Genomic DNA, 57,671 nt, shown 5'->3' with positions numbered 1-57,671 from the left:
AGCTAATTTTGGTCGTACAGGTGCAGCGGCAGCTTGGGAAAAATTTATTGGTACCTTTCTTAATATTCAACACAATCGATTCAACAAAGGCTATTGGGTTACGGTTTTAGGACATCTGAATTTCACTGCTGAAATCGAAGAAGCCAAACACCTAAATCCTTCCGTTAAATCGGATCGAAAACGCCTTTTTGAATTAGTTCAACTTATTGATAAAGAGGTTTCTCATCTCATTGCAAAAATCGTAAAAGCAAATAAAATTCCCATTGTAATTGGCGGCGGACATAATAATGCGTATGGGAATATAAAAGGAACAGCTTTAGCCAAAGGCAAAGCAATTAATGCTATTAATTTTGATGCGCATACTGATTTTAGACCTTTAGAAGGCAGACACAGTGGCAATGGTTTTTCCTATGCTTTCGAAGAGGGGTTTTTAAAAAATTACTTTATTTTCGGCCTTCATGAAAACTATACGTCCAAAGGGATTTTTAGTGCTATTAAACTTCATTCCGATCGCGTTAAATACAATACCTACGAACAAATTAATATTAGAAAAGAGAAATCATTCACGAATGAACTATTAAATGCTAGAAAACACGTAGATGGTACCTTCTATGGAATAGAAATTGATTTAGATGCTATTCCGCAAGTTGCAAGTAGTGCCCTTACACCGACTGGATTTTCTGCCGAAAAAACACGTCAATTTCTACATTGTTTTGCAGAATCACCTCATGTTGCCTATTTGCATATTTGCGAAGGAGCTCCCGATTTGGATTATCCAACCAATAATCATGTCGTTGGCAAATTAATAGCGTATCTTGTCTCTGATTTTATGAAATCCAATTCAAATAGAAGTAAATAGTGAATGTATTATTAGTTGAAGATGACAAAAGAATTAGCGAATTCATCGTCAAAGGATTAGAAGAAAAAGGAATGCATGTTCAATTGGCTTCTTCGGGTGAGGAAGCCCGAAAACTTATCCTTAATGGAACGTGGGATTTAATTCTTATGGATATTATGCTACCTGATATTGATGGCATACAACTAACGAAAATGATTCGTTTTAAGAAGGATTATACACCCATTTTAATGCTAAGTGCACTGAGTGACACAACCGATAAGATTGATGCTTTAGATGGTGGTGCAGACGATTATTTAACCAAACCTTTTCACTTTAGTGAATTGTTATCGCGTATCAATGCTTTAACTCGAAGAACTAAATTTAATTACGAGAATAAAACCAATTATTACAATTGTGGTGATTTACAACTTGATCCAGAGAAACATATAGTTACACAAGCGGGAAAGGGTATTGATTTATCCCCGAAAGAATATAAACTCTTATTGTATTTATTAGAAAACAAAGGTCGTGTAATTTCGAGGACACAAATTTTAGAACAAGTTTGGGGTATTCAATATGATACGAATACCAATGTAGTAGATGTATATATTTCTTACATCCGAAATAAAATTGATGAAAATAAGGGAAAATTAATTCACACGATAAAAGGAACTGGATATATGCTTCAAGAATAAGGTTTATTCTTGAAGTTTTTTTATCCCATCTTTGCCATATTGTTCTATATACATATCCAATAAAACCAAAGCAGTCATCGCTTCTACAATAGGAACTGCTCTAGGTAAGACACAGGCATCATGACGTCCTTTGCCTTGCACAGTAACCAATTCATTATCGGCATTAATGGACGGTTGATCTTTCATAATAGTAGCTGTTGGTTTAAAAGCAACATTGAAATAAATATCCATTCCATTGCTAATTCCACCTACAATCCCCCCTGCATTATTTGTCTGGGTAATGCCATCAGGTAAAATAATATCATTATGTTGACTCCCTCTTAGTTGGGTTCCTACAAAACCGCTGCCAAATTCAACGCCTTTTACTGCATTAATACTCAACATAGCTTTGGCTAATTCAGCATCTAGTTTATCAAATACAGGTGCCCCTAATCCTACAGGAACATTTTGTACTACACAGGTAATAATTCCTCCCACAGAATCTCCCTCCTTTTTGACTTGGCGGATTAGAGTTTCCATGGCTTGCGCTACTTCTTGATCTGGACAACGAACCGCATTGGATTCGATTAAACTAAAATCAAGTGACACATAAGGCTTCTCTAAGCGAATTTCTCCTACCGCCGAAACATAAGCCGTAATTTTCACAGCTGCTAAAATTTGTTTTGCTAAGGCTCCTCCCACTACTCTACAAGCTGTTTCACGTGCAGAACTTCTTCCTCCGCCTCTATAATCTCTTAAACCGTACTTCTTGTCATAGACATAATCCGCATGGCTTGGCCTATAGGCTTGTTTAATATGCTCGTAATCTTGAGATTTGGGGTTGTTATTTTCAATGATAAAACCAATAGGAGTACCTGTTGTAACCCCTTCAAAAATACCAGATAAAAACCTTACTTCATCCGCTTCTTTTCGTTGAGTTACCAAAGTAGATTGCCCTGGCTTTCGCCTATCCATTTCTTTTTGAATCGCCGACATATCGAGCATTACTCCAGGTGGACATCCATCGATAATACCTCCAAGGGCTGCTCCATGAGATTCTCCAAAAGTTGTTAAACTAAAGTATTTACCAAAGGTATTTCCATTCATAATTCAATTGTATCGTTTGAGATGAAAAACAAAGATAATTCAAACAAATCGTTTCTACTTTTTATTTGATTGAAATCAAGCGCTTAGGGGGGGAAATCTAATCTTTAATCAAGTTTAAAGGTGATTCAAGGACCTAGCTAAGTAGCATTGAAGTAGCATCAAACTATCAATATCTCCTATTTTGTGAATTTTTAAATTTACACCCGCAATTCGAGCGATAGAGCAAATACGCTTTACTTTTCGATAATTTTGGACTTATTCATGGCTACAAATTCTCGGTAGTAAATCTTTATTAACCACATAAATAGCGAAAATAAAATAGGTCCGAATATAATACCGATAAACCCAAAAATATTAACCCCCACAACAACGCCAAAAATGGTAATTAAAGGATGGACGTCTGCCATTTTCTTTTGCAATAAAAAGCGAATTAAATTATCTGAAGTTCCAACCACTACAAGACAATAAATTCCTAGGCCAATTGCATTTCCTTGATCTCCATTGGCCAGCATCATAATTATCAATGGAATATAAATAATAGCTGCACCCACAACAGGTAATAACGAAGCAAAAGCCGTTAGGATAAAAAAGACGAAAGCATCTTGTACGCCAAAGATTAAATAACCAATAAAGGCAACGATTCCTTGAATAAAAGCAGTTAAAGGAACGCCAATACTATTGGAAACAACCAAACGCTTCATATCTACTTTCATTTCATCCATATTACTTTCCTCCATCGGTAAATAACGCATAATCCACGATTGAATCAATTTATACTCCTTCAATAAGAAGTACAACATCAAATAAGCAACGCCTATTTCAACAATACTGTTTACAGAAGTATTCACAATAGCTTGAAACGCTTGTGTACCTAGTTCTGTGGCTTTACTAAGTGTATTTTCATTAAAAATATCAATGTTGTAATTGTCTCTCAGACTGCGTACCGTTGATTCTATTCCCTCTTGAATTTTATCTTTATCTTGTAAGACGACCAGAACCTTTTTAGTTAAGGTTTGAATCAATAAATACAAAGGAACTAAAATCAATAAACTACTGCCTAACATTAATAAAATAATAGCAATGGTTTTATTCCATCCCTTCTTTTGCGTCATCCAACGATAAGGTGGTAAGAGCAAGACAAATAAACACAAGGCCCCTAGAAAACCGGGTAGAAAAAAAACGAGATTACTCGCCAATAAATAGAAAACTAATAGTATTAAAATTAAAAATCCCAGTTGTATAAGAATAGAATTGGGAATTAACGGTTTTGAATGAAATGCCATATATAAATCATTAAATCTTACCGTTTAAAGTTATAAAAAATAACAACTCATCAACTATTTATTCGCTAAACCTTTTAAATTAAATTTCTGTCTTTCTTTAGTTTTTTGTTTTTTTTAACTATATTCACATTTCTATAACACTTAAAAGAAAACAATGAGCAAAAGAATTTTAGTATTAAGTTTTTTAATTTTTAACCTGCTGCTTGGAACGGCTTGTTCCTCTGATGATTCATCTTCAGGAAAAGGGCAACAAGGACCGAATGATGACGATAATCCAATCATCGAGGAGCCAATCAAAACAGGAACATTTAACTATACAACCTTTAAAGATGTTAAAGTAGGCTTTGGCGATGGTTTATCTCAAAGTGCTGAGGGTACTTTTACTTTTCCAACCGATATTGAGAAAGTAAAAACCATTAAGATGTATGTTCAAAATCCTTGTCCAGATAAAACTTGTGACGAATGGGATCGCTTTGCCAATATCTATGTAAAGAATAAAAAAACAAATGAATGGTATGAAATTGGTCGTTTCATTACCCCATACTGGGTAGGTTCAGAAAAACTGCCAAGAGGATGGGAATTTGATGTAACTGATTTCAAATCTTTACTAACAGGTGATATAGAATTAAAAATATACACCGAAACGTGGTTAGCAAAAGGTCGCGTTTACAGTGTTAATTTTGATTTTATATATGGAGAAACGGCTTATAAGTACTCGGCAGTAACTCCACTCTTTCAATATAACAAATCCTCAATCGATGGTGTACCTTATGGCACCTCAGAAACTACGGATTTAGCAAGAAGTATAAAACTACCTGGAAATGCAGAAATGGCGTATTTCAGAACCACTATTTCAGGTTGGGGACATGCTACTCCTAATGATACAGGCGGGAGAGGTTGTGCAGAGTGGTGCTATAGAACTCATCTTATTAAGTTGGATGGATCAAACGCTTTTGAACATTATATGGGACCTATTGGATGTGCAGCTAATCCGATTGACAATCAAGCACCTGGGAACTGGAAACCTGATCGTGCGGGTTGGTGTCCAGGAATGGTCGTACCTCCTTATATCAATGCAATAACGGGTGAATTAAAAAATAAAACCTTAAACTTTGATTATAAATTAGAGCCATGGACTGCCAATAACCCAGAAAATAAGGCTTTTTATGCTATTTCCACTTTTATTGTTGTACATAGTAATACGCCAATACAAGCGGCTGTGGTTAATTAGGTGATGGGTTATGAGTGATGGGTGAATTTTAGTGATACTCTTATTTATTCATATTATCTATAAAAAAACGAGTAGATTCAACGTTGAATCTACTCGTTTTTTCTATTGTATTAATATATGTTAGACCTTTTAGCGATTCACAAAATTCATAATCCGAGTGTGAATCAGCGATGTGATCCCTCCTTCGTCGGAATGACATACGCGTATCATTCAATTCATAGTAATCGGTTCAATTTTCTTTATAGCTACTAACTATCTATTCAGAAAATTCATCCCTTCACTCATAAACCCATCACTCATAACCCATCACTCATAACCCATCACTCATAACCATTTCCCATTTAAATCCCTGCAATCACTTTTAATTCTTCAATCATACGCGCAGCTAATCCATCGGCTTCATCTTGCGTTGGTGCTTCGGTGTAAATGCGAATAATAGGTTCAGTATTTGATTTTCTTAAGTGCACCCAACTAGTTGGAAAATCAATTTTAACTCCATCAATGGTTGTAACCTCTTGATTTTTATAATTTTCAGCAATTAACTCTAAAATCATATCGACATTTAATTTAGGTGTCAATTCGATTTTATTTTTACTCATAAAATACTGCGGATACGTAGCTCTCAATTCAGCAACAGTAAGCGTTTGATTGGCTAGATGCGTTAAAAATAGCGCTACGCCAACCAAAGAATCACGACCATAGTGGATTTCAGGGTAAATAATTCCACCATTTCCTTCTCCGCCAATTACTGCATTTGTTGTTTTCATCAATTCTACCACATTTACTTCTCCAACCGCAGCAGCTTGGTAATTACCACCTCTATTTACTGTAACATCTCTTAAAGCACGAGAGGAAGATAGATTTGAAACTGTATTTCCAGGCGTTTTGCTCAATACGTAATCTGCAACAGCAACTAACGTATATTCTTCTCCAAACATTTCTCCATCATTTGAAATAAAAGCCAGACGATCTACATCTGGATCCACAACAATTCCAAAATCTGCTTTTTCCGCTTTCACTAAGTCACAAATATCTTGTAAATGCTCCTTTAAAGGTTCTGGGTTATGTGGAAAATGACCCGTTGGCTCACAATACAATTCAACAACTTCAGCGCCAAGTTTTCTCAATAAAGCGGGAATAATAATACCTCCCGAAGAATTAACCCCATCTACAACTACTTTAAATTGGCGTCTTTTAATAGCCTCTGCATCGACTAACTTCAATTTCAGAACTTCTTCAATATGTATATCCATATAATCGTCTCTTTGAACAATTGTTCCCAAACGATCTACTTCAGCAAAAACAAACGCTTCTTTATCGGCTATTTCCAGGATTTCTTCTCCTTCTGCTCCACTTAAAAATTCTCCTTTATTATTTAATAATTTTAGTGCATTCCACTGCTTTGGATTATGAGAAGCGGTCAGGATAATTCCGCCATCAGCCTCTTCCATAGGAACAGCTACCTCAACCGTTGGTGTGGTAGATAATCCTAAATCAATCACATCAATACCTAAGCCCACTAGTGTATGCATTACTAAATTGTGAATCATAGGTCCTGATAAACGAGCATCACGTCCAATTACTACTTTTAATTGATCTTTGCCTACCTTATTTTTCAAGAATGTTCCATAAGCCGAAGCAAATTTTACGGCATCAATAGGCGTTAAATTATAACCTACCTTCCCACCTATTGTTCCTCGTATTCCCGAAATTGATTTTATCAATGTCATAGTTCTATTTTTTTCTTGTTCAACAAATATAAAAAATTCAATGGCTAATACCTTTAAATACTAAACTAAAAAACGTAAATTTGATTTTAAACCAAAGTCATGAACTTTTTAGCACATGTTTATTTATCGGGGAATGACGAAAAAAAAGAAATTGGAAACTTCATCGCTGATAGCGTTCGAGGAAAGCAATATCTTGAATTTCCTAAGGAGATACAATATGGAATACTATTACATCGCGAAATAGATACCTATACCGATAATCACCCGATTTGGCGGAGAAGTAAAAAATTAATAGTACCCGCTTACAATCATTATGCGGCGGTTATTATTGATATGTATTATGATCATTTTCTTGCAAAAAACTGGTCCTTGTATCATCCACTACCTCTCGCAACCTTTGCCGACAACTTTTATAAACGCCTACAGCTTAATTTTGCTCTTTTACCTGCTAGGATTCAGAATTTCCTTCCTAGTATGATAGAAGAAAATTGGTTTACTTGTTATGAAACTATCGAGGGTTTGGGTTATATCTTACACCAAATGGACCGAAGAACAAAGGGAATTTCTAAAATGTCAAAATCTACCGAAGAATTGATTCAATACTATGCTGTATTAGAACGCGATTTTACTCATTTTTTTAAAGAATTAGAAAATCATGTTAAATTTATTCAGCATTCTCCGCGCTTCTTAACGATTTAACTCGTTTTATCTATAGAAAAAATATTGAAACTAGGTTACTTTTATTGACTATTTAGGCTATTTTTGCACCATGAAAATTTGGAATAAAAAACGTATTGCATACTATTTTAAGCAGACCTTTCGGTATGCAGAGGGTATTTTATTTTTTTTAAAATCGATTCTTTCTGATCGTCAATTTTTATATTTATCCTGTGTTTTAGTGGGTGCATCAAGTGCAATAGCCGTAACGGTATTGAAATCTTTTGCGCATGCTGTCTTCCAATTTGCTACTTACATTGACAATATTTCGCACTTGCCTTATACAAATAGTATTTTACCTATTATTGGTATTTTGCTAACTGTTTTTGTTGTGCGCAAATTTTTAAATGGCAGTATCGAAAAAGGAACCTACCACATTATGATTGCTGTAGCCAAACGCTCGGGTATCATGCCTAAAAAACAAATGTACTCTCAAATTATCACTAGCTCTTTAACGGTAGGTATGGGAGGATCGTTAGGATTAGAATCGCCAATTGCTATTACAGGTGCGGCTTTTGGATCTAATTTCGCACAAAATTACAAACTCAGCTATAAAGATCGCATTTTACTGTTAGGCTGTGGTGTGGCGGCTGGTATTTCTGCGGCCTTTAATGCTCCTATTGCAGGTGTACTTTTTGCTATTGAGATTGTCTTAGCCGATATTGCTGTATCTGCCTTTATTCCCATTATGATTGCTTCAGCAACTGGAACTATTGTAACTAATTTAATGATTAAGGAAGACATCTTACTTTCCTTTAAAAAGCAACTCGTTTTTGATACGTTCAATACCGGTTATTATATCATTTTAGGGATACTCGCAGGATTCTTCTGTGTCTATCATGCTCGAATGTTCCGAAGAACCGAAGCTTATATATCTAAATTTACGAATCACGTCTATAAAAGAGCACTTATTGGTGCAACGATGTTGGCCGTATTAATTTTTCTTTTCCCTACGCTTTTTGGAGAGGGGTATGAAAGTATTAAAACCCTTGCGGGAGATAATCCCGAAAGCATTTTAAATAATACGCTATTGAGCAATTTTGCAACCAATGATTGGGTTTTGCTTCTTTTTGTTGCAGGTGCCGCATTAATAAAAACTTTTGCTGTTGGTTTAACCATGGGAAGTGGTGGAAATGGAGGTAACTTTGCTCCTTCTTTGTTTGTAGGCTCCTATTTAGGCTTCGCTTTAGCTAAATTCTTTTCTCTTTTAGGGGCTAAAGAAATTCCAATTCACAATTTTACGGTTGTGGGTATGGCAGGTGTTATTAGTGGTCTGTTTCATGCACCTTTAACGGGAATCTTCTTAATTGCAGAAATAACGGGAGGCTATGGTTTGATGGTTCCTTTATTAATTGTCTCATCGATTAGTTTTGCCATTGCGAAACACATGGAAAAATATTCAATGGATATTAAATCCATTGCTGAAACAGGCATGGTATTTACTTCAGACAAGGATTCTAATATTCTATCGACAATTAATGTGCATGACTTTATTCGCAATGATATACATGTATTGAAGTCTACGCAAACCACGCAAGATGCCGTAACTATATTTACACAAACGCAACAAGAGTTTATCCCTATTATTGATGAAGAACACCATTTATTGGGTGTAATTAACCTCAACCATGTTCGTCCAATTGTCTTTAGCAGTTTTCAGACAAAGTTTACGCCTATTACCGATTTAATTGAACAACCGATCACTGTCTCTTACCAAGATAGTACCAAGGGTATTATTAATACCTTTGACCAGAAAAAAACAGATTTCTTATTAGTTGAAAAAGACAATAAATACTTTGGTTACATTCTAAAGGCTGATATCTTAGAAGCCTATCGAACGAATTTAAAATCACTTTCTATTAATTAATTACTTTACTGTGTAATCCTAAAAAAAGAAGTAAAATCGCTTAAAAAAGGGAGGGAGTTCTACTAGGGCCAATCAAGCGCAAAAGTTGGGGACTAAAAGTGCTTCTGCGCGATTGTACAAAGTTTTATGGTGTTTTTCGGTTGTACTTACCTACTAAAAATAAGTTTTCCAAAAAAGAGATGCGTTGTTAAATAATAGAGAGTGTCCTTTTGAGACACTCCCTTGTACTATAGATCTTTGTATACGTTATTTTCTCATTTGAAATAGAACAACAAAACAACAAAACCAAATTCCTTACAAGTAGCCGCTCAAAAGAAATCTTAAAAATAAATCTATTTCAAAACAACATACAAAGAACTATTCATTCTTTACAGAGAGAAAACTCTCTACATTTTTCTTCTTTCAAAGATACTGATTAATTTAATGAAAGCGCTTGCCCCCTGCCCCACTTTTAACAATTATTATCTCAAAAAGATACTCAAAATTCGCAATGAGTATATTTAAAGTACTAAAAAATCTATTTTATGTAGAATTTAGTCGATTTATATACTAAAAAAAAGTTAACCAACTTAAACATTGTCTTCTTTTCATTACATTAGCTTTCTATAAAGGAAGTAGCTTTCCACTAAGAAACTAAGGTATGCCTACTATTGATATTGATTATATACAACATACGCTTCATTACATCAGTGGTAAATGGCGGATTCCAATTTTAAACACCCTTTTTCTGGTAGAAAGAGCTCGTTATTCCACCCTACAGCAGCGTTTACCTAAAATAGGCAGTAAAATGCTCACAAGCGAACTAAAAGCCTTAGAGCATTTAAATTTAATGGAGCGCATTTTTACAAAAAACCCAAGAACTATTGAGTATCAATTAAGTGCAAAAGGACGATCTTTGTTCATTGTTTTGGAAGCGCTTTCATCTTGGGGTGAACGCGAATTACCTCAAAAGGCAACCCAATTAACCGCTGAAAACAAACATAAAATCAATCATTTCTTAACTATAAATATCTAATATCAAATGGATTTTATTCAGGAATTACTCTATAAAAATGAAAGCACAAATGCCTTTCTAGATAAAAAAAGAATGGAAAAGTTTACAGATACCCTTTTTCATTTTCTCTTTCAGTTAGAAGACAAAAGATACTATTCGGAACAAGCGATTAATATTAGATTAAATACATTAAAGAATGAATTGATTTCCATTTTATTTAGTATTAATACTAACGAAGATCGATCACATTACCTAGCGAATGATTTTTTTGAAGCACTTCCATCTATTTATGCGCTTCTCAATACAGATGCTACAGCCATTCTAGAAAATGACCCTGCAGCTACTTGTTTACAAGAAGTACATATTGCCTATCCAGGATTTTATGCGATTGCCATTTATCGTTTTGCCCATCAATTGCAAAAGCAAGATGTTCGATTATTACCTCGTATTTGGACCGAATACGCTCATAATAAAACAGGGATTGATATTCATCCCGCCGCTTCAATTGGTTCCCATTTTTGCATTGATCACGGAACGGGAATTGTGATTGGAGAAACCTGTGTAATAGGAACCAATGTCAAGATTTATCAAGGCGTAACCTTGGGAGCTATTTCGGTTTCTAAAGACAAAGCTAATACCCGAAGACACCCTTATATTGAAGACAATGTCGTCATTTATTCAGGTGCTACCATTTTAGGTGGAGACACGCTTATTGGGCATGATTCTGTCATTGGAGGAAACGTATGGCTGACCAAGAGTGTAGATCCAAATTCTATTATTTACAGTAAAAGTAAAGTGTATTCTAAATACACAGACAAATATCCAGAACCTATCAATTTTATTATATAACAAAACCTATTTTTTATGAAAGCAACGACCATTTTAGAAACCATTGGACGCACTCCACATGTAAAAATTAATAAGTTATTTCCTGCTGACTTAAATGTATGGATCAAATTAGAAAAACAAAATCCTGGGGGAAGTTTAAAAGACCGTATTGCTTTAGCGATGATCGAAGATGCTGAAGCCAAAGGAATTATTAATAAAGAGACAACCATTATTGAGCCTACTTCAGGAAATACGGGTGTTGGATTAGCAATGGTTTGTGCGGTTAAAGGATATAAGTTAATCTTAGTTATGCCAGAATCAATGAGTATCGAAAGACGAAAGTTGATGGCTGCTTTTGGAGCAAAGTTTGTACTTACTCCAAGAGAATTAGGAACTGCTGGGTCTGTAGCTAAAGCAACTGAATTAGCAGAACAAATGGAAAACGCTTGGGTTCCTCAACAGTTTAATAATTTTTCAAACCCTGAGATTCACCGCAAAACTACAGCCTTAGAGATTATCAATGATTTCCCAGAGGGTATTGACTATTTGATTACAGGTGTTGGAACAGGTGGACATATCACAGGCGTTGCGGAAGTTTTAAAAGAAAAGTTCCCCAACCTAAAGGTATATGCGGTTGAACCTAAAAACTCACCCGTTTTAAGCGGTGGCCAACCCGGGCCGCATCCTTTACAAGGAATTGGTGCAGGGTTTATTCCCAAAGTAGTAAATACGGCTATTTTTGATGGTATAATTACCATAGACAAAGAGGAAGCTTTCCATTATACCAATCGCATTGCCAAAGAAGAAGGTATTTTAGCAGGTATCTCAACAGGAACTTCTCTGGCGGCTATAGCGCAAAAATTGCCAGAAATAAAAGCTGGTTCTACCATTCTGACCTTTAATTACGATACAGGTGAGCGCTATTGGTCTGTGGATGATTTATTTGATGAAAAAGCAGCAGAATACAAAGAATAAAAAAATACAACCTTATAAAAACCTTTCAGGAGTTCACTTTTGAAAGGTTTTTTTTCTTCTCTATCCTTCCCTATCCTTTCTTTCTTATTTCCTATTTCGTTCTTGCTTGTTACCTTCTTTCACATAAAATCGACAATTCTAATTTTATGTTGTATTTTTGTAGCATACTAAACAGTAAAATCAAAATATGTTAAAAAGAACTTTTCTTCTTGCAGGACTACTTGTTTTATCCGCTTGTAAAACAATCCCTTCAAGTCAAGTTACTTCAACAACCAGCACTTTACACAATATTGAAGTAAATGGTAAATTATATGCGGCCGTTTTCCAACAAAATGCAGCCGAATATCAAGCTTTAGCGGCACAAGCATTTAATATTGCCACTTTAAGAGTAGATGAAATCACAGCGCAAGATTTCAGTAAACCTTTAGCTATTGTTACCGATATAGACGAAACTTTTTTAGATAATTCGCCTTATGCGGTTGAGATGGCACGTCAAGGAAAAATATTTAGCGAAGAAACATGGAATGCGTGGACTTCAAAAGGAGAGGCTTTACCTCTACTAGGTAGTTTAGAATTTTTTAATTATGCGGCTTCTAAAGGAATTGAAGTGTACTATATCACTAATCGCTCTCAAAATGACAAAGCAGGTACCTTAAAAAACCTAAAAAAATACAACTACCCTTTTGCAGATGAACAACACGTGATTGTTCGCACTACAGAATCTAGTAAAGAAGCTAGGCGTCAAAAATTAAGTGAGACGCATGAGATTGTCATGCTTTTAGGAGACAATTTATCTGATTTTTCTACGGCATTTGACAAAAAAACACAAGAAGAACGATTGCAAAATGTCAAAAGCAACCAGACTTTATTTGGCAAAAAATTCATTGTTTTACCAAATACAGGCTATGGTGATTGGGAATCCGCTTTACTCCAATATAAACGCGACTTGACCACCGAAGAAAAAGATAACGCCTACAACAAGAGCGTAAAAGGCTTTTAATTCACAAAAATAATAAATTAATAACTCGACAAAATGAAAAAAATAGTAGCTATTTGTGCTTTTTTGGCTTTGCCATTCGCTATCGCTAGTTGTTCAAGTGATGACAACTCAGTAATCCGCAAAAAAAGTGATTACGAAGGAACTTGGGTAACAGATAGTTTATCTTATACCATTCCTCAGGGTCCAACATTTAAACATAAATTTTCGGATATGCCTGGTGATGATACTGCCGTTGTACAAGATATTATGACATTAACCGAAGACAAAGCTACCTTAGTTGAAACCACTAAAAGTGGTTCTACTAATCCAACAATTCAAGGTGTAATCAAAGATCAAGTAATTACTTTAATTAGTGATGATCCTAGACACACCCCACGAAAAATACAAGCGGCTACTGAACGCAAATTAACTGTTGTATACGACATTAATATGAGAGGGAGTAACCTTCCTGTTACTGTAACATATTTAAAAAAATAAAAACTTCATTTATACCTGCCCCAAAAAAGAACTTTTTTTGGGGCATTTTTTATTGCTCTTTTTATTACTCCCATCTTCCATTTTTAGCTTGTTGACAATAATTAACCACCCACAAATAAACAATTGACGATAAGATACTTAATACAACTATTTTTTCAGTTTTCCTCCCTAAATCTGCTCTCAATTATTTCAGTAAAACAAAATCACTTAGATTTATTTTATTTTTTCTCTTCTATTTTGAGGATCGTTGTTTTTAAAATTCTGACTTTACCTTCCTTTAACACTACATCTTGTTCCATCGTAACAATTATTTTGTCGTATTCAGGCATTGGAAATTGCATTAGATCAGAAAGTTTTTTCATTCCAAAGACTTTAGCTAAAAGTGGTATATGTCTTGTGGAATATTTATAGCCTTGTGTCAATGATTCAACTTTTCCAACAAATGATTTAGTTAATCCCATGGATGTACTCAGGACTTGCTGCGTTATTTTTTTTGCTTTTCTCAATGTTTGGATATACATGATGAAATCAAAATCAAATTGCGTCGTTTCCCAATAGATGATTCTCTTATTCCTATTCATTACTTTATTTTAATCAAGGAAAGCAAAGAGAATACCAAAATAGACAAAACCGAATTATACGTTAACTAATCTACAAAACTCTTGTAAAGATATATTTCTAGCCTCACATATTTTTATTACTGTATTTAAACTAATCGAATATGCTTCATCCTCTTTTATCATTCGAACCGTTTTTTCATCAATATTATGTTTTCTGGCAAACAAACTATTGTTAGAGTATTCTGATATCCATTTATCTCGAATAAACTCTACTATTTTTCTATTTGTACTACTCATTTTAAATTTTTACAAATTATTTCGGATAAGTATCCGTTTTTTTATTTTTTTTCGTATATTAGCCTAACACTAATCAATAAAGACTAAACAATTTAGTTGCCCCTATTACAAGGTCAAATCTTAGTATATCAAACTGTTGTTTTTCCTGTTGCACAAAACACTGAAACACTTCTATCAATGATTCATAGTTAAGATAGTCCTTTGTATCGTGAGCTTTGATTAGTTTATGGCTTATGCCTTTCAGTTCTACTTTATCAAAAAAATAATGGTTCAACTGTAAAGCATCAGGCTGTTTTTACTGGCAAAAAAAAGTAGTTGATGCTACTTCAATTGCCCTCTTGTGAAGGGAATAAAAAATCCCTACACTCCCTCTAAATGACAACTGCCTTGGTGGTATTGAATTGGTTTTTATTTTACATGATTTTGCACTCTAAAAATAAAACCTTTCTTGTTTTTATCCAAAAGAAAACTACCAATAAACGGCATATTTTACTTAGAGGTACGTATTGTGATAGTTCAGGTTAAAAACTGGGCTATCCAAGCGCACAAAAGTCGCAATATATCCTATTGCGCTCTCATATACAGACCTGTCTCCCTTTTGGTCTATAGAGGATAAGAAAGTAAAAACCGAGTTGATAAGCTCACTTGAATCTTTGCTCCTCTCATACATCATCAAAATAAGTACAACGTTTTCAGCGTCTTTCCTTGCTATTTTATCAATAGTGCCTTTGTTTTTAGGGATCATCCTGTAGAAACTTATAGCAAGATTTATAAAAGTAGCCCATTTGGGTAGCAAGTAGCTAAGGGATTTGCAAAACTCGTTTTTTGTTTGTTTCATCCTGTTCCTAACCAAAGTTAGGAGCAGGTATAACAAACCCATCCATCTGCTTAATTTTCACCCTAATACTTATTATTTTAAATTTAAAATAGAAAACTTAAACTATCTCGAATACAACAACTTAACTCTTTATCAAAAGTTTATTTTGGGCATCTTATTACTTACCTCATCCAAGGTAACTTTTAGATTCATTTTGAGACAGTAGAAACAGACTAAAACTTTTATACGCCATTGCTATTAGATATAGCAAGCGTACAGAACCTCTATGCCTATTGCTCTACCTAAATAGAGCTTGTTTTGGGAGACACAAGTCTTTATGAAACAGAGCAATAGGCTATTCTTTCCTATTTTATTTCTATTTCAATCTAAGGAAATAAACACCCCTACTTTAATTATTAACGCAGATACCACTGTTGCTTGGATTTCACTTTAATTCATCTTTGGGTTGATCCTCTGGCAATCTATACCCATGTATATCAGACAATAGTCGTATCTAAATTCACAATTATCATGAGAGTAAAAATACAACCACTTACGTGTTATAGGACATCTATGCTCTTTTTTATTCTAGTTCTTAGTCCTGTTTATGGGTATTCAGCTTCACCTATGCTCGTTGGTATTGCCCTATATCAAGCACCTGTTAAAGGGATAGTCAAAGACAGTCAAGGTGTTCTCCCTGGTGTCACCCTAGTGAATAAACGAAACAATCAAACCATTCAAACAGATGCTCAAGGGCAATTTTACCTAGATCTCAACCGAGGAGATACGCTACTTTTTTCTATGCTGGGTTATCTAGAGCAAACCAGAGTCTATCAAGGAGAAACCTCGTTACTTGTAATGCTCCTAGAAGATACGACCACCCTAAATGAAATTGTAGTTAATGCAGGGTATTACAAGGTCAAAGAACGCGAGCGTACGGGAAGTATTGCCCGAATAACCGCCAAAGACCTCGAATTTCAACCTATCATCAATCCTTTACAAGCGATGCAGGGTCGCATGGCAGGGGTTAGTATTACACAAAACTCTGGCATAGCAGGTGGTGGATTTGATGTACAAATACGCGGAAAAAACAGTTTAAATCCCCTGGGTAATTTCCCGTTGTATTTAGTAGATGGTATTCCCTTTGCTTCAGATAACCTCACCCAGTCCACCCTATCCGAAAGCATCCTATCGGGTAGTTCAATTAGTCCTTTAAACCTAATTAATCCCAATGATATTGAAAACATTGAAGTACTAAAAGATGCAGATGCTACAGCGATTTATGGTTCAAAAGGAGCTAATGGGGTTGTCCTGATTACCACCAAGAAAGGCAATAGCAACCACACCACTTTTATGCTCTCCACTTCACTTGCTTATAATCGGGTAGCCAGTAAAATGAAACTCATGAATACCTCGCAGTTTAATACCATGCGGGAGGAAGCCTTTGCCAATGACGGCATAACGAATTATCCTCCACAGGCCTATGACCTCAATGGCACTTGGGATCGCTATCGGTATACCGATTGGCAAAAAGAGCTCATCGGGGGAACTGCAATCACGCAAGATACCAAACTAACTATCCTGGGTGGAGGTTTAAATACTAAATTTTCAACTTCTATTTCGCATGCAGAACAAGGGAATGTTTTTCCTACAGATAAAAAATTTAAAAGAAACACCTTCAATTTCACTTACAATTACAAAAGCAGCAATCAAGCCTTTGAATTAAACTCATCGATACTCTATGCTCAACTTACCAATGACCAAGTGAATATGGATCCGACGGATCAAGCCCTTAAATTAGCCCCTAATGCTCCCAGCCTTTATCAAGCAGATGGAAGCTTAAATTGGAGTTTTGGTATAATGGGCAATCCTTTAGCTCCTCTTTTGGCTACCTATCAATACAAGAGTACGAATCTCGTATTAAATCTAGGGATGACCTATGCGTTATTGCCCAATTTACAATTCAAGCTAAATACAGGAATCACCTCTAATCAATTTGATGAAGTACAGTTAAAACCTCATACGATGTATGATCCTACTTACGGCTATACCTCTGAGCATTCTTCTTCTGCAAAAGCAATTAATACGTCCAAAAATTTTAGTATTGAACCCCAATTCAATTACCAAACAACTCTAGCCACAGATCATTCGATCAATTTTTTAGTGGGAGCCACCTTTCAAAGCAATGAAAAAAACAACCTAGAAGTATTGGGTAGTGATTTTTCATCGGATGTGCTATTAGCCAACTTAGGTTCTGCTAAAAATATCGCGATTAGAAATTCGGGGGCTTCTGTTTACAACTATGCCGCTTTATTTACCCGGCTCAATTACACCTATAACGATACGTATATTCTAAATCTTACAGCGCGAAGAGATGGGTCTAGTCGATTTGGAAAAAACAAAAAATTCGGCAATTTTGGAGCTTTTGGAGCTGCTTGGATTTTCAGCAATTACGCTTTTTTATCCCATCAATCTTGGTTATCCTTTGGCAAATTGCGCGCGAGCTATGGCATTACAGGTAGTGATGCGATTGGGGATTATCAGTACTTAGACACCTATGAAAATGGGGATTACTATTATAATCAAACCCCAGGGCTCATTCCCTCCCGCTTATACAACCCCAATTTCAGTTGGGAAGAAACAAGAAAATTCGAAATGGCTTTAGAATTCTCCTTACTTAATGAGCAGGTACAAGGTTCGGTTGCCTTTTATCGCAATACATCTTCAAATCAGTTAGTTGGCATTCCGCTTCCAGGAACAACAGGTTTTAGTTCAATTCAAGCGAATCTCCATGCCACCGTTGAAAATAAAGGATGGGAATTTACCTTAAATACGGCGCTTATTCGATCAAAAAATTGGCAGTGGAACCTGAATTTAAATTTTTCAATTCCTCAAAACAAACTCGTTAGTTTTCCCAACTTAGAAGGCTCTACCTATGCTTATACCTATGTTGTTGGCCAATCAACAAGTGTACAGAAATTTTACAATTATTTAGGGATTGACCCTGCAACGGGCTTATATCAGTTTGAAGGCTATCAGGGTGAAAACTCTCTATCTGCTCTTACTGATAAGACGATTATGAAAAATATCGGTATTCAGTATCACGGCGGATTAACCAGTACCCTGCGGTATCGCAATTTAAACCTCGACCTTACTTTTCAGTATGTCAAACAATATAACTTCAACTATTACAGCACATTGAGTATACCCGGATCTATAAACAATCAACCCGTTGAATTTGTTGACCGATGGAACGAAGCGCATCCAAACGCTTCCCATACGTTCTACTCTACAGGAGCGAATCAAACGATAAATGAATTGACAAGCTTGCTTTCTCAAAGTACGAAAGCCGTATCTGATGCTTCTTATCTCCGCTTAAAAAACATCAATCTATCCTATGCGATTTCCTTTCCAAAGGCACATGTCCAATCCGTACTCTTCTACTTTCAAGGACAGAACTTATGGACCTTAACGAACTATTTAGGCTTAGATCCCGAATTTCTGTCTCTCGGTTATCTTCCTCCTTTAAAAACCTATGCTTTTGGTATTCAAGTCACACTTTAAACAAACAAATTATGAGAAAAATTCCTATCCTCAACCCCAAGATAAGACTATTAGGTATACTTATTCCACTAAGTTTCCTATCGCCTTCTTGTGAAGCACTCCTTGAAGTTGATTTACCCGCCGATCAAATCAATACGGATCAAGTATATCAAAATATAGCCCTAGCAGAACAAGCACTTAATGGCATCTATGCCAACCTAAGAGAAAAATCAATCCTAAGTGGTGAGAGTTCGGGCTTAGGCACCCTTTTGTCTCTGTATACGGATGAATTAACCGCATATGAAGAACCGGGTTCTATCAATGAATTTTCCGCTTTCTATTCCAATGCTATTCGCTCTTCTTCTTTAGTATTAACGGCTATTTGGGATCAATCGTACAATCAAATTTACACCCTCAATCGCTTTATAGAAGGCGTGACAAATTCTTCTCAACTAAGTTCGAATGAAAAAGAGCGATTACTCGCAGAAGCTTCTTTGTTACGGGCTTTGTATTATCAATACCTCACTTGTTTATTTGGCGACATTCCCTATACCACCACAACCGATTATCAAATTAACACCAAGCTACAGAAAACACCACATGAAACAGTGCTAATAGCGATTGAAGAAGATTTAAAATACAGCCTGGAGCATTTGTCCTATTCCTATCGAAGCCCCTATCGGATTTATCCCAATAAAGCCTGTGCTGAATTGTTGCTTGCTAAAAATTACGCACTACAAAACAACTACACCCTCGCTGCACAAACGCTAAATACAATCCTACAAGTACCTGACTATGCCCTTGAACAAGATCTCGCTAAAGTATTCAAAAGAGAGGCAAAAAGCACCCTTTGGCAATTGGATTCCAATGCTGAAGGAACGCCTACATCCGAAGCTAAAAACTATATTTTCGTGACTTTACCTCCGATTCGCTATGCGCTAAATCCGAAACTCTTAACTCAGTTTGCTTCCACTGATTTAAGAAGAACCCATTGGATTAAAACCCTCACGGAGGGTCAGCACTCTTTTTCACATGCTTTTAAGTATAAAAACAACAACAGCAATGCGGACGAATACTCCCTTGTATTTCGATTGGAAGAAGTGCTCCTTTTAGAAGTAGAATCCTTCCTATACCTTGGACAAACAGCTGAAGCTATCGGACAATTAAATCGCTTGAGACGACGAGCCAATCTCTCCCCATTGGCTTTGGATTTATCCGTTGAACAAGTTATGCAAGCCTATTTAGATGAGGACCAACGCGAATTTTTTACGGAACACGGGCATCGCTTTTTTACGTTAAAGCGAAACCACCAATTGGCTCAATTAAAGAATTACAAACCCGGTTGGCAAGACTTTCATCAAGTATGGCCTATCCCACAAAAAGAATTATTACTTAACCCTAATTTACAACCCCAAAATCATGGCTATTAAAAAATGTTACCTTGTACTAAGTACTTTGTGTATGTACCTCGCTAGTTTTGCCCAAACGCCAGAACTACCAACCCCTATCGATCCTGGATGGAACAAACTATCCAATATATCCATTTCTCCAGATGGAACTTGGCATATCGTTAAAGAATCTTTTGAAGATACACCCGGCAAGACTATTATTCTTAACTCTACAACAAAACAGCAATTTGAATTCTCTGATATTGCAATGATTGACTTTGTATCCAATCAACTGGTTATTTATCAAACCTCAACTACAAACGCTATTACACTTTTTAATTTGCAAAGTTTGCAATCGTATACCTTAGAAAACAGCCTATTGTCCAAAATACTGATTAAAAATAGTTTGCTTTTCTACAAAGATTTAACGACAAACGAACTATCGTTTCTGCAATTTACAGCTACGGGATTTAAACCCGTACACCATGCTGAAGGCATATCCTTTACCAAATACACGCTAAGCCCCGATACTAAAAAACTAGTCTATCAAACTGCGGATAGTGCCTTGTATATCTTTGATTTACAAACGAACCAAACGATTCCACTCCATGCGAATGTATCTCCTATACTCCTTTTTCATTGGACTGCTAATTCCAATTATGTAGCGTTTGAACCTCAAGTATTTGATCAAAATGCACTCACCTATTATGATGTTGCTCACAATACATGTTCTACGATTCCTCTAGCAGTCGAAGACAAGAAAATGAATAGTATTGGCGGTATTTTTTACAAGCAAAACGAGCTTGTCGTTTCGTATTTTTTTGAAGCTTGGAAGGTTGTTTTACCCGATGTTCGCATTGACCAATGGGTAACGAATGACAAAAAACTAGAGAATAAAAGCCATCCAAATGTTCCCCATCCAAATATGCGCCGTCTAAAATACGATTTAACAACCCATCAAACAACGCTCTTACCTCAACTGGATAGTTATGATATCTTAGACACCCCTGACCCTGAATCTATTCTTTTATTTGATGCGCAAAGCACCTATAACTACACAACTAGTAATCGGCATAGTACTGCTCGTTTTTTTGACGTTCAAACCGAAAAAGTAGTTCCTATTTTCGCTAATTTACCCAATTATACCACTCTATTCTCCTATTCTCCCGATGGAAAATACATTGCCTATAAACTACCTAAAAAAAATTGGGTCATCTTTGCAATTTCAACTGCAACGCGAACCGAAATAAAAGGAACCGCAAAAAAAAATCCAAAGGATTCTTCTATTCTGAATTGGGATTCAGCCAATCAATCAGTTTCCTTTATTTATGATTCAAATTTATATACGTATGATTTAGCGCGTGGCGTCCTTCGAAACCTAACCTCCTTTACCAATAAAAATCGAGTCTTAGAATTAATCAATGTGCGCTATTTTAACATGCAATATCCCCAAATGCTTTTACCCAAGGAACTGCTAGCTACAGATCATATCTTATTCACAGCGCTCGATCAAACCACTAATCAAACGACGCTCTATTTACTAAATAAGCAAGAGGAACTCGTTCCGATAGAAACAACAGCGAATCTCTTGCAAAATTTTCAATGGAATGACACGTACACACACCTTAGTTACACTTCTGAAAACTACAACCAAGCAACTCATTTGAAATTATGGCATGACCATACTGTAGAGACAATACACGAAAGTAGCATCCCCGCAGCATTATATACCGATAGAAAACAAAAAATAGTCGAATATACATTCAATGGTCAAACCTTAAAAGGCGCTTTATTTTATCCGAAAGATTTTGACCCAAGCAAACAATACCCCATGGTTACCTCAATTTATCAAGTACAACACCATGTTCACTATATGTTTGATATACCGAGCTATGCCACAGAAATAGGGTTTAATCGAAGCTTATATACCGAAAATGGCTACTTTGTGTTCTATCCCGATATTGTTTACAACGAAAAAGGCCCTGGTGTATCTGCTTTAAAATGCGTACAAAAAGCCCTAAAAACCGTTTTAAAACAGGAGAAGTCCATCAACAGTAAAAAAATAGGTTTATTTGGCCATTCCCATGGAGGCTATGAAACGAACTTTATTGTTACCCAAACAGATCAGTTTGCAACCGCCGTTTCAGGAGCGGGAAATTGTGATCTTGTTCGCTCTTACTTTTCATTTAATAAAAATTTTGGTAGCCCGTTTTACTTTCAATTTGAGAATGAACAGTATGAGATGGCCTCTCCCTTTGCACAAGACAAAAAGCTCTACCTAAACAATAGTCCAATTATGTATGTGGATCAAATCAAAACACCAATCTTCCTTTGGTCCGGCAAACACGATGAAAATATTTTTTGGGGACAATCAAAAGAATTTTTTATTGGCCTACAACGCTATAAAATACCGAATATCACCTTGTTTTATGAAGAAGAAGGCCACGCTCTTTTTACACCTAAAAACCAAAAAGATCTAAGCATCCGAACCCTGCAATGGTTTGATTATTTCTTAAAGGATAAAACCACTACCGCATGGATTAAGGAAGGGACTACCTTTGACTAAAAAAATGGGCGTCTAAAAAGCTTTCAAAAACGAAGCGGGTGTCCTTTTGAGGCACCCGCTTAAATTACTGACTTCAGTTGAGTCAAAATCTATCTTCTGTACAACGTGTTCGTACATAGAATTTGATTGCCCACTTTTTCCATTCCATATAAGCGATGGGTAATACTAGTTGACGGATCATACCACGTACACAACACAATTCCCTGAGTTAAACAAGCATCTTTTACATTACAAACTCTTCCAAGTACTTCTGAAGGTAAAAAGGCTTCTACTAATTGATTTTCTTGTGACATATTCAACGCATTAGAGGCAAATGCACCACTGATAGCAAGCGCAAATACACCGATTTGCAAACCTGCTTTTTTGATAAAATTTTTCATTTTTCTTATTTTTTAAAATTGTAATTTAAAGCGCCTAAGTAAGGCAGCGCCACTCCTTATAGAAACTTACTGGTTAGCGATTTGGCCATTTTGTAACGAACAAGTTTCTGTTCAAATAGGCCATAGAAATAGGAATCTGTGACCCAAAAATCAGTTAATTTATCTTCCCCTAGGTGGTCGACATAAAAACTGCCTACATATGTATCTTCTTTCCAATCATAGACATCGATAATTTGCTTGCTCTTCCAAAGTATTAGAGATTCATTTTTGCCTATCGAATTGGAGATAATAAACAAGAGATTGCGGTGAATACTCGCTTTTGCATTCAAAGGTAAAACGGGTTTTGTCATCTTGTGCTCACCCGAAGCTAATCGTTTTGTGGTTATATCTACCAAGCGTGTTGTATCTATGGTTTGTTGTCGTTGAATTAATGCCAAGTTTTTGTCCGTTTGAAAAAATTGATTGCGGTAATAGTAGATATAGATTAGTGATTGGTATTCCGCACTAAAACGCATGATTCCATCTGAATCAAATAAACCATTTGCTTTTGGCTCCAAAAGAGTTGTTGCAAGTTGTAGTTCTGGTTTTTTGTTTTTGCTCCAAAGACCTAACACTGGTTGATAGTCTTTTTGGAGTATTGCTTTAAAAGCCATTCGATTAGAATCAAGGGGAATAAAATCAGAGAAAAAAGCTGTTTTTTCGCTCCAAATCTGCGTCAATTTAATCGAATCTCGGGTATCTAATCGCCCTTTAAAAACAAGTGCCAAAGAACCATCTCCTAAGAAGAAGTAAGGGTATCGAATTTTGAAACTCAATTGGGTGTATTTCCGCTTTACGGAATCTAATTGAATCGTAAACGCATGGGTTTGCTTTGCCGAATCAACAGCAATAAAATGCAAAGGCGCTGCATAATTTCCCAAATACACGTTCTCCTTCTCACTACCAGCAAAATAATACGAATTAACTTTCAAATCTAAGGTTTGGCCTTCGAATATTGCATGCGGAAAAAATCTTCGAATAAAGGGATTTTCTTTTTTGACACTGTATTCGGAAGAGTAAAACAAGCCTACTAGCAAAGTACCGCTAGCTATCGTTAGTACAACACTATAGATACTAAATCTTAGCGGATTCGCTTCTACCAAATAAAGGGCAATCAATGCTAGGATACTTACGCCAATATTAAACCAAAGATGCGTATTCCAGTCCATTTTTTCGAGAATTCCACCACAGGAACACGGAATAAAATCACTATAATTGATACTCAAATAGATGTAAAAGGTAAAGGCAACCATCAACCCATAACTCAGATACAAACCGATTCGTCTCGTTCGCTTGTTAACAAGTAGTAAAGCAACGGTAAATTCAATCAAGAGTATGAGATATGCAATACGATGCCCGTATGTACTTACTATCGGAGATTGAGTAAGTTGCACAGAAAAGGTATCAAAAGCCAAGAGCTTACTTGTAGCTGCATACACAAACAGCAATACAAAAAAATAGCGAACAAAAGAGATTAACTTCGTTTTCATAGGGAGACTTTTATAAATTAATACGAATTAATACTTTAATAGCCAAAACCCTTAATTTACATAGAAGTTAAGTCAGAATAGATTCCTGCGACACTACAGGTTTTACAAAAACTTCTATACAAACTAAAACGAAGAAATCTATGCGTAAAAGTTACTGTGATTTTTATGCATCCTACTTCTTTATTTATTCTAAAAAAGGCAAAAAATAACAGGTAAAAAAAGATAAAAATCTACATATTAGCTATCAAATATAGTTGGTATCCGATTGAATTAGGTCAATCCACACAAATGGATTAAAAGTCGATTTAAATTAACACAAATACACCTAAAACAATTAAATAACGATTAAAAATAAAAAATAACTCACATAAAGCGAGGTTGTATTAATATTTTAACAATTATATATTTGTTTATTTAATGCATTTACTATTCGTTGTTTCATTTGTATCTTTTTATTTTTCTTTGAGTAGAGGTAAAAAGACCAAATAATTGTATTCAACTCGAAATGAGTCACTTGCTAGTAGTAAAAGATGGTAGGCTTAAGGAAGAAGTAGGCTGCGATATTTTTAAATCGCCTCAGCCTGATGTTCAGATCAACAAGTGGACGGTTTATTTTTTAATGGTAAACTGGTTGACAATCTCTTTTAAAAGGGCCTTGCGTTTGGCTTCTGCCTCTTGCTCTTTTTGCTTTTTCTTGGCGATTTTGTCTTTTACTATTTTTCGGTTTGTGGCTGTATTTCTGCTCATTGGTCTATCTATTACTGCGGACAACGAATTTTGGTTTGCAAAGGTAAAACAAAAAATAAGTTTCTTTGTAGGACTTAAAAAAATAAGCCTGAATCTAAAATCCAAGCTTATTTTTAGTTTATCTATCGCTATAATCGACTTGTTGTCTTTTAACTGCACAAAGTATTATGACTATTTACTAGGTAGATATTTTTGAGCAAAGGAAATCAGTTGATCCGTACTTTGAACAATCGCTTGCGTATGTGAAGCCCCTTCTACCAAGAGTAACTCAACGTGAGGAGAACCTAGCGCTTTCAATTGTTGAACTAAGTCTACCGTAATGGTATAAGGCACATTGGTATCGGCAGTTCCTTGGATAACTAAAACGGGGTTATCTATCCTTTTCGTTCCGGGTTGATTATCGCGCAGTGACTTTTGTATAACCACATTGGTTTTAAATACGTCTTCATCTAAACCTGGATAATCCATTACTTTACGGGAAGTATCCTCCATCATAAACGCAACAATGTCCGTCTTGTAAGCATTTCTGACCTCATCTAAGCACGCTCCATTATCTCCATTTGTGCCCTCCGCTAAAGAAGCAAAAGCCTTACTTCTTCCCTTAAACATGATCGTATAATCAAAAGTAGGTGTATCCGCTTTGAGTCCCACACCAGATAAAGCACCATAAGCTAACAAGGTAGCATAGGTAACAATCGAATTTCGCTGTTCTAAAGCAATCGGCGGTACCGCTTTATTTTCTTGTCGCTCCATAGCTTGTAACGCTTTAGGAGCAACGTCAAACATGATTTTTTCCATATCTGATCCTGGAGCGCCTGCTATTGTTCCTTTATACGTTGCATCCTTAGCTGCGTATTCTGCCACACCCAACGAAGCTTGTCCTCCTTGTGATTGGCCCGAAGACATCCAATCCCCTTGAAAATCCTCTTTGTATTGCGCTTTGAGTGCATTAACCGCATAAATACACGATAAGGCTTCACTTTTTAAATTTAAATAGGGATGAATACCAGGAGTACCTAACCCTTCGTAATCAGGAGCTACTACTACATACCCTTCTTCTAAAAGTCTTTGAAGAGACACTTTGAAATTAGCGCTAATAGGTTTATTACTTGGTGCACAGGCATCGCCTACGCCTACAGTTCCATGTCCCCATACGATCATGCGCCATCCATCCTTCGGTTTTTGTGTTTTTGGATAGAAAACCAAAGCCGTCGCTTCAACCTCAGAACCTTTAATTCCAGGCATTCGATACGTCATAATCGCAATCCTAGAGGCTTGTTCTAGTTGGTCTAACGTATAGTTAGATTCTGCCTTATACAACGAATTATCCTCTGGTTTATTCGACGTGTTATCGTCCGAACAAGCCACAATAAATAGGCTACACAGCGCTAGTAAAAGCACAGGTAAAAGTCTTTTTCTTTTTTTCATTTTTCGTGTGTTTTTTTGTTAAATTAAATATACACTATTTAAATTTTAAACTTAAATTAATAATTAACAAAATAAACACACATGAACAGGCATTTTATCAAGACAGCCGCTATTCTTCTTCAAGAATTGATGTTCCTTTTGATTGATCCCCAGATGTCCAAGTCCAAACCTCATGTAATCTAATTTTTCCGTTCTGTAGAACTTCAGGCGTTGATTTACAAATGCCTGTCATCAATTCCCCATCCGTATTGATTTGATGGTATCTCATGTCAATATTTCCGCTTTCATCGACAAGTCCTATCAAGTGTCCCTTTTTTATTTTACCTCCTTTGTATTCTGAAGTTAAAATATTGCCTTCTTGTTGGTAATGAAAAATCGTATCCTTAGAAGTTTCTCCATTTTCGGTATTGCTAATTGGCCTAAAGGTTTTGTTGTTGTAATTGATCATCTTAAACTTTATTACTATTTATTTCACTTTTGTTCTCGCCTTTCTTGAATGTTAAATACAAAAAAAATCAAGTGCCTGAAAAATACTACTTTTTATTTTCATATCTAGCTATTAGTTGGCATGTACCTCTCTTCAATCTTCAACAGCGCTATACAAGTAGGTATTACAAGTGCTAAAAATAGCCATACTCAAGCAACAGATTTTCTTTTTTTCGTCCTCTCTCTTTTAAATTTTAGCTAAAAATTTGTTTACTTACTAATTAGTAAGTAATATTGTTCTGTCATTAAATTGAAAAGCATGTCTGGAACAAGAGAGCGCATATTGGAACTTGGAGAAGAATTGATTTTAACGAAAGGATACAATGGGTTTAGCTACCAAGATATATCCACGGAGTTAGGTATTAAGAATGCCGCGATTCACTATTATTTTGCCAGTAAAGAGAATTTGGGAACTAGTATTGTAAAGACGAATATTCAGCGTTTTGAAGAAATGATAGCGAATATGGAAGCGTTGGATTTTGATCCTAGTAAAAAAATAGAGACGTTTATCAAGATTTACATTAAGAGCCAAAGAGAGCGTAAACTGTGTATTGTAGGTGCTTTAAGTACAGATATTGAAACTCTTTTTCCTACAACTCAAGTAGAAGTTAAAAAAATAGTGGACTTAATTGTTCATTGGTTAGCTAGCGTCTTAGTTGAAGGAAAAAAAGCGGGTATTTTTCAGTTTGAAGAAGAAGAACATCAACGTGCTTTTATGATCTTATCTAGTTTAGTAGCGAGTTTACAACTCGCTCGCGTAAAAAAATACGTCGATTATAAAAACTATTGCTATTCACTTTTAGAACAATTAAAATAAAATATTTGCCCCCTATCCTTTGATAGGTAAATTTTTTTAAACTCACCACTTACTTATTAGTAAGTATAAACTTACCACAATATGAAAAGAGTTGTTATTACAGGCCTCGGAGCTATCACGCCTTTGGGAAATGATGTAAATACCTTTTGGACTAATGCCATACAAGGAAAAAGCGGAGCTGCGGCTATCACTCACTTTGATGCCACCCATTTCAAAACCACTTTCGCTTGTGAAGTGAAAGGTTTTGACCCCTTGCGTTACTTTACGAAACCTGAAGCAAGAAAAATGGATCTGTTTACCCAATATGCCATAGCAGCAGGAGAAGAGTGTTTACAAGATGCTCAGTTAGATTTGACGTCTATTAATCCGCATCGTATCGGTGCGATTATAGCCACGGGAATTGGTGGACTAGAAACCTTAGAAGAAGAGATTTTAAATTTTGCAAAAGATACTACTCAACCTAAATTCAATCCCTTTTTCATCACCAAGATGATTTCGAATATGGCTGCTGGTCAGCTATCGATTCGCTATGGTTTAAAGGGGATTACGTATGCTGTAGCCTCCGCATGCGCAGCAGCGAATAATGCGATAGGCAGTGCGTTTGACGCGATTCGCCTTGGAAGAGCAGAACTCATTTTAGCAGGAGGAACCGAAGCAACTATTTGTCGATCGGCTATTGCGGGTTTTAATGCGATGAAAGCGCTATCTACAGCTAATGAGGATCCCGCCGCAGCGTCTAGACCTTTTGATGCCAACCGCACGGGATTTGTTGCGGGTGAAGGGGCTGGTATCTTGCTGTTGGAAGAGTTAGAACACGCCCTACAAAGAGGCGCTAAGATTTATTGTGAATTGGTTGGCTATGGCGCTGCCTCCGATGCGTATCACGTAGCAGCCACACATCCTGAAGGGGAAGGCGCGATTGTCGCGATGCAAACTGCTTTGGCAGAGGCTCAATTAACTCCAGGAGATGTTGACTATATCAATGCGCATGCTACCTCAACATCCGTTGGAGATATTAGTGAATGCAAGGCCATTGAACAGGTGTTTAAAGCACATTTACCGCAGTTAAACATCAGTGCAACCAAATCCATGACGGGTCATCTTTTGGGTGCTGCAGGTGCTATAGAATCTATTTTGTGTATCAAGAGTATTGAACAGGGCATCATACCTCCTACTATTAATCTCACGGAACTCGATGCAGCAATTAGTTCGCAACTGAATCTAACGCCTACTATTGCGCAACACAAGTCCGTTAAAGTAGCTATGAATAATACGTTTGGCTTTGGCGGACATACGTCAAGTATCGTGTTTAAACAATTTGAGAACTAAAAAGTAGCAAGAAAGCTTAACTTTTTGGCTAAGCTTTTTTCTTTTTCTTATTTTAGCTATTTACTTTCAAGAATCTTATTTCTGAGGAGTCTAACTCGTGATCCTATTTTTTAGGCACTTCTTAGAATTGATTGTACAATCGACAGAATATTTCACACTTATCCTTATGAAAAAGGACTTGAAATTCATGCTTTTAATGCTTCTTTTGGGTACTTTGTTCGGGTGTTGTTCGGGTATTGTTCGAGTGTTGTTCGGAAAAATAGACTTTTTACCGAAGAAACTCAAAACCAAAAGGGTTTAAATATCCTTCTTTAAAACCTAGGATTACTATATTCTAAACTGTAATTTTGCCCCCCTAAAAAAAATAAATAAATTCCTATGAAATTACGATTCTTAATCCTTTTGTTAACCCTTATTGGCTTCATCAGTTGTAATGATCCCTTTCAAAGACAAGATTTTTATGTCTCCAATCCGACGGATAAGGAAATAAAAGTCTATATTGATGACCAGTCCTATACCCTAGCGCCTCAAAGTTTTGAAAAGCTGACACTAAGTGCGGGTATACATGAATTAACGTATGAGCAACAAAAGACGAAGTTTAATGTATTCAAACAAAATTCGGGTGGTATTATCAACCCTACTTTAGCTCCTCATTATGTATATTCTATGGTATATGCCTCGGAAGGAAACTTTGATAAATTTGGATCTTCAGCAAAGGAAGTCCTAATTGATGGGGTTCTTTATGAAGATAATATTAAATCTACTCAGGCGCTGTTTATTGATAATAATTTATATCGATGTACCTACTTTCTTGGGGAAGCTTATCCCGAAGAACAAGTATCTTATAATAAGAATACTGTGGGCAACTTCTTCAATAAGTTCTTTACGAAAACGGAGTTTATTGCTTTTTACGAAGAAGTACTACCCGCTGAGTATAAAGGGTATCACCAAGAAAACAAGGTTACCGATGGTGAAAATACAATTACAGAACCGAATACTTTGGAATTGCGACTTCCAGATATAACTCAAGCGAACGCAATTGCCTCTTATCAAAAAGAGATTGATCTAGTACAGGAATTCAAGACCTCTACGGATGCAGGAAGACAAAAAGAGATTCAAAAAGAGCTTTTTGATTTAGCTATGAGTCGCTCCAAACTCAATATCAATTACAGTGAATTAACTCCGGCACAGAATCAAACGATGAATGATTTTGTTCATGCCAGTGGAAGAATATCTGGTGCGGGAATTATTCAACTTTAATTCCCTAGTACTCCCTTTGTATAAACAACCTTATTTCTAATTTGTTATGTTTTTTCAAATTCGAATAGAAATGCCCCATAAAGTTAACTTTATGGGGCATTTCTTATGGGTTATTCAAGCTTTAAACTTGCAGTTTTTCTCTTTTTAAAAAGTAGTCCAATCTGAATTTATCGTATACTCCACAACAGGATCAATATCATTTTGCGAATTAAGTTGTCCATGAAAAGCTGCCAAATCTGAAAGCACATTTTGACGCGTAATCTCAACTAATTGTGCATTAAAACCATTCATTTTCAGTACAAATTGAAAACCGATAACGCGTGAAATCATTTTACCAATCAGTATCATATTGCGTTGTTTTAAAGTGCTGTCCACATTAAAATCCAATTGAGATTTAAAGTAATCTACACTCAAATTGGTGCGTTCATACCCTTGCATAAAACCATATACGTTCGTTTCTTTCTCTTTTCGCATTAATTTCAATACACCTTCAGCAATCTGTCCATAAAGCATTTCGTTTGATCCTTCAAAAATTTGGAAAGGTCTACAATCTACTAGGGAACGACCCGCAATATGATCCAATCGATACCCATTTGCTCCTGCTAATTGTAAACTAATTTGAGCCGATTCTTGCATCAAATCGGTAACTAAGGCTTTAAGCACATTGGCTTCAATGTTCATCAGGGCTAAGTTTTTGTCAATGCCACTTTCTTCCACACTAAACAGGCACATCCCTGAACATAGGGTATAAGCCGCTTGGATTTTTGAAAGCTGGTATTTTACTGAATCTATATTCAATAAAGAGGTACCTCCCACTTGTCTTTCTTGACAATGTGCCAAGGATTCATCTAACAGTCTTTGGATAAAGCCCAATCCCATACCTGGAAATTGGAGTCTACTGCGATGAAGTGTATCTAACATTAATTTAATTCCTGTGCTCTCCGCTACTAATTTTTGTTCTGCTGGTATAGCTATATCAATCTCATTGATTCCGTAAGGAATGGCATATAAACCTAGGTTATTATAGCGATGGGTCATCGGAATATGCTGATCGGGATGCTTATTTTCGGAGACAAAAAAATCAATATCTCTTGCCAATTCACCATTGGGTTTCACCTCTCTAGCGGTTACTAACCAAAAATCAGCTGCTCCACTTAAACCTTGCCAGTGTTTTTGTCCTTTAATATGGAACATCTCTCCTTCTTGCTTGAAAGCTGTTTTCATATTCAAAGCATCACTTCCAAAGGCCTTTTCAGTTATCATTAATCCGCCCATGGCACTGTTTTCCATAAACTGTTTAAAGATTCTCTCCTGAACAGCACTTTGTCCATATTTAGCTAAAGGTTCTAAAAAAAGCGCAATGTTGATACCAAAGGTCAGGGAAAGAGCCAAAGACTCATAAGAGGCTGCTGAAAGGATTTGCAGGCATTCTTTTACAGAAACACCTCTACCGCCATACATTGTTGGAATAGCTACAGATAAGGGTTTTTTGTCCATGACTTCCGCGAGTAATTCAGCTGGAAAATCACGGTTAAGTCCCATCGTATTGTAATCATATTTCTCGCGAAACAAATGCTTCAGATGTTGCTTGAACTCTTTTATATAACTATTAAAATCACTGTTTTCTGTTACTGTATTCATTTCTATTCTCTGTTATCAATTAAATAAATCACCGATTGCTTGGTAGTACCTATACTTTTTACCTCAAATACTGCCTTGACATTACAGCAAGTAGTGGTATAAAAACTGAGCAAATCTTTGAACAAAGATAAGTAATTGAAAGAGAAACAAATATGATGGTTTAGATAAAATATAGGACAAATCGTGCATTATAGTACATCCATGTACTTATATTTTACGATATTCTGAAGGTGTAATTCCCACATTTTTTTTAAAAAGACGCGCAAAATAAGAAGGATCGGCAAAATCTAATTCATAGGCAATGGTAGCTACACTTTTATTGGTTTCCAATAACAAAAGTTGACTGTGAATAATAGCAATCTCTAAGATGAGTTGCTTGGAGGATTTTTTATACACGGCAGAAACACATCGGTTGAGGTAATTGATGGATACCTTAAGTTGATCGGCATAAAAATCAACGGTCTTTTGCTTATTAAAATGCAAATGGACGAGTTGTTTGAACGTAATTGCAATTTCTTGTTTACGCTCTAAGGATTTCGTAGAATCTGAGAGTTTAATTATCTTCAAGGCAATCGTTTTAAAGATACTTTCATACAGCTCTTTGTAAGGTGCTTCGCTGTATATTTCGCTATACAGCAAGTCAAGCAGTCTCTCGAGTTCTGCACTGGTTTGGGTAGTGAGATTGAGTAAGGGAGATATCGTAAAGATATTTAAGATTTGGGTTTCTCGAAACATAGAGGTCATGGCATGCTCTTTAATTAGGACACAATACCCTTGTGCTAATTTATCAACGGATTGAATGGCAGATATATGACCGTAATTACAGGTTAAAACAGCAGGAGCTTCAACCATAAAAGTAGTTGATTCGATCTGCTGTGTAAAATACCCTTCTGTGAGATGGATCAATAAATTATAACCAAAGATGATGGGTGGTATCGGAATTTTCAAAAAAGGCGCTATGTCCTTTAGTGAAAAAATCTTAATTGGCGTGCGAATATAAGTCAAGTTACTCAGACTCGCATCCATGAACTTGGAAACAAACTCATCTGCATTAATTTGATTTTCTATCATGTTCATCGGTATTTCTTCAAATTTCCTAAATCTAATTGGATTTGTAAGGCTGTGGAGGAACTTTTGTTTCAAAATGGGCTTATTCTTTTATCAAAAAAGGGGTTTACCCATTCATACCTACTCTAATCTTACTTTTTTTCTATTAGTTCATGAATTCCACCCTTGAAAAAACAAGGAATTTGAGGGTGTGATTGTTAAATAACCCACAAAATTCTACTATCTGCATTTTGGATACAGGAATCCGCACTTTGGAAACATTTGATTTTTAAAGTAAAAAGAGCGTATTATTTACTATTTATCGGCCTTCTACAGTAGGTCTGATTAGTAGTAGATCCAGATTATAGAGTATTTAAATGCTCTATAATCTGGATCTACAAAGGGTTTGTCATTAATTCAAAAAAACAATTTTATTTTGAACTTATACTCTTTAAGAGACAGTACCCTATCTTCTTTGCGAATTGGACGTGATTTTAATAAAGCGTCACGGTAATCACATAATTGGCATATTCTGTTTTATGATCGTTAATGGGACAAATAAACAAATAACTATCCTTAGCTATTTGACGATAATGGACCAAGGAATTTAATTCTCTATGGATTGGAATAGCTGCATTTAGAAAAATTTCGAAACTATCTATTACTAATGTTTTGTTTTGAAGTTCTTCACCTTGAAGTTTAAATATTTTTTCAATGGCTTCTAACAATCGCTTCACAATCAAAACGCCTGGTACAATAGGATAATTATCAAAATGCCCTTTACATTGTTCGCTCGTAACTTCTGGAATATGAACATTAAAATAAGATGGTTTAACTAAATTCAATTCTATCTCTTTATCAATTGAATGACTTTCTACAGGAATCTTCTCTGTATAATAACTACTAAAAACTTGATGAAAAGAAGCTTCATCAAAAATCACATACTCTAACTCAGCGGTATACACCAATTGAGCTTGATTATCAAAAATATCCAATAAGACCTTCCCTTTTCGTTTTGAGAATGAAAGCGTTTTTGTACAAAACTTTAATTCCCCCTCTACAATAGTATTGGGAATTTTTCTCATTCGAAGTTTTTCACCTAAGAAAAAAGTTTTGGAAGAAAGTTTCATGGCACTCAATAGCGATATACTGCCTAATGAAGCGGCTATTTGCACTATCTTACTAAATTCTGTGAACTGATTCTGTGAACTAATAGTAGTAGTATATTCTAGCGTTAATTCATTCATAACCACATTACTCATTGGAAATAAATAAGGATAGTTCTCTCCTATATAATCATATAAATGCTCCATATTATGAACGATTTTGTTTAAATATATACGTACATGCTATATTTGAGTTCTCGTCATAAGAACATCGGGCTACTTCTATCGTTACCTCTCTTAATTGAAGATAATCTTTGATTCCATCCAAAAAAGCTACCAAAGTTGGAAAACTTATATATTGATCGATTTTATATTGTTTAGCAGCTCTGTGATAACGATCAACTCCCCTCAATTCAATAACGGCGTAATCCGGAGTATACTCCTTCACCTGAAACTTAAACTCAGGGCTTGAGGTATAAATAGCAGAAATAGCAACCAAAATAAGGGATCTACAATCGCGATCCATATTGGGATCTTTAGCCAAAGCTTGTTCTGCTTTTACTTTCCCAAGCTTGTAGAATAATTTTTCTGACTGTAAACGTATTTCATCTACTCCATATTGTTCTCCAGTCGACTGCAACTGCAAAGCATAAAATTGGGAGGTAATATTAGATAAATTGACCGCTAAATCTGATACAGAGACAGGTAGATATAAATCGATTAATCTTTCTTTTATCTCCTGTGAAGGATACTGATCACTTCCTCTTAACGGGTGCAATTCCTCAAATAAAGTAGTTTTTTCTTTCATTTTTACAATTCGATTTAAGTGCTTTTTTAGGTTAATTTTAATATAAATAATACTAAAAGTATCAATTTATTTTTAATTACACCATATTAAATACAATAAATTATACTAAAAATAAAAACCGAAATAATACTAAATGAAAGTCAAACCACATCAATTGTAGGCTTCCTTATTTTTGGACATCTCCAAATTCGACAGATAGTGCTTCTTATATCTAGATTTACTGAAGCAGTTAAATTTTGAATACACACAGTTCTATTACTTCTCACTGATAAAACCTTTAAAATAATACTTTAAGTAAAAACCTTGAATAACACAGAAATTATCTCTCTGAACATCAGCTATGAAATGAATTAGTATTAAATAACGCAAAACAATCCTTTAGTGTATGAATATTTAAATCCTACCCTAACTACAATCCTTATGATCTATTTATAAAATGAATTACACCTCGTTTTTTTGAGCGAAATTGGAAACAAATCAAGGCAAAAAGATCAATTATACTTATCAGTAGTTGTGGCAAAACTAAAATCTGCTGCATCTATTAGACCGAGATAGTCTTTCCCTTTTTTGTATTTACCAATCCCAAAAAGCAAATAAAATCCCTTTTCTTCTGGGTTAATAGGAAATAAAATCGAGAATTATAGTACTATATTCCTTTCTGCGCTTCAGCCAATCCGGCCTTGCCCTCCTCGCTGTCAGGATACAAATACAAAAGCAACTGAAACAATGGTATTGACTTCGCGGGATTCTTTTGTAAGAGCAACGCTGAATAAGCCCAATTCATCCAAACAGGAGAAGTTATAGGAATACCCTAAAGTATCTATTTTTACGAGTAATGAAAATAGCTGATTTATAAGAGAAGTGATTTCATCACCCTCTTTTAATTTACTACACTATTGATGTTTTAAAAAGACAGGATATCTTATCACTCTCTTTCTAATAGCTTGGTAAAATCAAGTATAAACTGATCAAGAACTCGTTTTGTTTTTATTTCAATTTCATTCGTTGTTTGATCGATTCTCCCCTTTACCCCATTAATTAATACTGTCGTTTCAGGAATAAACTTAGCCATTAAGGTTTGAGCAATTAGCATTAGCTCTTCATGTCCTTTTTCTCCACTAGCTGATGCAGTAATTAATCCCATTGGTTTATCTGCAAAAATAGTTGTAGACACACACCACTCAAATGCATTTTTTAACCCACTAGGAATACTAAAAATATATTCGGGGGTCAAAATTAAAACTCCATCAGAGTCGTCTACTAAATTTCGGAAATTCACTATTTCTTTGGGGGTATTCTCACTAGATAATTCTGGTACAAAATGAGGTAACTCTGTCAGTTTATCAAAAAGAGTAACATTTAACCTTGTAGAAGTATTAGTTTTAATATACTGCGCTAGGGTATGATTCGCAGATTGAACACTAGCGCTACCAATAATAAGTAATATATTTTTCATTCGTTTTTTAAACGCATCTTTTTTAAATCAATACCAACACGCGTGGTTGTAAATTTAGGCATTGTACCCAATAAAAAAAAAGACAAACTTCTTAAATTACTACAGACTCTCAGCCTTAATTTACAAGGGCTAAACATCACTTAAATCGAGAATTTATTATCACTAGGCCTAATCAAGTTTGGGTTTCAGATCTCACCTATCTTCGATTGGAAAAAAGTTGGACTTATCTGACCTCGGTTCTTGATATATATGACCGCAAGGTGATTGGTTGGGCTTTACGCAACAGAATGCATGCTGGACAAACCAGTATCACTGCTTTTAAAATGGCAAAGATTAATTGACCCTTAGCCCATCAGGAGCACTTATTTTTCACTCCGACAGAGGAATGCTATAGGCCTGTGATGTTTTTAGGCTATAAACACTACACACATTTCAATCATTAAAACACAAACAAATCTGCAATTTATACTTATAATCTGGTAGTAGTACTCCTTTGTTTTTTGATAAAGCTACTTTAAATAATAGTATTGATGAAACGACAACTTGATGTACTTGTTTAAGGTTTCTGTTATTCTAAAAAGAAAACAATCGTGCTTACTACTCTAGCTTTCTGAATATAGGGTTCATTCAGCACATTATTTATGCCCTCCTCCTCAAAATGATACCTTCCTACGATAGTGATTTGTCCCTGTGAAGCTGTTTTTATCTTGCCTAATTTAGCTTGAGAATCGTTCGCAAACTGCTCACCCGCAATACGTGCGTTTTTTGTGCTTTCCGCTATTAATTCTGGTTTAACTGAATTTAGTTCAGGAAAAGAATAAATCGGTTCTATATTGGAAGTCAAATCTTTACTAATTAAATCTAATTTGATTTGAGCGGTTCTGTTTTCTGCTTCTTTTATGTCTTTTGTTTCAATGGTTAGTTGCTGTGTAATCGTATATCGGTCTATTTTTACTGACACTTGTCGTCCATCTTCCCAACGGAGTTCATGATACTTTTCTTGGTCACTTACCCCTACATTATCGATTTTAATTTCATTTTGGGAATAGCCAAGCGTAGTTAAATAAGCAATAATCGTATTTTTCTTATGTTCGGTTTGCTTCATTATTTGTTGTAAATCATCCCCTGAAATTGCAAAATCAATCACAAGGGTAGCAGAGGTCGCCATCATATTCATTTCGGCTAATCCTTTTACGGTTACTACACGATCTTTATCACTAAAGGTCTTTAGTCCTTTGAAAATAAAAAATCCCAATAAAGAAAAACCTAAGACTACTGAGAAACCTAAAATAAGTGATTTTGCTATTGTTTTATTTTGCATAATGATGGAATTTTACAGGTTACTCGTTGCTATTATTTATTTCATTAGGATATACAATTGTACGCTTCTACCTTAGGATAAATGTTGTTCCTTTTATGGAAGCAATCTCCTAAATTTAGGATAACAAAACACAAGTGTATTGTTTTAAATGTATCACTAATACAACGAATAAAAAACAAATTAACTTTACTTTAAAAAGTATAAGATAATAAAGTATAACCTTGTGAACTAGAGGCTATATTTACCTTATATAACGATTTAAAGGATTGGACTTGCTAACTCTTTTAATCTAGGGCTTTTATACCATAGAGCAATATTCTTTTAAAAGCGTATAAAGCAGGTAATTGTTTAAAGGCATGGGCGATTTCTACCTTAAAAGCCTTGATAAATAAAGGTCTCTCCTCCTCTTTTAACCGCTCCATATAAGGGATTAAGGCGGAACCTGCAATAAACTCATATAAGGTATCCTGATCTTCTGCAAGTATCGGATACACGCGTTGAGAGATATTCAAATTACTTAATCCACAAGCAAACATAATTTGTGCATATTCATCCACGCCTAGTACAGCGGATTTCCTGTTCCATCCTTTTAATTGTGTCTTATACGGTTCTGAATCTGCTAAATTATAAAGTAGTTTATTCAGCTTATTTTCAGCTTGACAAGGCATTTGCACAGCAAACTGTCCTCCTGGATTTATCTTTGAAATAAGTTTTGGAAACAATTCATGATGATCATCTGACCACTGTAGAGCAGCATTGCTAAAGACCAAATCCCAAGACTCATCCGCTGATGCAAATTCTTCTGTTGTCTGACATTTAAACTCTAACCTATCCGATCGTAAGGGATGAGCTTTCTCTAACATCTCTAAAGAAGAGTCAATTCCTGTAAAAGTAGCGTGATTAAATTTCTCGACTAATAAAGCGGTTTGTTCTCCTGTACCACATCCTAAATCAACCGATTTCATTGGAATAGTTTCTTGAATCATATCACTTAAATCAAAGAAGGGCAAAAAACGAACGTTCTTAAACTTGTTGTATATTATTGGATCCCAAGGCATAAAATTTAATTTTAAATGTATATAAAGTTAATACCTCTATCCTAAAATTACACCTATAATTTGTAAAAAAACAGGAGGTTTTTATGTGACTTTTGTAATAATAAGGGTTATAAATAACAAATTAATAAGGGTAAAATAATGCAGTATTTACTTTTAATACTTCAAAAAGGGAAGTCAAAATTAGACATGCACTAAAAAAACTACTATGGAGAATCCAATCACAAAAGAAGATTTACACCTATTGAGTCAAACGAGTATCCCGGAACTAAAAGAGTTATTTACTACGCAATCCAGTGAGATTTCACTGGATTGGCTAAAAGCTAAAGAAGCAAGACAACTACTTTGTATTTCAACGGTTTAAAATTAGTACTTAATGTCGAATTAAAACACGTTGTTAAGCGTCATTTTATTAGAGATTTTCTCTCTTTAATTCCATGTGAATCGTGTCCTTGTATAACATCATTTTCCATTGCATAGACTCATCGTTAAAATTGTCAATCTGAATGGGAATTGTATCTGGTTTATTCCGGTTCTTTTCATAGGATATAACCTTAAAATTCTGTCCATCTTCATCGTGGTAATACTTCATAAATAGGGATGTATTATCCTCATACAAATAGGGATTGGGACAATAATACATTTTTCCTCTTTCTTCAATATAGATTGTTTTCCAAGCCAAAGTATCTTGTAGCCATGCATTTTCCTTAATCAATTCTCCATTGCGCGTCATTGCGGTAACGTTCCATTTTCCAAAATATTTTTTTGAGCGATGAACGTCATAATTATAGTAAATAACAAATACTAAAGGAATTAGGATGCACAACACACGAGCGATTGAACGTGAGAGATTAGTCCCCATGGATGGCAATCTATCTTTGTGTTGCTTAAAGAAGTTTATTATATTAACCTTATGCTGTAAAAAAAGATAAAGTAAGCCTAAGGTTATTAGGATAGAGGTAAATAAGGTAATGGGTCCAATCTTGTAAAAAACATTAATCAAAACAATGTTCAGCATAACCGGTAGCAGTATTGTAATGCCCAATAAAATGGTGCGTTTGAATAACAAAAGAACACTGCCAATGATTTGGAAAAAGGCCAAAATAACAGCAAGTCCATAAGAAAACCCATAGTATTTCCAAGTTAATTCTTGTCCCGTTAATGCATCTGATAAAGAATCATTTATATGATAGGAATAATTAAAATTAACTTCAAATATTTTTTGAAAGCCAAAATCCAACAGTAGAAAGGCAATCCAATAACGCAACAAGGTTGAAAGCCAAGCTATGTATTTTACAGAATTAATAGTTCCCTTCTTTTCTTTTCTTTTCCAATAAAAAGAAAAACCAATGGAGAATAGGATGGCTAATCCTAAGGCAATAAAACCTATGGGAATTGCAAACTGTAGTATTTTAGGCGGTAAAAGAGGTACGACTATAAAAAGAGCGGTATTTATAGCACCTACAAGGGCTAAAAAAGCCAATGAAAATTTCGAAAACCACTTGGTGTTCTGTATTACTTCGGTTGAATTCATAGATTCTTTTAATTAATATTTCAGGTTTATGGTTGTTCAAAATGAGGTTTAACTTTGATTTTTTTTGAAACAAAAGAAGTAAGAGTTTAGTGAAAAAACACCTATATCCGTATTTCGTTAAATTAACCGCTAATATAAATATTTATATAATCTATTAAATGTTTTATATCTAAATATTCATTAATTGAAAAATAATTTAATGTAAAAATTAAATCATAACCTATAGTTAACTAAAAAATTATAAAAAAATTTAGCAAAATCCAAATAGAATTCTCAGTACAGCTGTTGAAGCAGTTTTAAACAACAACTTCATTCTATGTTTGTACGCTACCAAAAAATAAAGCCGAATAGCAATTTACTATTCGGCTGTTTTACTTCTGAAAGCATTCAGAATACTATATTATTCTACCTCAGTTTTTTATCCTTTTACTTCATTTTCTCCTTTAAAAGTTCAAGCCATTTCGCTCTATCGTTTACTACAAAACGATACTCCTGATCCGCTAGCTTAATTTTTAAGCCATTGTCTATAATCCCCATAGTCTTACAGGGTTTAACATCTTGTATGTCTGCCAATGCAATGCGAACAGTTCTCTTACTCAAATTAAACTTATGTGAATGAAAGACTACATACGCTTGTGTGATACCCAACTTACCCCCTATGGCCTGTCTTTTTAAAAAGAAATTCGCAACACCATAGGCCTCTAACTCCTCTCCTTCTTCTAAAGGTATAGCTAATTTAAGCATAATTCCCTTAGTCATTTTCTTAATAAAAAAGTAAAAAAACACAGAGAAAAGTACACCAAAAAATACGCCCTTTGAAAGGTAAAAATACCAAGTTTCAAGCTTCTGCTCAAACACCCAATCTAAAAGTACCAACACAGGGATATACATTACAATGACAAGACTTACCATCTTGACCTTATCTTTTGTACTTACCCCTAATGCGTTCTCTCCTATTTTCATTCGTTTTTAATTTAGTTCTGGTTAAAGATACGGATAAAGTATTACTGCCACCCAAAGGAAAGTAAGCTGTAATTCATTATTTATATAAATTAGATATTTAATAAAAAATTATTCACGGATACATAAATCATATAATGCAACTATAGAAGGTGAAATAATTATCCAAACTTTATGAATCAGATTAAAACGATAGCCGTAGGTTCATCCGTCGATACCTCTCTGTGAAGTCATCATGACTAATTATTTTATTGCTAATTTTTCATCCATTGAAAATTACAAGACAAAAATGAAACGACAAATTCAAATAAGCAGAAAATAGATACGAACTACTCTATCCTTTTCTCTGTTAGATATTTTAGATTATTTGTTATCTTTTCGATATCCCAGTTCCACCATTGCATTTCTAAAAGTTCTTGTATTTTTGCTTCAGAAAATCTCTTTTTTATTTCCTTTGCAGGGTTGCCCCCCACTACGCTATAAGGTGCTACATTCTTTGTTACAGTAGCATTGGATGCTATAATAGCGCCATCCCCTATATGGATTCCAGGCATGATAGTGACATTAGTGCCTATCCATACATCATTACCGACTACAGTATCTCCTTTATAAGGAAGCTCAGATAACTTAGGCTCAGCTATTTTCCAATCTTTACCAAAGATATTAAACGGATAAGCAGTGATACCATCCATCTTATGATTCGCTCCATTCATAATAAAAGTTATGCCAGATGCTATCATACAAAATTTACCAATAATCAACTTATCACCTATAAAGTCAAAGTGATACTTTACATTCTTCTCGAAGTTTTCTACGCTTTCGAAGTCATCATAATAGGTATAATCCCCTACTACGATATTTGGGTTGGTGATTATATTTTTTAAAAAACATAATCGATCATACTGCTCTAAAGGAAAAGCATCCTTACTATCTGGTATATTCATACTTCTATTTTTTTAAGGCATAACACTAAATAACAAAGCTCTGTTAAACTTTTAGTAAATAAAAAGAATTTATGCCCCCTGTACACTCAATACTTATAAAACTCATATCCTTTCGTACTTAAAAAAGTAAGAAGCCTATCGTAATTTTTATATTCAAATTCCCTAAACTTAATCTTTTTTTTTGTTTGTTTACTTACTACGGTGAAAGTCTTTGTATGGGGATTATGTTTTATATTATCATGTCCTTCATGAATTATCACATCACTCTTAGCTAGAATAAATGATTCATTTAACAAATTATTAATCTTTATTTCTATATCAGAAATTTCTATGCTTTTACAATTTGAAATCAAATAATATGGTATAGAAAGGCTAAGGCATATAAAAAAAACTATTGCAATCACATCATAGGACTCTTTTTCAAAATAGTCTTTGAAAACAATCCCCGTATAGTTAACGAGATTATAAATAAGTCCACAAAGTAATACCAGATTCAAAAAAAATAGTATCGGATATAAAAAGAAAAGTTTCAAACTATATTTAGATTTTATTGTTTCCATTTTTAATTAGTTAAAACTCCTAATCGAAAAACTTCCAATTAATAACTTACCTACAAAATTTCTTCTTCGCATTAATCTTAGATTAGCTTAATTAAATTTTAAAAAAGTGCAAATGTAAGTCGAAATTAAAAATTTCCATTCCCATTAATTTGTTAAAACTCCACCGTTGATTTTCCTTTGAATTCCTTTGAAAAAAGTGTGGTACAAAATAGCATAAAACAAAGTTAACCCCCTATAAATGATCGATTTAAAATTAAGGTATTGAGTATTTCTAAATCGCTAAACAAGCTAGAGAAATCCTTGGTGAGAGACAATCTCTTATTTGGAGGGTAGCTGTGAATCTGAAGTACTCTACCATCTATACCAATCAGAGGGTCCGTTGGTGTAATAGAGCGGGTATATATAGTAAACATTTCTTAACTTTAGAACTAATTTATTTGAGAATATCCTGATATTTGTCAAGAGGTATCAATCCGTAATATTGTGTTATGACAAAAATAAAAAGAGTAACTCCACTAGACTTCAGAGGAGAATTTATGTCAGAAATGTCTGCGGAATTTGCCGTATTACGCACTCCTATTCAAATACACGATATAGCACAAACTTCAGGGTTCATTAAAGTTCCTACCCCACTGCATAGACCCGAGTTTAATTTTGTCGTTCATATTACCAAGGGGACAGCCGTACAACAAGTAGATGCCAATCAAGTCGCATTAAAAGAAAACGAAATTCTTTTTGTTAGACAGGGGAATGTAACGGCTCTAAACGAGGTAAGTCCTGATGCGGCAGGATACATTATTTTATTCGAAGACCAAATACTCAATCAAATATTGTCTAAACAAGAATTGATAAAGCTCTTTTCTGTTAATCTAGTACTTCATTTACCACAAGAGACAAGTACATGGCTACATGCGTTATTCGAGTTATTGAACGTAGAATTATATCAAAACACGCCTAATCTAGGAATCTGTTATTCTTTATTTCAAGCAGCACTACAAAAAGTGTTTACTGCTACAGCAGAGTTGAATACAGCAATAAATAGAAGCGCTGAGATTACTTTTCACTTCAAAGAATTAGTCTATCAACATTATCAAGAGCAAAAGTCCGTGTCCTTCTATTCTAGAACACTAGCTGTATCAGAAAACTATCTACACCGATGCATCAAAGAAACCATAGGTGAAAGTCCAAAAGAATGGATGAACAAGGTTAGTATTTTACAGAGCCAGTTACTGTTGCAAGATTTGACCAAAAGTATTTCGGAGATAGCTTTTGAGCTTAATTATGGAGATCCGAGTTACTTTGGCAGACTTTTTAAGAAAGTAACCGGAATAACACCTTCAGCATACAGAACTTCCATTATGCAAGATTTGTCCGAGTAAAGCGTGGTTTAGTTTTACTCCTTGAGCTGTTTTCAATCCATCTTTGCATCAATAAATACAAAGAAAAATGAAAACAGTACTTATTGCTAACCGCTATACCTTAAGCATTAAACGCAGTCCTATTCTCCACAATAAAACTAAAGCTACACCTAAGTGGCTTAGTCTATCTCTAATTGCCTTAGCTTTTATCCTTTATACGCCTGATTCTTATAGCCAGATTATTCAGGATGTCGGAGGCGTATCTTTTACCGTACATGCTAAAGCTACTTTTAAAGATATGCCTTCTGAAAGTGATAATTCTGATACTAAATTTCGATTAAGCACTTATGATGCTTGGCTTCCACTGCCTCCTATTACGCTAGGTAAAACGACTATATTTAGTAATCTTAATTACCGGCTCATGGATTTTAAGTATGACGACAATAAGATTGACAATCCAAATCACCTTCAGAAAATACAAGAGATGAAGTCTGTTATCATTATTCGAAGACCTATCTCTACTAGATGGTCTATACTTGGCATCCTTATGCCTACTCTTGCTTCTGATACTAAAACTAAAATCTCTTTTGATGCTCTTTATATGGATGGAATACTTGGTGTATCTAGACGCTTTGGCTCCCACTCTAACGTAGAGATTGGTCTTGGAGTACATGTCATGTATTCTTACGGAGAAACGATCATTACACCCGGTATATCCATTGACTACCGCAGTACAGATGATAAATGGTTAGCCCAGTTCTATTGGCCCAGACTAAATGTTTTATATCGTGTGACACCTATTACACAACTAGGCTTTGCAGGTTCTATTGATTGGACAAGAATGAACTTAACAAATTATATCCATAAGCAAGAAAATAAGGAGGTAGACTACGCTCAGTTTTCTACAGTACACTTTGGGTTGCAAGCCCATCAGAAAATCACGAAAGGAATTACCCTACAACTACAAGGAGGAATGGGGTTAATTAACAGCTATGAGTTATATGATAGCAATCAAAAGTCTATCAAAAAATACGCTGTTTCTAATCTACCTTATGCTAAAATAACCTTAAGCTATCGCATAAATAATCAACCCAATCATGCTAAACGCAGATAGCTTCCGCCCTTTTTCTTTTACAACCCTACTATCCTTAAAATCATCATCATGATACCTAATCACCATCAAACAGCTTTTACTTTAAAAGCAATTTTAGCGGCTATACTACCTGCCTATTTTTTCCCTACTGTAATGTCTTATTTGCCAGGCTATCTTATGCAAAACCATGAATTAATGGCTGCAAGCTATACCACTATTGGTTTTTCGTCTTTGATAGCCACTATACTAAGTCTCTTTATACTTTGGCAATTCGAATGCAGACAAATATTGGTACACAATAGGGCACTAAGAGCCTTGCTTCTTATCCCTTTCCTGGTTGGATTGGGCGCTTTAAGTGCTTATGTACTGAACTTACCTTCAGAATACTTTACTATTATGTTATCAACCTTTATAGGAACTACAATCATTACCCTTCGTCAAAAACTAACTATTTACACTCATGAAAAGAACTAAACCCACTATTGTCGTTTTTGGATGTACAGGTACAGTAGGAACAGAAGTTATGCGTCAATTACAACACCTAAACTGCAATACAAGAGGAGTATTAAGAGCTGTAGACCGTCCATACCCTATTCCGGTAAGTTCCTATCCTAACAATATCACTTATATTAGTGCAAACCTAAACGATAAAGAGCAACTGCGTTGTGCTTGTTTTGGGGCTGATGCCATATTCCTACTTACAGCGACTTCTCCCCAACAAGTAGAATATGAAATAAATATTATCGATGCTGCCAAATACTGTGGTATCAAGAGAATAGTAAAACTATCTGCTCCTAGCATACCATCTACGGTCCATGTTGAGGTAAGTCAATGGCACCATCAAATCGATACGTATTTGATCGAGCAAATCGATGAATATTGCTGTCTAAGACCGCATTCCTTTATTCAAAATTGGGAACGCAATACCTTTACGATTCAGTCCTTTGGAAAAATTTATGGAGCCTTAGGTACGGCTAAAAGAAACTATATCGATTGTAGAGATGTAGCTACTGTAGCTGTAAACTATTTAGTAGAGGAAGAAGAAATCAGAGTGCGCTCTGTAGTTTTAGCAGGTCCTCAAGCCCTAAGTAATCAAGAAATGGCTACCAAATTATCGCTCGTTACAAATCGCTCAATAGAGTACATCGATATCCCAGCAGAAGAGCTATTCAAACAGTTAACCCAAAGAGCCAAACTGCCCAATTGGCTAGCTAATCACATCCTAGAATTAGATAACCTAGCCATACAGGTACCTGAACCTAAAATAGACACCATCACGGACTTAATTGGTAGAAAACCACGTACTATGGATGAATATCTACAGGAAAATAGACATCTATTTAAGCGAAAAGCACTTTGGAAGATGCTTTTTTAATTTATTGTCAAACTTGAAAAAAACCAATCGAAAAAACAGAAAGCAAATTATTTTTCTATTTAATGTATCTTTTAGTTCTATCCTTTTTTTTCTCAAAAACATAACTAATACGCCTCTCTTAACATAAAAAAAGGATTAGCTAAAACTCAGCTAATCCTTTTTTTTGAAAAAATCACATTAATATAGGCTGTAAACTTACCTATTTATTCACAATAATAAACTCACTTCGTCTGTTGAATTGGTGTGCTTCATCAGAACAAGGTACACCGTTGCTACACGTATTGAGTAATTGACTCTCTCCATATCCTTTACCTGTTAAACGATTTGCCTCAATACCTTTACTGGTCATCCATTGGATTGTCGATTGAGCCCGGCGTTCGGATAAAAGCTTATTATAAGCGTCATTACCTCGACTATCAGTATGAGAACGAACATCTATTTTCAGCTCTGGATATTGCAACATCACCTCTACTACCTTCATCAATTCAATTTGAGCATCGCCTCGGATATCAGATTTATCAAAGTCAAAGTAAATTGGTGCTAATTTAAGCTTCTTAAACAAATCATCTCCTGATTCGATTCTTGTCCCATCTGCTTCTAATTTAATATTAAAACGCTGTTGTGTTTTTCGATCGGTATCTACGATAAACTCCTGAGTGAAGTACCCCTCGTTACTGACTCTTATGCGGTAATTGTAACCACAGGGTAAACTGATACTGTAAAATCCTTGGATATCGGCATGAACTACATCAATTTGTTGGTGATTCACATCGTAAACGATAATCTCAACTCCATCTAGTGATTTTTGAGTATCTTGATCTAAGACTAAACCATCTATAAGTTGAATACAAGGTTTCTCTACAAACAGATAAACATCATCTCCGCCATGTCCTCCTTCTCTATTGGATGTTATAAATCCTTTCTTGGTCTGAGCATCAATATAAAGTCCAAAATCATCAAATGCACTATTGATATCAGGTCCTAAATTAATAGCAACACCTAAAATTCCATCAACATTAATCTTGGATTTATACAGATCCAAGCCCCCAAAACCAGGATGTCCATCACTGGAAAAATACAACATATAATCAGAGGAAATAAAGGGAAATGTCTCCCTACCTGCTGTATTAATATCAGTACCTAGGCTTTCTACTTGTCCAAATCGACCCGAATCGTACATTCCGATGCGGAATAAATCCGATTGACCTAAACTACCCTGACGATCAGAGACAAAGTAAAGCCACTTTTCATCGGGTGTTAAGGCCGGATGAGCTGTATTAGAACCTTCTACATTAAAAGGTAATTCAGCTACCGATCCCCAACTTCCATCTGCCTGTTTTTTGGCTTGGTAAATTTTTAATAAAGATGAATCATCCGCATTGTATTGGGCTTTTTTACTGCCTTGTACTGAACCGTTATTACTTGTAAAATACATCGTCTGGCCATCTTTGGTAAAAACAGCAGTTCCCATATTAAGCTCTTTAGAAGCAATTTCTTTAGCAAATAACACAGGAGTCTCAAAAGTTCCATCTTCTAAAATGGTAGTAGAATACAATTTAGTGTATTGTTGATTGGTCCAACTGTGAACCTTATTCTTCATTTGATCATTCAATCGAGAAGATGTAAATATGAATTGGTTAGTTAAAAGCGTTCCTCCATAATCAGAATACGCACTATTTACATCCAAATTAGCCATCGTAAAACGAGAAGCGGGTAATGTTCGTTCCGTCAACGCTTCGCTACTAATCAATAACTGTGCACGAGAATCTGAAGTGCGGCGTTCAGCAAACTCTTGGAGAATCGCATCTGATTGAGATACTTGATTCACCGCTTTAAGTGTTTGGCCATAGCGATAGTAATACTCAGGATCTAAAGTACTTAGGTTTTTATCCTCATAAGTTCCTTCAATAAGTTCCTGATACCATTTATATGCCTCTACTAATTTGCCATTAAAATAATAGGAATCGCCAAGTTTACTCAAGATGGAGGTATTGATATACCCCTTATCTGCCATACTTTCGTAAACCTTGATCGCTTCTACATAAGCATAGGTTTCAAATTCCCTATCTGCTTTTCTCTCTTTTCTAGTTTGTCCAAAGCCAATTACGCTAAAGAACAAGGCCAATAGCAACATACTATTGCCAAAATGGTGTCTCATCATAATTATGCCTTTTTAGAAAAATCGAGGAGCGACTTTTTTCTTGTTGTTACTAAATAATTCAAACTTCATAAATATTTCATGGGAGCCAGAGTTGTAGTTCGATAGTTTGCTCGTATCCGCATCATACGTATAACCAACAAATAAACCATCGGTCACTTGAAAACCAGCCAATCCACTTACAGAAGCATCCCAGCGATAAGCAGCACCTAGGGTAAACTTCTCGTAGAACAAAAAGTTAGCCGTTACATCTACCTGTAAAGGAGAACCGGTGATAACTTTGGCTAAAGCTGCAGGTTTGAATTGAATATTTGTATTGATATCCAACACATAACCTCCCATCAGGTAAAAATGCGTTTTCTCATTCATTACTTTATAATCATTGTCGTTGTAAATATTACTAGACAAAAGAGTCGGTACAGATAGACCTACATAAGCTCTATCTGAGTATAAATAAACCCCAGCTCCTACGTTTGCTGAAAACTTATTGGAAATATTCGATTCGGAAATTGGATCCGTTCCATTGTAAATTCGCAACTTATCATAGTTAACATCCAAAAGCGATCCTGTACCTTTTAATCCAAAAGCCAATTTATACGTGTAGTTTAAATCTACGCTATACGCTAAATCAACTGATAAACTATTTTGATCCATAACCCCTAAATGATCATTCTTAAAATGAACCCCCAAGCCCAAGCCATTATCTGTTAAAGGTGTAGTTGCCGACAAATAAGCTGTTCGTGGCGCGCCATCCAACCCAACCCATTGGGTACGGTATAATCCGAAAATCTGCAAATGATCCACACTACCTGCATAAGCAGGGTTAATCGAGGCAGGATTATACATGTATTGCGTATACTGGGAATCTTGCTGGGCAAAGGTTTGATGCATACCGATCAAACTCAAACACGCAAAAACGATCGTCTGTATTATTCTATTTCTTTTCATCTGATCCATCTTTAATTATTTTCCAAATGTAGATTCGCCGCTTTTTTGATCATGCGACTGCCATTCTTATCAGTATACTCATACGTAACTACGTAGTAATACGTTCCACTAGGTAACTTACTGCCTTTATCAACCGTAACTTTTCCTTCAGAATACCCTTTAAATACGTTGCTACTTCCATCTCCATTGGAATCATACTGCGTCGTTTCATACACACGAGCGCCCCAACGGTTAAAGATTTCAACCTTGTTGTTGGGATAGTTTTTGATGTTGTCGATGATAAAATAATCATTCTTGCCATCCCCATCAGGGGTAACTAAATTGTAAATCACCACATCGCCATCCAAAACCCAATCTTTCTTTACCGTAGCTAGGGTAAAAAATCCATACCCTTTAACCGTGGCGATCGTCGTTACCTCTTTGGAAGACATATCAACTACGCCTCCTTCATCTATCCACAACTGTTGTTTGGCATCCCAACGAACGATGTGTAATTCACCTTCTGGATCTTTTAATACCTCAGGTGAAGTAGTTAATTCATCCCAGCTTAACGTCAACAAGACATCACTCTTGTTACCATCTGCTTTGTCAATAATCCAATATTCTTTATTATTTACTACTTTTATTACACCAGCCGTATTAGGGCGTGCCGTAAAAAAAGCTTCATCGTTATAAACGTATTGCCCTACAAAAACATCTTCTACATCTTTGGGGGCGGAGATGCGAGCATAGCGATATTTCTGCTGATTTCCCGTCGGATAGGTAAAGCCTTCCTTGCCTATTTTTTCAACTTGACCATCAACATGTGAATCGTTGCTTACATTAATCGCTTTGGAACCTTGATGAAAAGTTAGCATCCCATTGGAAACTTGGGTAACCGGATTAAATACCGTATCTACTTTAACGATGCCAGACTGAAAATCAACAGTCCCTTTGGCCTCAATGTTGTTTTTTAAATCAAAAGCTACTGTTTGAACTGGGCTATTAAAGGTGACATGATGAAAGGACGAAATTCCGTTACCCGCAATCTGCTTAGCCGTATTTGTCAAGCCATCAACCGTGAAAATAGTCATCGAAGTATTGCGATTAGCTGTTAAGCCATAATACCCTTGGTTGATGAAATTTTGAAAGTAAATTACTGTTCCATCATTGGTTACATCGCCACTCTCTTGATTTTCAAAGGTTCCTTCAAAGGACATTAATTCCCCTGAAGAAATGGACAATTCCCCCTCGTTGACTATCAAAGGAGGCTCCTGTCCATAAATCACTGTACTAAAACAACCTAGTAATAGTACTGTATATATTTTTTCTCTTATCATGCTTAAAAATTTAATTGACTTTACTTTATGTAAACACTTCAAGGATATACTATCAAAAAGGAGGGTATGCCTCAGTGTTTTTAGGTAGCTTCTAGAAAGTAGGTGATACAACTCCTTTTTAAGTCCTCTCCTCGGTTGTATCACCTTTTTTCTAAAAACTATTCATTTCAAAATCAATTCTTATTTATTCGCTAAACGTTCAATTAAAGCGGAAAAGATATTAGAGGAGAATGCTCCAGTATTCGTAATACCAAATGACTCCTGATCTACTTTATAAGGTTCTCCCAATCGATCTATTTGACTACCAACACGCATAGTACCATAATACCAAGTATATACAATAGGTGCCCATATAAAGTTTTCGTGCATTTTATTTACAAACACTATTCCTCTTGAATCACCAAACTGTGCTCCTCTATCTGCAACTAGCGCTCTATAATTTGAGCCAGTTACTCTAAATGAACCCTGATTACTTGTAGGTCCCGTATAATACCAATGAATATCCCCTTTACCTCCATTAGGTTTGTTGGCATAATCATAACCATTACGTGGCTTGGTTAAAAACTCACTTTCATCCACTACATGTAGATTAAAACTGCTATCCGATATTGCACCTGCTCCATCAATATCATTTCCATTATTAAATCTTTTTATCAGTTCATATCCAGATTTATCTCTACTAGTTCCAGGATAGGAAGAAAGACCATTGTTACGTATCAGCATATCAACATACTGTCTATTTACCCAACCTTCATATATTGTTGCCAACCACAATACCCCCTTATCATTCTCAACATACTCATAAAGTGCATTAGCAAAATCTTCATTAATTAAGTAAGCTCCTTTTCCAGCTGTCAATATAAAGTTGTATTTACCTGCTTTAACTTCTTCAATAACTCTTGCTCGCTCTGCGATAAAAGCAGCATTTAATCCCCCACTATAATGAGCAAGTACACGGACATTCACTGCTCCTGTTTCAACAAAAGCCCCTTCTTCTCCAAAACGGTATTGTCCGTTGGCATTTCTACCAGTAAAATAAAGCTCTTCAGAAGATGAACTTTCAGAGCTCATATAATCATCACTACTTCTAACGATCAATATACTAATATCATTAAACCCAACTTTTACTTTTACTTGGTTACATTGTGTATGGCTCATATCATTAGCACTTAAACCAACCGTAAATTCTCCTTTGCTTGTTGGCACTATAGTTCCGTCAACAGCATAAAGCTTTACCTCTTGGACACCCGTATTACGAAATACTTGTTTTACTCCTGCTCGGGTTGTACTAAACAAAATACCATCCACAGCTGTAGTCGTATTAATTTCATATTCACCCACCACAGTAACATTGACCTGAGCGGAAATAAAATAATTCTCTTCAATTGGTTTATTCGCTGGTATTGCCCCCCTATTGGCCTTTATCGTTGCACAATCAAGGGTATACTGAACAGGTTTCAAGTCAATAGGTAAAACTAAAGTATGTCCGTTTTCAATTTCAAATCTCGCCGCATCACCACTTAACGTAAGATCTAAAGAGCTTGCTCTTGGTAGTAGGCCTCCAGCAACTGCTCTGAAAAGTACTTCTTGTACGTCACCCGCATTTGCTGGCATATCCAACTTCACATTCTCGGCTTTAAACTCAATCCCTCCTGCACCCTTTAAAAACAAGTTGGTTTTACCAGAGCCAATTACCTGAACAGGCAATGTAATTGTATGATTTGCATTGAGTGGAGTTTCTTGATAATAAGGTTCAGTACCGAATGTACTATCGTTAAAATTACCTTCAATTTTTGTCTTTTCAACTTTTACATCAACAGTTGCTCCACCAATTGTTCCATTGGGATCACTCGTATTTACTTCAAAAGTTAACAAATACAAATCCTGTGAATTCACTAAAGGTGTATTTTCTCCTAATATAGGTTCTAATATTATTTTATCTGTACCACTTATCACTTGTTTTGTTCCTTGGAATTTCATCCCCAAAGTAGGATTACTTGCTGTAATGGTAGCTAATCCACCGTTAACTACACGGATATCTACCTCAATCGTATTTCCTTTTACGGTAGAAGCCTCCACCCCAACGTAATACGTTCCCTTCGCATGGTGTGTTGCTGAAGTAATGGTGAAATCTAAATCTGCAGGAATTACTAACATTTTTAGATCCGTACAGTTTGTAGAATTTTGACCATTAATACTAAATTGCAGCTTATCTCCATTAATGGCAGCTGCTGAATCGTACCCTCTAACAGGTGTACCCATTCCCTTAAGCACAATTTGATACGTTCCAATTGACTGAAATTGACCTTCAGCTGAAAAGAAATAACCATTATCACTAAGAGCCGAAATCGTATAGGTACCTATTTGATTTACTTTTAGGCGAATAGTCATAAATTGTTCTTCGGGCTTAAAAGCTGTTCCTTGCTGTGCTTGAGGTACTCCATTTACCATGGTAAATCCATTAAAAGTAATGCTCTCACAGCTACCAGCTTCTATTTCTAAGTCCGCAGGCGGCAAAGTACCACACACACTCATCCATTTACTTGAGCGCTCACTCCAATATTCAACACAATCAATATCGACATTATAAATGGCCAGACCATTGTCTTTTCCCATATCTTTATGAATCGCATCTCGCTGTGTAGTAGTCATACGAGGTAAGAAAAACCCCTTACTCGTACTTTCTAAATCCAAGATTGCATTCGTTTTTAATTCTTTGTCAGCGGTACTATCTGTAATACGCGTACCCGTTGATTTATTTACTTGCCCATACATCATACTTATACTAAGTAATAGTATAGAGATAAAGGTTAAATATTTTATTATATTTTTCATAACTTCTTATTTTATAGTGCTATTTATTCCCTTTCACCCATTTTTCCAATTGAAAAAATTGTGTTTTAAGATTTTGAAGCTCTTCTTTTTGATCGTCAATTATTTTTTGTTGTTCAATGGTATGCAAATACAATTCTTCTACTTTTTCAAGTAATTGAATAGACAACTCAGACACATTGATCAAATAGCCTTCCTCTGCAGACTTTTCTAACTCTGCAATGGAGGTAATACCTGGTAAATGATAGTTTGATTTAATAAAAGATTCTACTGTTGCTAAATCTTTAAAGGTATAATCGTCCTTTAAAGCAGATGCTTCATTCGTAAAATAGTGGTCGAAAACATAATCTGCATAATAACTGTTACGAGCGTAAATACTACCATTAATGCGAAGTTTCTCATCTGGTTTTAAATTATTTATCGCTGCTCTAGCTTCATCTGGCTTCAACCCAATTCCAACCCAACCACTGGTAAAAATGTTATCCGTAATATTTAAAGCTTCCGTATTATCTTCTGGTTTATGCCATGGTTCACGTACTACATTTCGGAGATTCACTTGTTGTTTAGCTCCTCTTTCATTAGTAAAAATTAAATTATCATTCCCATCAACTGTCATACTAGTAAGCGTTTCATTTTTCTTCACCAACTCGACAAGGCTAATTGCATTATCAACTCCCTTCTCATTGGTAAAAATCAATCCTGTTCCCAAGTTGTCAATTCTAAGATTGGTAATCGCCGGAATATTATCATTATCTCCACCTAGTAAATCTTTTACAGCAAAATTGAATATCTTCTTATCCTCATCCGTATAGATTAATTCTAATTCTGTAGTTTTTTTTTCCAAACGAATACCTTGATCATCTAATTCCTGTTGTGTTTTCTCTACTCTAGTTTTCTCTCCATTACTATACTGGAATAATTCATACTGCTCTAACACAAAACTCGTAAGCGTTTGGTTTTTAGTCACTAAATCTGGAATATCTAATACTAAACGTCCAGGAGCATTTGGATCAGCCGCCTGCGTTTTATCTGGGGTATAAACAAATACTCCCGTTCCAACTGTTTGACCATTTACCACAGTGGTCTCTTCAATGAAAGATTCTTGTATTTGACCTTCTAAAATCAAATCTTTATCCTCACTTGTCAATACTCTAATCCATTTTCCAGCAGGAATAGCAGGTGTAATTGTCCAATAGTAATATCCTTTAGGAACATTTACATATCCTTCATTATATACTAAAAGGCTTTCTTTAATTTCTGCATTAATTGGTGCTTTAAGATTTACATCTTGTATAATCACATTAGGTATTAATAAACCTTGATCCTCCGATTGTATGTGAAATATAGCACTTGGATCTGGAATATTTACCCCAATCCCAATACTTTTGCCTTTTTGTGCACTAGCCACAAAACCAATGCATAAACAAGCGATCATTATTATTGTTCTTTGTTTCATTTTTCTATTTTTTTTTCATCTACCTTTTATTGCATTAAAAGTTATAATGATGAAGTAGGTATAACATAAGTCCTTTTTAATATAGACGTTTAATCTATTTTCAGTCATCCTTACTAGCCTTTCTTTTCAATTACTATGCAACAAGAACTAGCAAATAACTTGCGTTAGACAAGAATTTCTACATTATTAAATTTGTTCCTTTGAACTTAATAATTCAACGATAACTCCGTATTCACCAGCAGGTAGCGTATAGTAAATACTGCTAGATCCTAAACTAAACTTCAAAATCCCGCTGCTTGTAACCTCAATATCCGTTATATTGATATCAATTATTTGCAAATTATTGTTCAACAAATGAATCCCATAAATAACGCCCTCTTCTAGTAAACGCAACGATTCACTGCTTAAACTTAAACCGTTAACCTCAGCGTTGCCTTCTTGAATTTGAGTTTTACCATAAACACTGTAGTGATATTTTCCTTTTACAGATTTTCCTGTATAAACAACTTGTTCTGTAATATCATAACCCAAAGACTTCTTAATAAGAAATATATTTTCTGGAGTTAAATTGCTCAATAAAGTATCCAAAATATCGATTTCTTCATCAATTTCATTTCCTGTAACTGCATCGATTTTCTTGATGTATAATACATCTTTAGTTCCTCCATTAATCTTTCCATAATATACTCCGCCATTAATAATTTGATTTGAAATTAATTCAATAATGGTATCTGTATTTGGAAGCCCAGTCCAAGCACTTCCTGTCCAATAATAATAGCCTTGTATTAAATCCTTCGCCACATCTTCTGTGGTATTATAGACGATCAATCCAATGTTGTGTACATCACTGCTACTCCCCTTAAGAGGTGCATAAGAAGTCTTATCAATCAATGATACTTTTGGCATCAACACCCCTTTATTCCCCTCAGCGCTATGTATATCTAACATAGCAGAAGAGGAAGGAGTTCTCACACCTATTCCCACTTGGGCGTATCCACTAAGATATCCCACAAGCAAGAACATTATAAAAACTAGCTTTTTCATTTCTTTCATTTTTTTAAATACTAATTATTTTGCTGTATATTCAAAAACAACTTCATAATCGCCGTTTTCAAATGCAGTATACATATTACCTAAACCGAAGTTAAAATCGAGCTTATTATCATTCGTTGTAATGACATCTGTAACATTAGTGGTTACAACTTGTTTAGTTGTCTTATTAATTATTATTACTGAAAGTAAGGTTTCAATTTTTTGATTGGTTGCTTCATAGATGAAGTCATTGGTTGCTGAATCGAATACTTTTTTTGAAGGATTAACCGTAATTATATTGGTAAAAGTAACATCATAACCATTTGAATGATTAACATTTATCGTGCGCTTTCCTCTATAAACTTTATGTCCATCAATAGAAGCTCCTACTGCTAAATCTGCAGTGTCTACTTTAATAGCAACCTCAGTTCGCTCTAGGATTTTTTCAATAATCGTATTATTGGTTGTCTCTTCAATTACTTTAAGTATGTCTTTGGAGATATCAATTTGTTCAGGGATATCATTTTTAATGATGTATAACACATCCTCTCCAACGCCATTGATTTTTCCATAATACACATTACCACCTGTCGTGTTGAATTCATTAACCGTATTAAAGATTTCTTTTTTCAACGTTTCACTGTTATGAATTGAATTGATGACATCGTTGGTCATGTTGATGTAGAACGTTTTACCGTGTTCCCCAACATAAGAATAGTAAATTCCTCCATCTTTTAATTCAGAAAGATCTAATATTTCGGTAGCTTGAGGTGCTCCTGTATTTCCATCCCCTACGACTA

General features: G+C 35.3%; 49 protein-coding genes and 1 pseudogene (1 of these 50 running past the window's edge). 22 read left to right on the top strand and 28 right to left on the bottom strand.

The window, feature by feature from the left end; translation table 11 throughout:
* Positions 1–859, top strand: partial view of a formimidoylglutamase gene (locus ACMHJ2_RS14735; RefSeq protein WP_413513631.1) — the 3' portion only. It extends 188 nt beyond the left edge of the window; 859 of the gene's 1,047 nt are visible here — the last part of the coding sequence; its start codon lies off the left edge, out of view; the stop codon is at positions 857–859.
* On the top strand, positions 859–1,533 hold the full coding sequence (locus ACMHJ2_RS14730) for a response regulator transcription factor (RefSeq protein ID WP_413513630.1): 675 nt from the start codon (positions 859–861) through the stop codon (positions 1,531–1,533). The genes ACMHJ2_RS14735 and ACMHJ2_RS14730 overlap by 1 nt, the downstream gene beginning before the upstream one ends.
* 3 nt (positions 1,534–1,536) lie before the next feature.
* On the opposite strand, the gene aroC is transcribed toward ACMHJ2_RS14730, so the two are convergent.
* Together aroC and ACMHJ2_RS14720 are read right to left on the bottom strand one after the other, a co-directional pair.
* Positions 1,537–2,619 (bottom strand): chorismate synthase, encoded by a 1,083-nt coding sequence (gene aroC, locus ACMHJ2_RS14725; protein WP_413513629.1) that lies wholly within the window; start codon positions 2,617–2,619, stop codon positions 1,537–1,539.
* A gap of 233 nt (positions 2,620–2,852) precedes the next feature.
* Positions 2,853–3,902 carry an AI-2E family transporter gene (locus ACMHJ2_RS14720; RefSeq protein ID WP_413513628.1) on the bottom strand — a complete coding sequence of 350 codons (1,050 nt, stop codon included), beginning with the start codon at positions 3,900–3,902 and terminating at the stop codon, positions 2,853–2,855.
* A gap of 154 nt (positions 3,903–4,056) precedes the next feature.
* On the opposite strand from ACMHJ2_RS14720, the gene ACMHJ2_RS14715 reads away from it, so the two are divergent.
* Complete coding sequence (locus ACMHJ2_RS14715) at positions 4,057–5,133, top strand: peptide-N-glycosidase F-related protein (protein ID WP_413513627.1); 1,077 nt, start codon at positions 4,057–4,059, stop codon at positions 5,131–5,133.
* 341 nt (positions 5,134–5,474) lie between these two features.
* Here the strand turns inward: ACMHJ2_RS14715 and glmM are convergent, their stop codons facing one another.
* Entirely contained in the window at positions 5,475–6,863 is a 1,389-nt protein-coding gene (gene glmM / locus ACMHJ2_RS14710) for a phosphoglucosamine mutase (protein ID WP_413513626.1), read from the bottom strand.
* A 99-nt stretch (positions 6,864–6,962) separates the two neighbouring features.
* On the opposite strand from glmM, the gene ACMHJ2_RS14705 reads away from it, so the two are divergent.
* The 7 genes from ACMHJ2_RS14705 (at position 6,963) to ACMHJ2_RS14675 (ending at position 13,721) form a co-directional block, all read left to right on the top strand.
* Positions 6,963–7,562 carry an ACP phosphodiesterase gene (locus tag ACMHJ2_RS14705; protein ID WP_413513625.1) on the top strand — a complete coding sequence of 200 codons (600 nt, stop codon included), beginning with the start codon at positions 6,963–6,965 and terminating at the stop codon, positions 7,560–7,562.
* 70 nt (positions 7,563–7,632) lie between these two features.
* Positions 7,633–9,447 (top strand): chloride channel protein, encoded by a 1,815-nt coding sequence (locus ACMHJ2_RS14700; RefSeq protein ID WP_413513624.1) that lies wholly within the window; start codon positions 7,633–7,635, stop codon positions 9,445–9,447.
* 640 nt (positions 9,448–10,087) lie between these two features.
* Positions 10,088–10,462 carry a winged helix-turn-helix transcriptional regulator gene (locus ACMHJ2_RS14695; protein WP_413513623.1) on the top strand — a complete coding sequence of 125 codons (375 nt, stop codon included), beginning with the start codon at positions 10,088–10,090 and terminating at the stop codon, positions 10,460–10,462.
* Between the two features lie 6 nt (positions 10,463–10,468).
* Positions 10,469–11,290, top strand: coding sequence for a serine O-acetyltransferase (locus ACMHJ2_RS14690; protein ID WP_413513622.1), 822 nt, complete (start codon positions 10,469–10,471; stop codon positions 11,288–11,290).
* Between the two features lie 15 nt (positions 11,291–11,305).
* Positions 11,306–12,244 (top strand): cysteine synthase A, encoded by a 939-nt coding sequence (gene cysK, locus ACMHJ2_RS14685; protein WP_413513621.1) that lies wholly within the window; start codon positions 11,306–11,308, stop codon positions 12,242–12,244.
* Between the two features lie 187 nt (positions 12,245–12,431).
* Positions 12,432–13,244, top strand: coding sequence for a 5'-nucleotidase, lipoprotein e(P4) family (locus tag ACMHJ2_RS14680; protein WP_413513620.1), 813 nt, complete (start codon positions 12,432–12,434; stop codon positions 13,242–13,244).
* Between the two features lie 33 nt (positions 13,245–13,277).
* The gene (locus ACMHJ2_RS14675) at positions 13,278–13,721 is read left to right on the top strand and encodes a hypothetical protein (RefSeq protein WP_413513619.1); all 444 of its coding nucleotides are present in this window, start codon (positions 13,278–13,280) and stop codon (positions 13,719–13,721) included.
* Between the two features lie 218 nt (positions 13,722–13,939).
* Here the strand turns inward: ACMHJ2_RS14675 and ACMHJ2_RS14670 are convergent, their stop codons facing one another.
* A complete protein-coding gene (locus ACMHJ2_RS14670) occupies positions 13,940–14,302 on the bottom strand; it encodes a helix-turn-helix domain-containing protein (protein WP_413513618.1) in 363 nt (120 codons plus the stop codon).
* Positions 14,303–14,356: 54 nt separating this feature from the next.
* On the bottom strand, positions 14,357–14,578 hold the full coding sequence (locus tag ACMHJ2_RS14665; protein ID WP_413513617.1) for a helix-turn-helix domain-containing protein: 222 nt from the start codon (positions 14,576–14,578) through the stop codon (positions 14,357–14,359).
* 1,348 nt (positions 14,579–15,926) lie between these two features.
* Between ACMHJ2_RS14665 and ACMHJ2_RS14660 the strand changes: the two genes are divergently transcribed.
* The 3 genes from ACMHJ2_RS14660 to ACMHJ2_RS14650 are packed head-to-tail and all read left to right on the top strand — an operon-like array spanning position 15,927 to position 22,892.
* Positions 15,927–18,959 carry a SusC/RagA family TonB-linked outer membrane protein gene (locus ACMHJ2_RS14660; protein ID WP_413513616.1) on the top strand — a complete coding sequence of 1,011 codons (3,033 nt, stop codon included), beginning with the start codon at positions 15,927–15,929 and terminating at the stop codon, positions 18,957–18,959.
* 11 nt (positions 18,960–18,970) lie between these two features.
* The gene (locus tag ACMHJ2_RS14655; protein ID WP_413513615.1) at positions 18,971–20,368 is read left to right on the top strand and encodes a RagB/SusD family nutrient uptake outer membrane protein; all 1,398 of its coding nucleotides are present in this window, start codon (positions 18,971–18,973) and stop codon (positions 20,366–20,368) included.
* Entirely contained in the window at positions 20,358–22,892 is a 2,535-nt protein-coding gene (locus ACMHJ2_RS14650) for a prolyl oligopeptidase family serine peptidase (RefSeq protein WP_413513614.1), read from the top strand. The genes ACMHJ2_RS14655 and ACMHJ2_RS14650 overlap by 11 nt, the downstream gene beginning before the upstream one ends.
* An 89-nt stretch (positions 22,893–22,981) precedes the next feature.
* Here ACMHJ2_RS14650 and ACMHJ2_RS14645 read toward each other — a convergent pair whose 3' ends face one another.
* The 5 genes from ACMHJ2_RS14645 to ACMHJ2_RS14625 all read right to left on the bottom strand — a co-directional run bounded on the left by ACMHJ2_RS14645 (position 22,982) and on the right by ACMHJ2_RS14625 (position 27,424).
* Complete coding sequence (locus tag ACMHJ2_RS14645) at positions 22,982–23,272, bottom strand: hypothetical protein (RefSeq protein ID WP_413513613.1); 291 nt, start codon at positions 23,270–23,272, stop codon at positions 22,982–22,984.
* A 56-nt stretch (positions 23,273–23,328) separates the two neighbouring features.
* A complete protein-coding gene (locus ACMHJ2_RS14640) occupies positions 23,329–24,801 on the bottom strand; it encodes a MauE/DoxX family redox-associated membrane protein (RefSeq protein ID WP_413513612.1) in 1,473 nt (490 codons plus the stop codon).
* Between the two features lie 609 nt (positions 24,802–25,410).
* Positions 25,411–25,548, bottom strand: coding sequence for a hypothetical protein (locus ACMHJ2_RS14635; RefSeq protein ID WP_413513611.1), 138 nt, complete (start codon positions 25,546–25,548; stop codon positions 25,411–25,413).
* Positions 25,549–25,719: 171 nt separating this feature from the next.
* On the bottom strand, positions 25,720–26,976 hold the full coding sequence (locus tag ACMHJ2_RS14630) for an alpha/beta hydrolase family protein (protein ID WP_413513610.1): 1,257 nt from the start codon (positions 26,974–26,976) through the stop codon (positions 25,720–25,722).
* A 109-nt stretch (positions 26,977–27,085) separates the two neighbouring features.
* The gene (locus ACMHJ2_RS14625; protein ID WP_413513609.1) at positions 27,086–27,424 is read right to left on the bottom strand and encodes a n-acetylglutamate synthase; all 339 of its coding nucleotides are present in this window, start codon (positions 27,422–27,424) and stop codon (positions 27,086–27,088) included.
* A 297-nt stretch (positions 27,425–27,721) separates the two neighbouring features.
* Here ACMHJ2_RS14625 and ACMHJ2_RS14620 point away from each other — a divergent pair, with 297 nt between their 5' ends.
* The 3 genes from ACMHJ2_RS14620 (at position 27,722) to ACMHJ2_RS14610 (ending at position 30,868) form a co-directional block, all read left to right on the top strand.
* Entirely contained in the window at positions 27,722–28,279 is a 558-nt protein-coding gene (locus ACMHJ2_RS14620; protein WP_413513608.1) for a TetR/AcrR family transcriptional regulator, read from the top strand.
* Between the two features lie 81 nt (positions 28,280–28,360).
* On the top strand, positions 28,361–29,608 hold the full coding sequence (gene fabF / locus ACMHJ2_RS14615) for a beta-ketoacyl-ACP synthase II (protein WP_413513607.1): 1,248 nt from the start codon (positions 28,361–28,363) through the stop codon (positions 29,606–29,608).
* A 378-nt stretch (positions 29,609–29,986) separates the two neighbouring features.
* Positions 29,987–30,868, top strand: a complete 882-nt coding sequence (locus ACMHJ2_RS14610; protein ID WP_413513606.1) for a hypothetical protein — start codon at positions 29,987–29,989, stop codon at positions 30,866–30,868.
* Between the two features lie 144 nt (positions 30,869–31,012).
* Here ACMHJ2_RS14610 and ACMHJ2_RS14605 read toward each other — a convergent pair whose 3' ends face one another.
* From ACMHJ2_RS14605 to ACMHJ2_RS14585, 5 genes are all read right to left on the bottom strand, one after another.
* Complete coding sequence (locus tag ACMHJ2_RS14605; RefSeq protein ID WP_413513605.1) at positions 31,013–32,509, bottom strand: acyl-CoA dehydrogenase family protein; 1,497 nt, start codon at positions 32,507–32,509, stop codon at positions 31,013–31,015.
* A gap of 207 nt (positions 32,510–32,716) precedes the next feature.
* Positions 32,717–33,580, bottom strand: a complete 864-nt coding sequence (locus ACMHJ2_RS14600; RefSeq protein WP_413513604.1) for a helix-turn-helix domain-containing protein — start codon at positions 33,578–33,580, stop codon at positions 32,717–32,719.
* A 470-nt stretch (positions 33,581–34,050) separates the two neighbouring features.
* Entirely contained in the window at positions 34,051–34,869 is an 819-nt protein-coding gene (locus ACMHJ2_RS14595) for a hypothetical protein (protein ID WP_413513603.1), read from the bottom strand.
* A gap of 1 nt (position 34,870) precedes the next feature.
* Entirely contained in the window at positions 34,871–35,470 is a 600-nt protein-coding gene (locus ACMHJ2_RS14590) for a hypothetical protein (RefSeq protein WP_413513602.1), read from the bottom strand.
* Positions 35,471–36,395: 925 nt separating this feature from the next.
* Entirely contained in the window at positions 36,396–36,926 is a 531-nt protein-coding gene (locus tag ACMHJ2_RS14585) for an NADPH-dependent FMN reductase (RefSeq protein WP_413513601.1), read from the bottom strand.
* Positions 36,927–37,081: 155 nt separating this feature from the next.
* Here ACMHJ2_RS14585 and ACMHJ2_RS14580 point away from each other — a divergent pair, with 155 nt between their 5' ends.
* A complete protein-coding gene (locus tag ACMHJ2_RS14580) occupies positions 37,082–37,267 on the top strand; it encodes a DDE-type integrase/transposase/recombinase (RefSeq protein ID WP_413513638.1) in 186 nt (61 codons plus the stop codon).
* A 227-nt stretch (positions 37,268–37,494) separates the two neighbouring features.
* Here ACMHJ2_RS14580 and ACMHJ2_RS14575 read toward each other — a convergent pair whose 3' ends face one another.
* Entirely contained in the window at positions 37,495–38,247 is a 753-nt protein-coding gene (locus tag ACMHJ2_RS14575; protein WP_413513600.1) for an SIMPL domain-containing protein, read from the bottom strand.
* Positions 38,248–38,531: 284 nt separating this feature from the next.
* Positions 38,532–39,305, bottom strand: a complete 774-nt coding sequence (locus tag ACMHJ2_RS14570) for a methyltransferase domain-containing protein (RefSeq protein WP_413513599.1) — start codon at positions 39,303–39,305, stop codon at positions 38,532–38,534.
* Positions 39,306–39,510: 205 nt separating this feature from the next.
* Here ACMHJ2_RS14570 and ACMHJ2_RS14565 point away from each other — a divergent pair, with 205 nt between their 5' ends.
* The gene (locus ACMHJ2_RS14565; RefSeq protein WP_413513598.1) at positions 39,511–39,666 is read left to right on the top strand and encodes a hypothetical protein; all 156 of its coding nucleotides are present in this window, start codon (positions 39,511–39,513) and stop codon (positions 39,664–39,666) included.
* 48 nt (positions 39,667–39,714) lie between these two features.
* Here ACMHJ2_RS14565 and ACMHJ2_RS14560 read toward each other — a convergent pair whose 3' ends face one another.
* From ACMHJ2_RS14560 to ACMHJ2_RS14545, 4 genes are all read right to left on the bottom strand, one after another.
* On the bottom strand, positions 39,715–40,836 hold the full coding sequence (locus ACMHJ2_RS14560) for a hypothetical protein (RefSeq protein WP_413513597.1): 1,122 nt from the start codon (positions 40,834–40,836) through the stop codon (positions 39,715–39,717).
* A 426-nt stretch (positions 40,837–41,262) separates the two neighbouring features.
* Positions 41,263–41,799: a GRAM domain-containing protein gene (locus ACMHJ2_RS14555; protein WP_413513596.1), complete on the bottom strand. Its 537-nt coding sequence runs from the start codon at positions 41,797–41,799 to the stop codon at positions 41,263–41,265.
* Positions 41,800–42,125: 326 nt separating this feature from the next.
* A complete protein-coding gene (locus ACMHJ2_RS14550) occupies positions 42,126–42,740 on the bottom strand; it encodes a Vat family streptogramin A O-acetyltransferase (protein WP_413513595.1) in 615 nt (204 codons plus the stop codon).
* 86 nt (positions 42,741–42,826) lie between these two features.
* Positions 42,827–43,300, bottom strand: a complete 474-nt coding sequence (locus tag ACMHJ2_RS14545) for a hypothetical protein (protein ID WP_413513594.1) — start codon at positions 43,298–43,300, stop codon at positions 42,827–42,829.
* Between the two features lie 488 nt (positions 43,301–43,788).
* On the opposite strand from ACMHJ2_RS14545, the gene ACMHJ2_RS14540 reads away from it, so the two are divergent.
* The 4 genes from ACMHJ2_RS14540 (at position 43,789) to ACMHJ2_RS14525 (ending at position 47,126) form a co-directional block, all read left to right on the top strand.
* Positions 43,789–44,679: a helix-turn-helix domain-containing protein gene (locus ACMHJ2_RS14540; protein ID WP_413513593.1), complete on the top strand. Its 891-nt coding sequence runs from the start codon at positions 43,789–43,791 to the stop codon at positions 44,677–44,679.
* 67 nt (positions 44,680–44,746) lie between these two features.
* Positions 44,747–45,772: a DUF6268 family outer membrane beta-barrel protein gene (locus ACMHJ2_RS14535; protein WP_413513592.1), complete on the top strand. Its 1,026-nt coding sequence runs from the start codon at positions 44,747–44,749 to the stop codon at positions 45,770–45,772.
* A gap of 48 nt (positions 45,773–45,820) precedes the next feature.
* Positions 45,821–46,225: a hypothetical protein gene (locus ACMHJ2_RS14530; RefSeq protein ID WP_413513591.1), complete on the top strand. Its 405-nt coding sequence runs from the start codon at positions 45,821–45,823 to the stop codon at positions 46,223–46,225.
* Positions 46,212–47,126, top strand: coding sequence for an NmrA family NAD(P)-binding protein (locus tag ACMHJ2_RS14525; RefSeq protein ID WP_413513590.1), 915 nt, complete (start codon positions 46,212–46,214; stop codon positions 47,124–47,126). The genes ACMHJ2_RS14530 and ACMHJ2_RS14525 overlap by 14 nt, the downstream gene beginning before the upstream one ends.
* A 199-nt stretch (positions 47,127–47,325) precedes the next feature.
* Here ACMHJ2_RS14525 and ACMHJ2_RS14520 read toward each other — a convergent pair whose 3' ends face one another.
* From ACMHJ2_RS14520 to ACMHJ2_RS14490, 7 genes and pseudogenes are all read right to left on the bottom strand, one after another.
* Positions 47,326–49,287, bottom strand: coding sequence for an OmpA family protein (locus ACMHJ2_RS14520; RefSeq protein WP_413513589.1), 1,962 nt, complete (start codon positions 49,285–49,287; stop codon positions 47,326–47,328).
* Between the two features lie 12 nt (positions 49,288–49,299).
* Positions 49,300–50,232: a type IX secretion system membrane protein PorP/SprF gene (locus ACMHJ2_RS14515; RefSeq protein WP_413513588.1), complete on the bottom strand. Its 933-nt coding sequence runs from the start codon at positions 50,230–50,232 to the stop codon at positions 49,300–49,302.
* An 11-nt stretch (positions 50,233–50,243) separates the two neighbouring features.
* Positions 50,244–51,551 carry a gliding motility-associated C-terminal domain-containing protein gene (locus ACMHJ2_RS14510; protein ID WP_413513587.1) on the bottom strand — a complete coding sequence of 436 codons (1,308 nt, stop codon included), beginning with the start codon at positions 51,549–51,551 and terminating at the stop codon, positions 50,244–50,246.
* Positions 51,552–51,731: 180 nt separating this feature from the next.
* Positions 51,732–54,386, bottom strand: a complete 2,655-nt coding sequence (locus ACMHJ2_RS14505) for a hypothetical protein (RefSeq protein ID WP_413513586.1) — start codon at positions 54,384–54,386, stop codon at positions 51,732–51,734.
* Between the two features lie 19 nt (positions 54,387–54,405).
* Positions 54,406–55,839 carry a hypothetical protein gene (locus ACMHJ2_RS14500; RefSeq protein WP_413513585.1) on the bottom strand — a complete coding sequence of 478 codons (1,434 nt, stop codon included), beginning with the start codon at positions 55,837–55,839 and terminating at the stop codon, positions 54,406–54,408.
* A gap of 186 nt (positions 55,840–56,025) precedes the next feature.
* Positions 56,026–56,883 carry a hypothetical protein gene (locus tag ACMHJ2_RS14495; RefSeq protein ID WP_413513584.1) on the bottom strand — a complete coding sequence of 286 codons (858 nt, stop codon included), beginning with the start codon at positions 56,881–56,883 and terminating at the stop codon, positions 56,026–56,028.
* Positions 56,884–56,907: 24 nt separating this feature from the next.
* Positions 56,908–57,671: pseudogene (locus tag ACMHJ2_RS14490) on the bottom strand (hypothetical protein); the annotation flags it as partial.

This window comes from Myroides odoratus (assembly GCF_965118575.1).
GTDB lineage: Bacteria > Bacteroidota > Bacteroidia > Flavobacteriales > Flavobacteriaceae > Flavobacterium > Flavobacterium odoratum_B.
Note: the sequence above shows the minus strand (reverse complement) of the source record. Positions and strands in the feature narration are given on the sequence as shown.

What these genes read in the sequence shown, in the direction of transcription:
- aroC (WP_413513629.1), bottom strand. Translation starts at nt 2,619, where the DNA reads ATGAATGGAAATACCTTTGGTAAATACTTTAGTTTAACAACTTTTGGA.
- ACMHJ2_RS14720 (WP_413513628.1), bottom strand. Translation starts at nt 3,902, where the DNA reads ATGGCATTTCATTCAAAACCGTTAATTCCCAATTCTATTCTTATACAA.
- ACMHJ2_RS14715 (WP_413513627.1), top strand. Translation starts at nt 4,057, where the DNA reads ATGAGCAAAAGAATTTTAGTATTAAGTTTTTTAATTTTTAACCTGCTG.
- glmM (WP_413513626.1), bottom strand. Translation starts at nt 6,863, where the DNA reads ATGACATTGATAAAATCAATTTCGGGAATACGAGGAACAATAGGTGGG.
- ACMHJ2_RS14705 (WP_413513625.1), top strand. Translation starts at nt 6,963, where the DNA reads ATGAACTTTTTAGCACATGTTTATTTATCGGGGAATGACGAAAAAAAA.
- ACMHJ2_RS14700 (WP_413513624.1), top strand. Translation starts at nt 7,633, where the DNA reads ATGAAAATTTGGAATAAAAAACGTATTGCATACTATTTTAAGCAGACC.
- ACMHJ2_RS14695 (WP_413513623.1), top strand. Translation starts at nt 10,088, where the DNA reads ATGCCTACTATTGATATTGATTATATACAACATACGCTTCATTACATC.
- ACMHJ2_RS14690 (WP_413513622.1), top strand. Translation starts at nt 10,469, where the DNA reads ATGGATTTTATTCAGGAATTACTCTATAAAAATGAAAGCACAAATGCC.
- cysK (WP_413513621.1), top strand. Translation starts at nt 11,306, where the DNA reads ATGAAAGCAACGACCATTTTAGAAACCATTGGACGCACTCCACATGTA.
- ACMHJ2_RS14680 (WP_413513620.1), top strand. Translation starts at nt 12,432, where the DNA reads ATGTTAAAAAGAACTTTTCTTCTTGCAGGACTACTTGTTTTATCCGCT.
- ACMHJ2_RS14675 (WP_413513619.1), top strand. Translation starts at nt 13,278, where the DNA reads ATGAAAAAAATAGTAGCTATTTGTGCTTTTTTGGCTTTGCCATTCGCT.
- ACMHJ2_RS14670 (WP_413513618.1), bottom strand. Translation starts at nt 14,302, where the DNA reads ATGAATAGGAATAAGAGAATCATCTATTGGGAAACGACGCAATTTGAT.
- ACMHJ2_RS14665 (WP_413513617.1), bottom strand. Translation starts at nt 14,578, where the DNA reads ATGAGTAGTACAAATAGAAAAATAGTAGAGTTTATTCGAGATAAATGG.
- ACMHJ2_RS14660 (WP_413513616.1), top strand. Translation starts at nt 15,927, where the DNA reads ATGAGAGTAAAAATACAACCACTTACGTGTTATAGGACATCTATGCTC.
- ACMHJ2_RS14655 (WP_413513615.1), top strand. Translation starts at nt 18,971, where the DNA reads ATGAGAAAAATTCCTATCCTCAACCCCAAGATAAGACTATTAGGTATA.
- ACMHJ2_RS14650 (WP_413513614.1), top strand. Translation starts at nt 20,358, where the DNA reads ATGGCTATTAAAAAATGTTACCTTGTACTAAGTACTTTGTGTATGTAC.
- ACMHJ2_RS14645 (WP_413513613.1), bottom strand. Translation starts at nt 23,272, where the DNA reads ATGAAAAATTTTATCAAAAAAGCAGGTTTGCAAATCGGTGTATTTGCG.
- ACMHJ2_RS14640 (WP_413513612.1), bottom strand. Translation starts at nt 24,801, where the DNA reads ATGAAAACGAAGTTAATCTCTTTTGTTCGCTATTTTTTTGTATTGCTG.
- ACMHJ2_RS14635 (WP_413513611.1), bottom strand. Translation starts at nt 25,548, where the DNA reads ATGAGCAGAAATACAGCCACAAACCGAAAAATAGTAAAAGACAAAATC.
- ACMHJ2_RS14630 (WP_413513610.1), bottom strand. Translation starts at nt 26,976, where the DNA reads ATGAAAAAAAGAAAAAGACTTTTACCTGTGCTTTTACTAGCGCTGTGT.
- ACMHJ2_RS14625 (WP_413513609.1), bottom strand. Translation starts at nt 27,424, where the DNA reads ATGATCAATTACAACAACAAAACCTTTAGGCCAATTAGCAATACCGAA.
- ACMHJ2_RS14620 (WP_413513608.1), top strand. Translation starts at nt 27,722, where the DNA reads ATGTCTGGAACAAGAGAGCGCATATTGGAACTTGGAGAAGAATTGATT.
- fabF (WP_413513607.1), top strand. Translation starts at nt 28,361, where the DNA reads ATGAAAAGAGTTGTTATTACAGGCCTCGGAGCTATCACGCCTTTGGGA.
- ACMHJ2_RS14610 (WP_413513606.1), top strand. Translation starts at nt 29,987, where the DNA reads ATGAAATTACGATTCTTAATCCTTTTGTTAACCCTTATTGGCTTCATC.
- ACMHJ2_RS14605 (WP_413513605.1), bottom strand. Translation starts at nt 32,509, where the DNA reads ATGAATACAGTAACAGAAAACAGTGATTTTAATAGTTATATAAAAGAG.
- ACMHJ2_RS14600 (WP_413513604.1), bottom strand. Translation starts at nt 33,580, where the DNA reads ATGATAGAAAATCAAATTAATGCAGATGAGTTTGTTTCCAAGTTCATG.
- ACMHJ2_RS14595 (WP_413513603.1), bottom strand. Translation starts at nt 34,869, where the DNA reads ATGGAGCATTTATATGATTATATAGGAGAGAACTATCCTTATTTATTT.
- ACMHJ2_RS14590 (WP_413513602.1), bottom strand. Translation starts at nt 35,470, where the DNA reads ATGAAAGAAAAAACTACTTTATTTGAGGAATTGCACCCGTTAAGAGGA.
- ACMHJ2_RS14585 (WP_413513601.1), bottom strand. Translation starts at nt 36,926, where the DNA reads ATGAAAAATATATTACTTATTATTGGTAGCGCTAGTGTTCAATCTGCG.
- ACMHJ2_RS14575 (WP_413513600.1), bottom strand. Translation starts at nt 38,247, where the DNA reads ATGCAAAATAAAACAATAGCAAAATCACTTATTTTAGGTTTCTCAGTA.
- ACMHJ2_RS14570 (WP_413513599.1), bottom strand. Translation starts at nt 39,305, where the DNA reads ATGCCTTGGGATCCAATAATATACAACAAGTTTAAGAACGTTCGTTTT.
- ACMHJ2_RS14565 (WP_413513598.1), top strand. Translation starts at nt 39,511, where the DNA reads ATGGAGAATCCAATCACAAAAGAAGATTTACACCTATTGAGTCAAACG.
- ACMHJ2_RS14560 (WP_413513597.1), bottom strand. Translation starts at nt 40,836, where the DNA reads ATGAATTCAACCGAAGTAATACAGAACACCAAGTGGTTTTCGAAATTT.
- ACMHJ2_RS14555 (WP_413513596.1), bottom strand. Translation starts at nt 41,799, where the DNA reads ATGAAAATAGGAGAGAACGCATTAGGGGTAAGTACAAAAGATAAGGTC.
- ACMHJ2_RS14550 (WP_413513595.1), bottom strand. Translation starts at nt 42,740, where the DNA reads ATGAATATACCAGATAGTAAGGATGCTTTTCCTTTAGAGCAGTATGAT.
- ACMHJ2_RS14545 (WP_413513594.1), bottom strand. Translation starts at nt 43,300, where the DNA reads ATGGAAACAATAAAATCTAAATATAGTTTGAAACTTTTCTTTTTATAT.
- ACMHJ2_RS14540 (WP_413513593.1), top strand. Translation starts at nt 43,789, where the DNA reads ATGACAAAAATAAAAAGAGTAACTCCACTAGACTTCAGAGGAGAATTT.
- ACMHJ2_RS14535 (WP_413513592.1), top strand. Translation starts at nt 44,747, where the DNA reads ATGAAAACAGTACTTATTGCTAACCGCTATACCTTAAGCATTAAACGC.
- ACMHJ2_RS14530 (WP_413513591.1), top strand. Translation starts at nt 45,821, where the DNA reads ATGATACCTAATCACCATCAAACAGCTTTTACTTTAAAAGCAATTTTA.
- ACMHJ2_RS14525 (WP_413513590.1), top strand. Translation starts at nt 46,212, where the DNA reads ATGAAAAGAACTAAACCCACTATTGTCGTTTTTGGATGTACAGGTACA.
- ACMHJ2_RS14520 (WP_413513589.1), bottom strand. Translation starts at nt 49,287, where the DNA reads ATGATGAGACACCATTTTGGCAATAGTATGTTGCTATTGGCCTTGTTC.
- ACMHJ2_RS14515 (WP_413513588.1), bottom strand. Translation starts at nt 50,232, where the DNA reads ATGAAAAGAAATAGAATAATACAGACGATCGTTTTTGCGTGTTTGAGT.
- ACMHJ2_RS14510 (WP_413513587.1), bottom strand. Translation starts at nt 51,551, where the DNA reads ATGATAAGAGAAAAAATATATACAGTACTATTACTAGGTTGTTTTAGT.
- ACMHJ2_RS14505 (WP_413513586.1), bottom strand. Translation starts at nt 54,386, where the DNA reads ATGAAAAATATAATAAAATATTTAACCTTTATCTCTATACTATTACTT.
- ACMHJ2_RS14500 (WP_413513585.1), bottom strand. Translation starts at nt 55,839, where the DNA reads ATGAAACAAAGAACAATAATAATGATCGCTTGTTTATGCATTGGTTTT.
- ACMHJ2_RS14495 (WP_413513584.1), bottom strand. Translation starts at nt 56,883, where the DNA reads ATGAAAAAGCTAGTTTTTATAATGTTCTTGCTTGTGGGATATCTTAGT.